The sequence below is a fragment of the Halomicronema sp. CCY15110 genome (assembly GCF_016888165.1).
In the GTDB taxonomy this organism is placed as follows: Bacteria; Cyanobacteriota; Cyanobacteriia; order Phormidesmidales; family Phormidesmidaceae; genus Halomicronema.
Map to the genome: position 1 here is coordinate 1 of NZ_JACSWC010000371.1, position 56,352 is coordinate 56,352.

Here is a 56,352-nt window from a genome sequence, read left to right on the forward strand (position 1 = left end):
ACCGTGGGTATACCAGGAAGTTACAAAAGTGGTACCGGTCAGCCAGCCCCCAATCGCCATGTAGGCGCAGGGGAACAACAACAGACCAGACCAGCCGACGAAGACGAATCGGTCGCGCTTTAGCCAGTCGTCGAGGACGTCGAACCATCCTCGCTGGGCTTGCGCTCGTCCCATTGCTATGGTCATTTCAAACCCTCTTATCTATAGCTAGAAATCCAGCATGTCTAGCATGCAAGACTTTGCAGGTTTATTGCAAAGCTGCGATCGCATTAACGGAAACCCTGTACTCTGTGAAACGAGTCTCAGCCCCGTCAATGCATCCTATTGAGAGCCACATAGAGCTCATAACTAGGAAATGCAGGTTTCTAATTATGATAGGGAGAGATCTAATTTTTTACAATCTGATACTTAAACTCTCAGAACATGACTGCATCAATTCAGACCAGTACCGATCGCGTTTTGAAATACTCCGTTCTGGGAGCCCGCCGCTTCAGCAACTATTGGTGGGCAACGATTGTGACCCTTGGAGCTACCGGTTTTTTCTTGGCTAGCTTGTCCAGTTACTTGCAAATTAATCTGTTGCCGTTTGCTGATCCCACTTCGCTGATTTTTATTCCTCAGGGCGTGGCCATGGGTTTCTACGGGATCGCTGGCATCACGCTCGCGAGCTATCTCTGGGTGATTATCGCCTTAGATGTCGGGGGCGGCTACAACGAGTTCAATAAAGAAACCAGTCAGGTGCGGATTTTTCGCGCAGGCTTTTTGGGAAAAAATCGGAAAATTGAAATTGAGTATCCTCTCGACAACGTGCAGGCGATTCGGGTGGATATTCGTGAAGGCTTGAATCCGAAGCGGGCGCTTTATCTGAGGGTAAAGGGTCGACCTGATATCCCCCTGACGCGGGTCGGTCAGCCTTTACCCTTGTCTGATTTAGAGAATCAGGGGGCAGAGCTCGCCCGGTTTTTGCAAGTGCCATTAGAAGGGCTATAGGCAAATGAGCCATTTAGTGCTGGGATAGCCAAGCGCATTGCTATCCCGGCTCGATGATAAGAAATTGGAAATTCGGCAATATGATGCAGCAACTGCGTAAATGGAGCTGGACGCTCTGCCTAGTCGTTATAGTCGTGGGCCTGACTGCCTGCACCAATACGGAAAATCCGAGTGCGACCGCCGAGTCGATGGACGAAGCCACGGCACTGGATGCCCCCGCAGAGGGGGCCACGGTGCCGACTGGGCTACCTGTTTTAACCGGTGTGGCGACCGTTGAAATGCAAATCAATGGCGGCACTGTCGTTATTGAGGTGGATGGTAACAGTGCACCGATCACGGCAGGTAATTTCGTTGATCTGGTGCAGCGCGGCGTTTACGACGGCGTATCTTTCCATCGGGTGGTCAAAACACCGGAACCCTTTGTTGTGCAGGGCGGCGATCCCCAGAGCAAAGATCCCTCGGTATCGCCTCAGATGTTGGGCACTGGCAGCTTTGTCGACCCTGACACCAATGAGCCCCGGTACATTCCGTTGGAAATTCAGCCCAGCGGTGCTGACACGCCTATCTACAGCCGGACCTTTGATGAGGCTCGGATCAGTGAGCCCCCAGCGTTGACTCATATGCGGGGAGCGGTGGCGATGGCGCGATCGCAACTGCCTGATTCAGCGTCGGCACAGTTTTACTTTGCGCTGGCTGATCTCCCCTTTTTGGATGGTAGCTACGCGGTGTTTGGTTACGTCACCGAAGGCATGGATGTCGTTGATAGCGTCGAACAGGGCGACATCGTCGACTCGGCAACGGTGGTGTCAGGAATTGAAAATCTCCAGCAGCCTGAATAGAAACTTTCAATGTCGGTGGTCGTGACGGGCATCGGTTTGGTGTCGGCGCTGGGGGCAAATGCCGGTCAAACTTGGCAACGTTTGCTCAGCGGCGAAAGTGCGATCGCTTTGCGGCAGCCGTTTTCTGACCTGGGGCCACGACCGCTCGCCATGCTCGGCAAGCAGTCCGCAGATTTAGACCCGCTGTTAATCACGGCGGCTCAAGCGGCAATTCAAGATGCGGGGTTGCCCGGTAAGTTGTCTGACTGTGGTGTCGTCATTGGCAGCAGTCGGGGCCACCAGGCGCAGTGGGAAAGGTTTCTGACCACTGGCATGATTGAGGGTTGGGAGTCCAGCTTGCCCCACATGGGGGCGATCGCGGTAGCGCGGCAACTGGGATCTCAAGGCCCGGTGCTGTCGCCCATGGCGGCCTGCGCCACGGGGGTGTGGGCGATCGCCCAGGGGGCGGACTTAATTCGCTCAGGACAATGCGATCGCGTCCTCGTCGGGGCCGGAGAAGCCGCCATTACGCCGTTAACGTTGGCCGGATTTGCACAAATGCGGGCCATGGCCACGACGGGTTGCTACCCCTTTGACCAGCGGCGCGAGGGCTTAGTGCTGGGGGAGGGGGCGGCGGTGCTGCTGCTGGAATCAGCCGCCGCTGCCCGCGATCGCTCAGCTCATATCTATGCCCGCCTGTTAGGGGCCGGTCTCACCGCTGACGCCAATCATGTCAGTGCGCCGGATGTGGCCAGTCACCAAGGTGGATTGGCCGCGATCCGGGTTTGCCTAGAACGCAGTCAGCTAACGCCGGATGCGGTGGATCTCATCCACGCCCACGGCACCAGCACGCGGTTGAATGATGCCTATGAGGGCGAGTTGATCCAGACCATTTTTCCGCCCTCGGTTTGGGTGACGGGGACCAAAGGCGCAACGGGGCATACCTTGGGCGCATCGGGCGCGATCGGCGCAGTGATGTGTGTACTGGCGCTACAGCAACAAACGGTGCCGCCTTGTGTGGGTCTGAGCAAACCCGCATTTGAGCTGCGGTTGCCTCAGACAGCGGTGCGAACGTCACTGACCACAGCCCTCTGCTTCAGTTTTGGCTTTGGCGGGCAAAATGCGGTGATCGCGCTGAGTACGCCTTAACGGTGGGATCAAAGCAGGCCCAGTGACCCGCGCTAATTTTGGGTGACGGCTTCTGGCGATCGCAGCCAAATCGGGGAGAGCTTTTCGCTATAGTGATGCTTGCGCTGATTTGCACGTTCTCAAAGGTATTGCCGTGGCTGTTGCCGTCGAATCGCTGCTCAACACTGGTATCAACAAACCCGCTCGCTATTTGGGTAACGAACTCGGAGCGGTTCACAAGCCCTGGCACGAGGTCGATGTCCGTTGGGTGCTCACCTACCCCGAAGTCTATGAAGTGGGGGCGTCGAACCTGGGGCACATCATTCTTTACAGCATTTTGAATGCTCAGCCCCGGCAGCTGTGCGATCGCGCCTACTTGCCCGCCGCCGATCTCACCACCAAGCTGGCCGAGGCCGACCTGCCCCTGTTTGCGGTGGAATCGCGGCGATCGCTGCCCGACTTCGACATTTTGGGCTTTAGCCTCGCCTATGAGCTGGGGGCGACCAACATTCTGGAAATGCTGACCCTGGCCCGCGTGCCCCTGACGGCCAAAGAACGGGAGGCGGACGGCCCTTGGAACGTGGAGACGGGCAGTTGGCCGCTCATTTTCGCCGGGGGACAGACCGCAACCTCTAATCCCGAGCCCTACGCGGAATTCCTGGATTTTGTGGCGATGGGCGATGGCGAGGAACTGCTGCCCGAAATCGGCCTCATTATCGAAGAGGGCAAGGCGGCTGGTCTTTCCCGCAAGGAATTGCTGCTGGATCTCGCCCAGGTGCCTGGGGTTTACGTGCCCCGGTTCTACGACATGGTGGCAGATGGCTCGGTGCATCCCAATCGGCCCGATGTGCCTGTCCGAGTGCTGCGACGGGTCGCCACGCCGATGCCTCATTACGCGATCGGGTTGGTGCCTTATGTGGAAACCGTGCACGATCGCCTGACGGTGGAAATTCGTCGCGGCTGTACGCGCGGCTGTCGCTTTTGCCAGCCGGGGATGCTCACTCGCCCGGCTCGTGATGTGGATACCACCGAAGTGGTGGACGCGATCGAAAAAGGGATGCGGGCGACCGGCTATAACGAGTTTTCGCTATTGTCCTTGAGCTGCTCCGACTATCTGGCACTCCCTGCTGTTGGGCTGGAAGTCAAAAATCGTCTGAAGGACGACAATATTTCCCTCTCATTGCCGAGCCAGCGGGTCGATCGCTTTGACGAAAATATCGCCAACATCCTCGGCGGGACGCGCCAAACCGGCCTGACCTTTGCCCCCGAAGCGGGCACCCAGCGCATGCGCGACATCATTAACAAAGGCTTGACCAACGAAGAACTGCTGCGCGGCGTAAAAACGGCCTATGAACAGGGGTGGGATCGGGTCAAGCTGTATTTCATGATTGGCCTACCAGGGGAAACCGATGCCGACGTGCTGGGCATTGCCGAAACGGTGCGCTGGCTGCAACAGGAATGCCGCCAACAAGGCCGTAAACCCCTGAAGGTGAATCTCACCATTTCCAATTTCACGCCCAAGCCGCATACGCCCTTCCAGTGGCACAGCGTTTCAACGAGCGAATTTTTGCGCAAGCAGAGACTGCTGGGGGATGAATTTCACCAGATGCGGGGCATTAAGTCTAATTTCACCGACGTGCGCATTTCCGCCATGGAAGATTTCGTCGGGCGGGGCGATCGCCGTCTCTCCGCCGTTGTTCGCCGCGCTTGGGAGCTAGGCGCGGGCATGGATTCTTGGTGGGAGAGTCTGAGTCGGGCCTTTGGGGCCTGGACGCAAGCGATCGACGAAGCGGGCCTGTCGTGGAAATATCGTCAGGTAGAGACGGGGGAATGGAACCTGATGGACACCCACGCGGCGGATCAGGCTAGCAATCTCGACAGTCCCCTCCCGTGGGATCACCTCGATACGGGCATTGACAAGCAGTGGCTCAAAGATGACCTCCAACGCGCTTTAGAAGCGGCTACGGTGCCGGACTGTTCCTTTGAAGGGTGCTCTCACTGCGGTATTTGTGGGCCAGACTTCGGCCATAACGTGGTCGTGCCGCCCCCCCCAATTCCTGAGTTCACTGGACATTTTCAGCCCAACAAAGACCGGGCGCAGCGGCTGCGCGTGTGGCTGGGTAAGCTGGGGGAATTATCCTTGCTCGGTCATCTCGATCTGGTACGACTGCTCGATCGCGCTGTGCGACGGGCGGCATTACCCGTGTCTTTTACCGGGGGCTACCATCCCGGACCGCGCATCTCTCCCGCCAATGCGTTGCCGTTAGGCGCGACCAGCACCGGTGAGATCATTGACTTTGAACTGACGCAACCCCTGGATTTAGAAGAGTTTCGGGCACGGTTGGCGGCGCAGTTGCCAGCCGATATGCCAATCTATGAGGTCGCCGACGTTGCGCTCAAGGATCCCTCAGCGACTAAATCGTTGGATCAAGCGGAATATGTCTTGGCCGTTGCCCTCGAAACAGAGGTGGATTCCCTGAATGCCCCCGACTGGCAGAGCTGGCTGGAGGACATTCTGCGCCACGAGGCGATCGCCTGGGAACACACCACCAAATCGGGCAAAAAGAAGCAAGTCAATTTGCGCGATCGCCTCTTTGAGTTGACGCTAGCTACCGCCGCCGAAGTAGCCCTCATGCCCGCCCGCATCCAAGGGAACAAAACGACGGCTCAAGCTATCATTCGATATAGAGGTAGCTGCCGTAATGACGGTACCCTGCTGCGTCCTGAGCATGTGGCTTACATGCTAGAACAGGCGGCAGGAGCGCCCATTCAGCTACTCCATGCCCATCGTTTGCGGCTCATTTTGCAGGCGGTCTCCATCGCTGCCTAAGGCCAATGAGAGGCGGTTTCCAGGTCAAGGAGTCACCGGAGACGGGCATTATTAACGTCATGCCGCGATCGCGGCGGTTTCGCCCATGCCATCTTTTGTCCAACTTTTTCTCACAGCGTGTTTACCACGGCTTGCTTGGGGGGGACTCCTGAGTGGCACTGTTCTGATTAGCAGCGGCCTCGGCAGTCGTGCGGTGGCCCAATCGCCAGCCCCGCCCCCGACTTCTGCAGCATTACCGGCTGAAGAGACGATGCTGCAACTCTTGATCGATATTCCGTCTAACTACGGCACTGATTTGGGCTTCTTGGATGAAGCTGCGGAAAGCTGGCCCATTGTATCCCAGGATTCGGTGTCGCTCTACCGGCCCACTTTGCCCAGCTTTTGGTGGAGTCGCGATCAATTACCGACCCTCTGGCGCGTCTCTAACGATACGACCGTGCGAGTGGAAGGGTATCGTTTGATCCGAGGATGGACGGCATTTTTCAGTCAAACTGCCGCCGCCCCTGTCATCGACGTGCAGGTGGATCCGCAATATTGGAACCGATTTAACGACTTTCAGCAATTTGCGGTATTGCGGCAACTTGGCACCGCTGGCATGAACTACGGGCACCACGTCAGAATCTATAACTCGATTGACTTGGCGGGAATCTATGCCTGTGACTTTAGCGATATTCCGGGCATTGGTGACACACCGACCCTGGAAGTGCCGCCATCTCAACTCCGGGATGTGAATTGTTCAGCCGAAGTCGGGGCGTTGGTAAACTATGCAATTCCTAATTTTGGCGACGACCTATTCGCGCCCCCGTAATTGCTGCCATAGCTGGTTGTAGTTAGCGATCGCGGCCTCCTCTAGCGGCTCCACAAATTCACTGTTTTGTAGTTGTTGGGGGGTGGGCATCACCGTGTTCGCCGCTAACTCAAAGTCGAAATCCACAGGTTGATCGGCTAATAATAGGGGCGACAGTCCCTGGGCTAATAAACTTAAAGACGTCACCACTTCGGGTTGCCACCAATAGCTGAGCCACGCTTGATCAACGTCAGAAAGCGGGGTGACATCCGGCGTTGTCGCCTGCAAATTGGGTTTAGTCCAAACATCTGCCGATAGCAGCGTGCCTGGTTCGGGGGCAACGGCTTGTAAATAGCGATAGCGCGACAGCAACAGCTGAATATCGCCCGACCACCCCACGGCTAAAGGCACGTCACCGATCACGAGCGACTGCAAATAGGTCGTAGTGTCATAGGCTTTGACCTGGGTGCGTAAGGTCTCCAGGGCCGACACCACATCGGCATGGCTGGCGGGGGCAGGATCATTCACGGAATGGTTGAACGCCTTGAGCATAAGCCCCAGCACCAGGCGCGGATGATCAGGCAAAATGATGCGCTCTTGGAGCTCTGGCCGCAAGAGATCAGCCCACGTCGCGGGCTCCCAGCCCAACGGCTGAAAAAAGCGACGGTCATACACCACCATGAGGTGGTTCCAACGGTAGGGCGTGCCCCACGTCGAGCCAGTCTCTGACAACAATCCTTGTGGATTACGCTGGAGTAAACGCGGCCAAATATCCGGCAGCGACTCCCATCCCGTCAAGGCGTCAGCATTGTCCAGCGGCCTAATGACCCCCTGTTGAATGGCCGGCCAGAGCCAATAATCACTGAGCAGTGCCCAGTCGACCCCCCGAGGCTGATTCCCCATCGTGGCTGACTGGGTGGTCTCTTGCCAAACCTGCAACTGCTGAAATAACGCCACCCCACTCTCTTGGGTTTTGAGACGGAGAGCGATCGCCTCCGATAGGCGGTTCTGCTGTATGTCTCGGAGCATTTGAGGCGACAACACCCCGGCAATGGCCGCTAATAACAACGTATTGTCTGAGCTACCTTGGCAAGCGGTCATAGGGGTCGCCAGAATGGCCATGAGCCCAATCAGCAAACTTCGTCGATCCATACAGTCCTAACCGTCATTCCAGAGAACGCAAAATCATGGCCAGTAGCTCTAGGCCAAAGTTCTACAAGCCTATCAAACCGATCGCCCTCACAGTTAATGGGGGAGGGTTGATCGGCTGCAGGCATGGGGGCCTGAAACGCTGTTGAGATCGGGCCGGATCAGGCGCACTCGCGCTGGACTGAGCTGAACGCCGCCGATTCAATCTCTGCTCTGGCTGCTGCTGCCGTGCCGCGATCGCCGATCAAGTCACCCCGAACTGTCTTACCGCGTACAATGACCGCCGTCAGTGCTAACCCCAATGCCTCACTCTGTGCTTCCCGTTCACTCATCAAAAGGGCTCAACCGCCCTAAAGACGGTAAAAACAACCTAAGGAAAAAAATGATATTTCCGCTCTGACAATTATCGCAGAATAACGCTATTTACTAACCGAAAAGCACTGAAAAACAGCGTCAAAATATCAAAATATCTGAATGCTAGAGGGCGATCGCCAGAGGCCATATTTTCCTGCATCATGCCCCATGCCGTAACCGCCTAATCACTTCAGGGTGGACACGATGACTATCGCCGATTTCACAGCGTTTTTGACTCAGTATCCTCAGTAGCATCTGACAGAGAATACCTTTAAGTCAGCCCCGAAATCCTTGAATCTAATAGAGTTTCAGTCAATACCAGCCAAGTCATCGCATTCACAGACCGACAATCCTGATCCATCAACGTCTTGAGCCTGACCGTTCGTGGATAATCAGCATGTCAATGGCCTGTGTCTTTATCTTTAAAAAGCAAGGAATCAGTCTCAAATTTGTGACCACTCAATTCATGCGATGTGCATTTTCCCAAAAAAGAGTTTACAAAAGAACACAGAACATCGATCGGTCCTGAGAGAGACCACTGTGCCTATTGCTAAAACCTGAAATTGACATGGAATATCTACAAACTTTAAATCCCTCTATAAAAATAGGGAATTGAAAAATACTGGCTATACGATGTGGATAATTCTATTCAGAGCTTTAGCGTCATATGCAACCAATCGAGTCACAGGTCACTTTGCTGACCCAGAAAGTTGACGCACTTCATCAGCTAATTGATCAAATCAATTATCGAGTCACAGAGATTTTGTCCTCTTCTCAGTCTCGCTCAGAAGCAGGTGTACTGCTCGATGATCGTTCTGCCACCTCAATGCCGCCAGTGGGTCACATCCACCGAGGCGAAGCCTTGCTCATGCATAAAGACATCCTGATGGATTCGGTCTATTTAGAATCTGATCGCACCAGCGAAGAAAGTACCGTATCACCGGAAATTCAAATTCAGCGGTTGACGGCTCAGCTCACCGCTGCCTATAACCGCATCGCCACTCTCGAAGAGCAGTTGTTGGCCAGCCGGGTGCATCACTAAACGGCGCAAACGCCTATGCAAATCAAGCCCCATAGCTAAAGCCCCGCCCAGCAGCAAGCTGCCGCTGAGCAAGTAGTATTCCTGACGGTTGAGCAATTCGGATCCGGCGTCGCAGTCCTCGCGATCGCATACAAGATTATCCTTGAGATGCCCCGCAAGCAGCCGGGCACCTGCTGGCAATCGCTCCACTTCGTTTCTCGCTTGGCGATCAAGCGCTAGGCTTTCGTGCAATCCAATATTTGCTAAAAAAGTGAATCTCCGTGTCAATCTCCGTGAAGCCCGATTGAGTCAGGCGATCGCTCAAATTGTCATGGGTGTAATCCCGATAAAACGGTTCGTGGAATAGCTCTGGAAAGTTGATCATCATCGGTTCTAGCTCCGGCGTATCAACCATCTGGATGGAATCGCAAATGATGAACGTGCCCCCTGGCTGAGTCACGCGATAAGCCTCATCAATCACCTGTTGCCGCACAGGTCCCGGTAACTCATGGAACAAGAAAACACACACCAGCGCATCAAAAAAGTCGTCACGGTAAGGCATATCTTCCGCCTGTCCCTGGACGAGTTGCGGCAGCGTACCGGGGGCTTCCGACAACAGCTGGTTGGCTTTGCGCAAATAGGCTGGCGATAGGTCAATCCCAAAGAGAGACACATCAGGGCAGACCGCGCGCACCATATTGAGCGTGCGAGCTGTCCCACAGGCCACATCTAGCACCTTGGGAAGCCGCCGATTAGCCGACGACTTATCGGCGACCTGAGTAGAGGTCACATCACCCGATAAGGCGGCTTTAAGCGGTTTCAAAATTCGTCGTCGCATGGGGTCTGCCGTGCCACCAAACAGCAGCTCAACCTGAGTGTCGTATAGATTGGCTGAGAGGTCGCTCAAATAGCCATTGGTTTGGTTATGAAAATTACGGCGGTAATAGCTGGGATAAAGAGTTGGGTCAATGTCTGAGTCAAACGCCGCAGTATCTGAAGATTCCATGCGATCCCAAAGGCCAGGGAGATCGAACCAGATCGCCGGATAATACTCGAAAAAATCCTGCCATGGATTATCGAACAACAAAGACTTGTCATAGAGGCCCGCTTCGGCATCTTGCCAATCAGTGTCGAGCAAGACTTGGCGGCGACGAGACACTTCGTCTAAAAATTCGGGCGTGATTGATTTCAATTCAAACTTGATACTGGGGCGCAGCCATGTCCGCAACTGAGTTGCGATCGCTTTATGACCCAGGCCAAAGTAGTTTTTACCATCTTGGAAGGCTTGATAAGCCAGCTTCGTTAAAGTGTCAGGCATTGCAAGTAACGCAGGAGTGGAATTCGAAAAATTGACAATTATTATGAATTGTAACGAATACCTCTTGCCGCTACCGAGATAGAAAGTATTTTTGCCCAAAAAAGAAAAAGCCGCCCGAAGGCGGCTTTTTAACCACAGATTCACAGAGGGAGTTGAACGCGCTGCTCAGGTCTAGCTGGCGACCTTAGCAATCGTAGTAGAGAGCCAACTCGTAAGGGTGAGGCCGTAACCGCATAGGGTTAACTTCGTTATCGAGCTTGTACTCAATCCAGTTTTGGATGAAATCTTCAGTAAAGACACCGCCTGAAATCAAAAACTCGTGATCTTCTTCCAGCGCCTTCAGCGCATCCAACAAAGACCCCGGCGTCGAAGGAATCTTCGCTAACTCTTCCGGGCTCAGGTCGTAGATGTCCACATCCAACGGATCACCGGGATCAATCTGATTCTTGATCCCATCAATGCCCGCACAGAGCATGGCAGCGAAGGCCAAGTAGGGGTTAGAGGTTGCATCTGGGCAGCGGAATTCTAGACGCTTCGCCTTCGGATTGTCACCCGACAGCGGAATCCGCACCGACGCGGAGCGGTTGCCCTGGGAGTACGCCAGGTTCACCGGTGCCTCAAAACCAGGCACCAAGCGCTTGTAAGAGTTGGTCGTCGGGTTGGTAAGGGCCAACAGTGCCGGAGCGTGCTTCAGAATGCCGCCGATGTACCACAGGGCCGTCTGACTCAGGCCCGCATACTTGTCGCCTGCCATCATGGGCTGTCCATCTTTCCAGATGGACTGGTGGGTGTGCATACCAGAGCCGTTGTCGTTAAACAAAGGCTTGGGCATAAAGGTGACGGTTTTACCGTACTTCTTAGCCACGTTCTTGATGCAGTACTTGTAAATCATTAACCAGTCAGCGGCCTGAATCAGCTCACCAAACTTGATCCCGAGTTCGCACTGACCACCGGTAGCAACCTCGTGGTGATGCTTCTCAATCGGCACGCCTAGGCTGGCCATCGTCAAAAGCATTTCGCTACGCATGTCTTGCGAAGTATCGGTCGGCGCAACGGGAAAGTAACCTTCTTTGTAGCGAGGTTTGTAAGCCAGGTTGCCGCCTTCTTCTTCGCGACCAGTGTTCCAGCGACCTTCCACGCTATCCACGTAGTAATAAGCAGAGTGCTCGTTTTGATCAAAACGAACGTCATCAAAAATGAAGAACTCAGCTTCTGGGCCAAAAAATGCAGTATCACCAATGCCACTCGACTTCAAATAGTCAAGGGCTTTCGTTGCCACCGCTCGAGGACACCGCTCGTACAACGCCCCAGTTCGCGGCTCCTTAATGGTGCAAATCATGCTCAAGGTTGGTTCCGCGTAGAAGGGATCGATCCAAGCCGTGTCTGGATCGGGCACCATCATCATGTCGGATTCGTTAATGGCCTTCCAACCCCGAATACTGGAACCATCGAAAGCAACACCATCAGTAAAACTGTCAGCATCAATCTGGCTGACGTGTAGGGTCAAGTGCTGCCAAATGCCCGGCAAATCGATGAATTTCAGATCGACTAATTGGATATTTTCATCCTGAATCTTTTTCAAGATGTCTTCAGCGGTCGCCATGTATTACTCCTTATTCTGTCCAAGTCCGCAAGGCAACTCGTATTTATTGGCTAGTACAGTAGACACCACGTTCAAGAAGTGACAAGGACTGCTGATCTCAAGAATGCAGTCGCTGTTGATCCTCTCAATGGTCAATGCACTTAAATTTTCAAGATGTCCGCGAACCGATTCTTAAAGTTATCTGATTCATCCTATGGATAGGGATTCGCGTCTTTTGTATCAGTTTTTACGAAAGCTCAAACCCGTTGTGCAGCCGACCATCCAATTCAGGACTCAGCCTGTCATCGGCTAGCAAATGGCGCACATTGGAGCAGCAAGATCGCTAGGACAAGCCTTGACAGCAATATTTTTGGATAAAACTCCCCTGGCTAGTGCGCGGCAACATGTTGCGAAACGTATCCGAATGTAACAATCAATGGGAGGTTTCTTTGTCTTTCTCATTGCAGTCACCTGTGCTCTCAGGTCGCGTGATAGACTGGCTTCTGGATTGCTCAAAAGTCGATGAGCCAAGCTTTTCGGTGATTTTTAGCTGAGTAGTTCAAGGGAAGTGATTCCCTGAAAATGCTGGTTTGAATTTGGCATTTTTTCTCATACGCGCGATCGCAATTCCGGTGCGACTGGGCTGGAATTTTTAAGACTGATTGGGAGAGGAACGTACATGCGGGATGCCGTAACGACATTAATCCGAAACTACGATTCGAGAGGCCGCTACTTGGATCAGCTGGCCCTCGATTCTCTGAAAGGCTATTTTGATACGGGCTTGGCGCGGGTGCAGGTGGCGACGATGATCAGCGGCAACGCGGCTGAAATTGTGAAGTCGGCCGCGAGTCAACTATTTGAGACGGTGCCGGAACTGATTCGTCCCGGTGGCAATGCCTATACCACCCGTCGCTATGCCGCCTGTCTGCGCGACATGGATTACTATCTGCGCTACAGCAGCTATGCCCTGGTGGCTGGCAACGACAACGTGCTGGATGAGCGGGTACTGCAAGGGCTGCGAGAAACTTACAATTCTCTAGGTGTGCCCATTGCCCCGACGGTGGTCGGCATTCAAATTATGAAGGATATGGTGAAAGCGAAGGCGGCAGCAGCGGGCATGGAAGACACTCGCTTTGTGGATCAGCCGTTTGACCACATTCTGCGCGAACTGAGTGAAGTGAGCGTTTGATCGGTAATTTTTTCTATTCCACTTGAGAAACTGGAATGTGGGGTGCCTAACGGTGCCCCTTTTTTTGTGCTGCTGATGGGAGTTGGACATGGTTTACGTTGCGGGGCTGGATTTTGGCACCTCTGGCGCGCGTCTAGTGGTCATGGATCAGGCTCAGCAGATTCTTGCCGAGGCGCGGGTCGGGTTTACTTCGACGGAGCGGTCGGGGGCTGACGTGTGGATACAAGCATTAGAGGCGTTGTTGAAGCAGGTGGAGCCGGGGGTGCGATCGCAGCTCTCGGCGATCGCGATCAACGGCACCTCGGCGACGGTCTTGCTCTGTGATGACCGGGGGCAGTCGGTAACCGAGCCCTTGCTATACAACGACGATCGCGGCCAAGCTTATTGCCCTCCGATAGCAGAAATCGCGCCTCCCGGCAGTCCCGCCCGCAGTGCCACCTCTAGCCTGGTGAAGCTGTTGTGGTGGCACGCGCATTTGTCGCCAGAGACGCGGCCACAAGCTCGATATTTTCTGCATCAGGCGGATTGGTTGGCAGCTCAACTACATGGCGATTTTGGGCGCAGCGACTATCACAATGCGTTGAAGCTGGGGTACGACGTGGGCACGTTGACTTACCCTGATTGGCTGTGGCAATTATTAGAAGCCGCCGGTGCAGAGCGCTGGCTGCCTCAGGTGCAGGCTCCGGGTACGTCGTTTGGACGGGTTACCGCAGCGGCCAGCGATCGCTACGGCCTCTCCCGCGACTGCATTGTGGTAGCGGGCACCACGGACAGTATTGCCGCCTTTTTGGCGAGCGGGGCGCAGGCTCCAGGCGATGCCGTCACGTCCCTCGGTTCGACCCTGGTGATCAAGCTCTTGAGCCACCAGCGGGTCGAAGACAGTCGCTATGGCATTTACAGTCACCGCTTAGGCGATTTGTGGCTGGTGGGAGGCGCGTCGAATACGGGGGGGGCGGTGTTGCGGCAGTACTTTACCGATGACGAATTGCAGATCTTAAGCCAGCAAATTGACGGCGATCGCCCTTCTAAACTGGACTACTATCCGCTGCCCCGTCCGGGAGAGCGTTTTCCCATCAATGACCCAAAACTGCCGCCGCGCTTGGCCCCGCGCCCCAGCGACCCAGCCGACTTTTTGCAGGGGCTGTTGGAAGGCATGGCCCGCATTGAAGCGCTGGGATACGAGCGACTCATCGCGTTAGGAGCCACGCCACCAACTCGCATTTTTACTGCGGGGGGCGGGGCGCAAAATTCCACCTGGGCCAAGATTCGTCAACGGTGGCTACCCGCCCCGGTCGTGACAGCAGGCTCCACAGAAGCCGCGATCGGGACGGCAAAATTAGCCCTGCAAGGCTTTGCCCACTCCCAAACAACGTCAGCGGAGAGTCAACTCAAACTGAGGTTGGGGCCAAAGTAAAGATCGACGCTGCGCAACCCCACCAACGATGGGTGGCCGCAATTTTCAGCAACGCGTTAGTAGGACAAGCACCCCCATACAAAAAGCCCCTCTGTTGACCTTGGAGCCAATAGAGGGGCGATCGCTCACAAGGAGCGAAAGGAAAAGTTGTCGGGCCACCCGCAGTGGCAGCCCCAAATGCGGGCCAGCTTAATCTAAGTCAAGCTGGTTGCCACGGCGATATTGCAGGTAAGCAGCCACAAACAAGCCACCCAACGTGACTGGGATGAGGCCTAACACAATTCCACTCAATAGAGGTTCAACCACGCCAAACGGCTCCTTACTAATGACAAGCAATCAGATTTTGGTGAGATTTTATTATCCCATCCCTGCCGAAAAGTACCCAGACCACAGCCCGAATCCCAGTCCACAGCTTAATTTTTCGCAACACAGAAACCTTAAAGGAAGCTGATTGTGCCTGCTTTCTGAGATATCTTTAAGCTATGTTAATAACGAAACGTAATTCTTCAGACGCTTTGGCTGATAACGCAATTAACCAGGATTTCTCTAAGTCACCGGCAGATGCTCAGCGCTGGCTGCTGTGGGCGGGCGTAGCGATCGCGTTCATATTGGCCGTGTTCTTCGTGGTGCGCCACGTCCAAGCTGCTGATCCTTACGTTCAAGAAGTTTTGGCGTTACAAGGCGATCGCGATCGCGGTCAAGAAATTTTTCAGATGAATTGCGCAGTTTGCCACGGGATGGAAGCCCACGGCGAAGTTGGCCCCAGTCTTTTGAGCGTTTCGGCCCGTAAATCGAAATCCAAATTGATTCAACAAGTAGTCAGCGGTAACACTCCGCCGATGCCTCAGTTTCAGCCCGAAGCCAAGGACATGGCAGACCTGTTGAAATATTTAGAACAGCTTTGATGTAGCCTCAACGGCTGCGCTGTCGGCAATTCATGAGTACGCTAAAAGGCCCGCGCAAAAATCAGGTGACTGTAGATTGAGTCTCGACTCCGCTCACCCTTCGAGCATTGAGCAAAATCGAGCCCCGATTAATCAAGTCCATTCTTTAGTATTTGTTTAACGTCAGCTCGGGTTAAGCCAAAACCGGTTACGTTCGCCTCTTGGTAGGGGCTAATGGGGTGGGTAAACCGCTGACCGACCCACCCCGTCCTGCGGACACCCCTCCATTGGAGGGGATTGAGGCTGCGGATAACTCTGAAAGTTCCTCTGCATCCTTTTTTATCCCGAACTCAGGTTATTTAACGTGCTTGGAAGATCCCCCGCCTTCATAGCTCTCAGGCCGGCGGATGAGGACGACGCTAGTTATATTCGCTGCCGAGCACATCGGATTGGGTATTCTCCGGCACAGGCCAGTCTTCGTTTTCGCCGCCGACAATGACCTGTTCAATCGCCACATAGTCATTACTGAACTGCTTCAGCGCATTGAGCAGCACATCCAGGGCCAATGCGTCCGAGGTGCCGAGGTCAAACCAGCAACGTGCCCAGAGCCCCTCATATTCCACGGCGCTCATGTTGTGCATCAGCGACACCAACGTGTCATCCGCTGGGGCATCGTCATAATGCATGTAGCTGATTTCGAGCCCGGTATCTTGCACTTGCAAGTTTTCGGCATTGAAGCCGCCGAGCTTGCCCAAGAAGAACCAGGAATTCAAAATCTCATCAATATATTGCTGCTCCATCGTGGAGGGCACAGTCCCAAACTGAATCCAAATCCAAAGATTGAAAAAGTCACACTCGCGAAATTGGATTTGCATACTAAGCTCTCACTTTTTCATCAACAGTAGGGGAGTGGTGCGCGGGAGGCACCCGTTTAAGGTTCGATCAACTGCAAGCTGCTGGGCAGTAAGGGGGCCACCCAGAGCCCTAACTCAGATTCTGAGTAGCGCGATCGCATCTGCTGCACGATCCCTGCCGCGGCGGCCTGGCTCGCGGTTAGGGTAAATAGGGTGGGGCCAGACCCCGACATCAAGGTGCCCAGCCCCCCGCAACTGGCTAGCGCCGCTTTCACCGCTTTGACCTCGGGGTGGGCAGGCAGCACGACTTTTTCCAGATCGTTATAGAGATGTTGGCCAATGGCGGGGCCATCTTGTTGGCCGATCGCCGCCATCATGGGGCTGGCATGGAGCTGATCTTGGCGTGTTGGGCCGACGGTGGCGACATCTAAATAGGTGTCGGCAAAGGCTTGGCGATAACTTTTATAGGCCCAGGGAGTGGAAACTGACAGCGCGGGCGCTTTGGCTAAGACCACATACAGCCCGTCCAAACCGTGCAGAGTATCGATTTGCTCACCCCGTCCGGTGGCGATCGCCGTGCCCCCGGCAATGCAAAAAGGAATGTCAGATCCGAGCTCGGCGGCCAGGGTTTGCAGTTCAATTTGGGTAAGGCCCAGTTGCCACAGCAGGTCTAGCCCCACGAGGACGGCGGCAGCATTGGTGGATCCCCCGGCGAGGCCAGCCCCGACCGGGATATTTTTCTCAATCGTAATTTCGACCCCACCCTGCTGCCCCATGATTTTTGGGAACCGCTGCTGGAGTAGCGCTGCCGCCTGATAAGCCAGGTTGGTGGCATCACTGGGCACCGCAGGATGATCGCACCGGAGGCGGATTTCATGGGGGAGAATGCGGCGCACGGTGACCCGGTCGGCCAACCCCACGCTTTGCATGACCATGACGAGTTCGTGGTAGCCGTCGGGGCGATCGCCCACCACCTCTAAATACAAGTTAATCTTGGCCGCGGCTGATAGGGAATAAGAATCCATAGCTCCTTCCGTAAACCAGGCCGCGCGTTCTGGCAGTTTCTCAATGCCAGAGCGGTGACCCTTAGGATGAATATCCTTCCTCAAGCATCTTATTACTCAACGCCACCCAATCGGTCACACTCAGGTCTTCGGCCCGCACATTCTCCGCAATCTCTAAGGTCGCTAGCAACGCCAAGAGCGGCGATCGCTCAATCAACGCCGATAAATTATTGCGCAACATTTTGCGCTTGCTGCCAAAGCCCAACTTCAGCAAACGTTCTAACAAATCGGGATCGGTCGCCACTTGGGGAAAGGGACGTGGCCGCAGACGAATCACTGCCGACATCACTTTGGGCGGCGGCTGAAAGGCCTTGGGCGGCACGGGACAAATAATTTCGCAGTCCGCCAGGTATTGCACTTTGACGGTCAAACTGCCGGTGGCTCTGGATCCCGGCGCGGCGCAGAGGCGATCGGCAATTTCTTGCTGCACCAGCAGCACAATTGAGTCAAACGGCTGCGGATTGGGGGCCGCGATCGTGCCCAGCAGTTTTTCCAGAATGGGGCCGGTAATGTAATACGGGATATTTGCGACGACTTTGTTAGGGAAATCCCCAGACATGGCAGCGGCAACTTGCGGCCAACCGAGTTGCAAAATATCCCCCTCAATCAATTGGAAGTTGGCGGCATCAGCAAATTGGGGGCGTAACCGGCGAGACAAATCGCGGTCAATCTCGATCGCTAGCAGCTCGGCGACCTGGGGCAACATCCGCTGGGTCAAAATCCCGGTGCCAGGGCCAATTTCGAGGATGCGATCGCTGGCTTGCAGTTCTGCCGCCGCAATGATGTTGGCCAGCACCGATTCGCTCTTCAACCAGTGCTGACCAAAACGTTTTCGGGTTTTTGCAGAAAAGGTCATGCTGCCGCTCAGATCCAGAATTAGTAGGGCTTTATCCTACCTTATGCCTGAAAGACAGCCCCCTGATGTGCCAGGCCGACGGCGGCGCTGCCTCCCTCACCCTCCTATACTGTGGAAGCACTACGAACGTCAGCTGAACAGGCTATCGATAAACTGCTCTGACCGAGCCAGCAGGTTCTCCAAGGAGTCCGCGTTTTCGCAAAGAAATGTCTCACAGACGACAAGTGTGGTGTAGTAAACAACATTTTCTGGGGCTGCTTGTTACAGTAAATACCCATCTTTAGGAACTGATCGCTTCTCGCCGTGTGTATCCGCTATGCAACAGAGCCATTCTCTTGATTTCAAGCTCGTTCAGCGGGTGTGTCTACTTCAGCAAGCCCTCGACCAAGCCTTAGAGTCCTTAGACGAACTGACCGCACAAGTCCAGGATAAGTACTGGATTGAGACTCAGCTCGCCAGCACTGAGAAGTACGCCAACGTTCAGCAGCAAGCGATTAATCATCTCAAGCAGCAGTTGACACAATTCACCGATATTCAGGATCACCTGTTAGGGGTGATGGGGTTTCGGTTGAATGAATTGATCGACCAGCAGCAGCAGGGATTTGACCAGCTCAATCTGCAATTTCAACAAAGCCACACAGAGTTGCAAACCTATCTGCAATACCTCACCCAGCAACAGCAAACCGGCTCACTGGCGGCTCAGGATACGAGCGCTCATTATCGGGCGCTGGCAGAAGAGGTGATGGTGGCGAGATCGATGGCGGTGCATTTGAGCCAGTATTTGGGACTGGCGAAGCAGCATCTGGGCCAGCTTAATGCCGAGTTGGCCAATCACCACCTCAATCTGAGCCAGATCATCCAGACCATTCAAGCGATGATTGCGGAACTGGGGAAGTTTGATCAACATGCGACTACTCGGGCGGCTCCGTCGTCCCCCTCACCCCCCGCCGTGGTGCCGGTAACAGAGGCGCGATCGCCGGTTGCCCTCCACACCCCGGAAACCCCGGATGTTGAGACGCTGCAAGGGACAGTGCGGCGACAAGAAGCGCGGATTCAAGAGCTACAAAGTGCTTTGGCCCAGCACGTCGCTCAGGAAACTCGACTACGCCAACGGTGCCAACAAGTTGCCGCCGAGCGCGATTATTACCGCCGACAGCTACAGCAACAACCTTTCTCCCTGACCGAACTCAGGCGTGAACAACCATCATCGGTTCCGGCCTCGCCATCATCTCAACCTTCGGCCAACAGCCCACTGCCAGTGCCTCCGCCTTTGCTCAAGCGATCGCAGCCGATTCAGCCCTTGCGATTGCCCGAAGAGTCGTGAGCCGAGCCCAGAACAAGCCGTCTTGATCGTGGCTCAAAAACCACTTTCAGCTCTGACCAACGGCTGGAGTTTTCGCGATCGTGGATCGGGATAATTTCGCTATCAACAACATGGGCACCGTTGCATTGACACCCGCAGCAGTCGCGTTCGGGGATATCCCGAGCCTGAATAATTGTCCTTAAAGTTGGCCCGTCCGCTCAGAGAGCGATCGCTGACCCTCACTCAACTGCCCTGAGCACCTTGGCGGGGCCACCCTTTACCGAAACCCCACGGTTCTCTCGTATCTGAGCGACCCAGATACCAGGACACTGGCAGGTTAGGATCACTCCAGTGACGGCTGTTGTTAATTCTGTGTGACCCATCATGAAACGACTCCATATCGCGATCGCCACCCACGATATTGCCGCCACCGTTCGAGACTACACCCAGCGCTTGAGGGCAGAACCAGTCGTCGTAGTGCCGGGAGAATATGCCCTGTGGCGCACCGAGACCCTGAATGTTTCCGTTCGCCAGGACTCCACTTGCGAACCGGGAGTGCTGCGACATCTCGGTTGGGAAGACGATGAAGCCCCTACATTGACCACCGACACCGACTGCAATGGCCTGCTGTGGGAGCACTTTGCCGCCCACCACCAAGCGGCAGAAATCCACGAAATTTGGCCTAATACCCACTATGTCGCCGAGTCTGCACTCTGATGTACTGCCTACCCCTCCGGCGCGGCAAACTGCTGGACAACATAGAGGAGAGAGGCGCTTTGGCCCTGGGGGGTGGGTAAACTAAGTCTGAATTTTTGCAAACTGGGACGAGGATACTTGCATGGCTTACGAAAACGAGTTGGCGATCGCGCAAAAAGCCGTCATAGCCGCCGCGCAACTTTGCGAAACGGTGCGTCGCGACATGGTGCCCGAAGCGATGGAAAAACAGGACAAAAGCCCCGTCACTGTCGCCGACTACGGCTCTCAAGCCATTATTTGTAAGGCGCTGAGCGAGGCGTTTCCCAATGATCCAGTCGTGGGTGAAGAAGACGCTGCTGAGTTGAAGCAGCCAGAGATGCGCGATCGCCTTCAGCAAGTCACCCAGTTCGTCGAGGGCGTGATTGGCACCGTCATGCCTGAGGACGTGACCCGGTGGATTGACCACGGCAACGGGGCGGCTGCCAAACGCTTTTGGACGCTTGACCCGATCGACGGCACCAAAGGATTTTTGCGCGGCGACCAGTATGCGATCGCCCTGGCGCTGATCGAAGACGGCGACCTGAAAGTCGGCATCCTGGGCTGTCCGGCGCTGGATCTGGGCCAGGGCACCACTGGCTTGCTCTTTACGGCTGTGCGCGGCGAGGGTACCTATATGCAACCCATCGCAGGCGGCGAAGCCCAGCAAGTCAAAGTCGTGCAACCCGGTGACAGCGCGCGGCTACGCTTTGTCGAGAGTGTGGAAGCCAGCCACGGCAACCAGTCCGAGCAAGAAGCGGTAGCCAAAGCCGTCGGCATCACCCAAGCCTCTGTGCGCATGGATAGCCAAGCCAAGTATGGGGCCGTCGCTGCCGGAGAAGCCGCCTTATACCTGCGCCTGCCATCGCCCAAATATCCCGACTATCGCGAAAAGATTTGGGATCATGCGGCGGGGGCGATCGTGGTGGAAGAAGCGGGGGGCAAGGTGACGGACATGTACGGTAAGCCGCTTGATTTTTACTCGGCGGCCAAGATGAACGATAACCGAGGGGTGGTTGTGAGCAACGGCATCATTCACACCGATGTGATGTCGGCTTTACAGACCGGCTAGGGATGGGCAAACAAATGACACCCCAGTTGAGGCGGGTGGATGAGTAAAGGAGGGGACGGTTCCCTATCGGAGTCACCAATATTTTAGGGAGCAGGTGAGGGAACCGTCCCCTGAATGCAGCATCATGGTCGAGGGCACTTACTGGGCCACAATGTCGGCTCGCGATCGCGGCATCACCTCATCATTCTTATCAAACTGGCTGCTAAACCCCGTCACCTCGATCCGTTGGCCCACGGTTAAATACTCCAATTCCTCAGGGGCAATGCCCGTCGTCTTGGCGATGTAAATTTGAATTTCACCCGTCTCATCCCGAATCCACAGGCGATCGCCATAGGGCGCGTCGGCCTTGAGCGGTTGGCTAATCTGCCCCCGCACCGTCACCATCTGACCATCCAACACTTGGCCCGCCTGCGCCGTTGAAGTCACCCGTGGCGAAATCGGTAACAGTGGTCGCCGACTGCGAACCCAATCCGTTAAGCGCAACATTTGCTGACCGTGACCATCATTGATCAGTTCACCCGTCACCTGGATTATGTCGCCTACCCGTAGCGATAAAGGCTCCTGCGTGGTTACGTAAATACCGCCTGTCACATCTTGCAGGGCAAAGCCCGCGTCCAGATTGGCGGACTCAAATGCGCCGCTGGGCACTGTGACCCGGCCCGTCACCGTCACCGCTGCCCCCTCGGGCAGATGACGGGCCGAATGAATAAAACAGGTTTGCGGAAAGGCGATCGCGCCATCGGGCATCGTCAGCCATACCGCTACGACTAGCAGCCCAGCCACCATCAGACGTTGTCCTGCTGTTGCCATCTCAACCAGTTGCTGTGCTGCCATGACTCACTCATGAGTAAACTCTGTGATCAGAATCACTGTATACCGAGGAGGCAGATCAGCCTGGCAGCGTTGAGAAAGTCCTTAACAATAAAACTGGCTGCGATGGAGCACGATTTCACCATGGCTGGGGAGGCTCGCGATCCAAGTCGTGGCCGATTCGGACAACAGCAGCTGGGCTTTGCGCAGTTGGGGACCGACAGGCGATTGGATTAACGTGACCCAATCGCCTCGGTGCGGGGCCAGTAAACAGTGAGGGGGTCGGTGTGGGCGATCGCTCTCTAGCTGCGGTTGCAGCACACAACCCGGAAATTTAGTCAGAGGAGACATGGCAGTCACCATCGAGTGGGGCGGGGCAGTCGTTGAGCGTTCCTGAAACGTGTCGAAGGATACAAAACGCTTGCTTGTATGCAACTTTACATCACAATGTCCCCCTCCACTGACGCCGGCCAACATTTGCTCACCAATCCTTATGGCAACATGCCTGCGGCCCTGTCCCACATCGCCGCCATTACTATCGTCATCCCCACCCCAGCCAGACCATTAATCGTGATAATGGAGGCGCTACTCATCCCGGATGCCATGTCTTCTACACCTACGCCCCGTCAAATTTTGGCCACGCTGCTGCCGCCCTTGCGCTTGGCGGCAGGCTATGCGAATCATATTCAAACCAAAATCGCCGCTCAGCCCGCCAAAGCTGGGCCGAATCAATTTTCCATGGCCCTCACCGATGCCGACCTGTCGGTGCAAACGTTTGTGGAAGTGGCGCTGCTCGGCACTTTTCCCGATATCCGCTTTTATGGCGAAGAGTTTGAACAGTCTTACAACACCAAATACTTTCGGGCGATTGACTTGGGGCCAGCGGGCGACTATCTGGTGACGCTGGATCCCATCGACGGCACGCTGTTCTATATGGATGGGTTCACCAACTACCAGATTATTTTGACCGTGCTCAATGCCGATGGATTTGAGGCGGTGCTGGCGGTGAGTCCGGCGGAAGATCAATATTTCTATGCCCTGCGCGGCCAAGGTACGCGAGTGGGTCACCTGGCCCAAGCTTTGGAAGACTGCGAACCGCTGAGCCTGCCGTCGAGTCAAACGGTGTTTTTGGGCACCCGTATGGCCCCGCTCAAGGCCCAACTGAGCGATCTCTACCCCGTCATCAATGTTTCTGAAGACTATTCTGCCGAACAGCAAATCCCCAATGTGAATGGCGTGCTCAAGGGGCAGCTTGGGGGCGTGATTTTGGCCGCCGGTAAATTTATTGACGGTGCGGCACTGGCATTTCTGGCGCAGGAAGCGGGCTGCATTGTGACCGACCACCAGGTCCAACCGCTGCCCCGCCTCGATGAATGTGAAAATTATGCGTGGCCGGGGGTGGCGATCGCCACCTCTCCCACCATGCACCATGACCTACTCCAAGCTCTCGAAGGCTTTCAAATTGCCCCGGTCTAGTTCATCCCGATCAGACTTAGCGATAAGCTAGAAAATGCATTGTTAAGGTTGCCCCATTGCCATGATTCATCTGAGTCAAAGTGCCATTCGTGAACTCAAACGCCTGGAGGCCAGGGATCCCTACGGCAGTGGTGTGGTGCGGTTAGCTGTGCTGCCAGGGGGCTGTTCGGGACTGGTGTATGACCTCCAGTTTCGCCAAGCGACCAAAGCTACCGATCAAGTGCTGAAAATTGAGTCGCTCAAATTTGTCATCGCCGCCGAGCATTTAGCCAGTTGTGACGGGCTCGCGATCGACTACTCCGAAGACTTGATGGGCGGCAACTTTCGCTTCACCAATCCCCTCGCACAGCAGATTTGTGGCTGTGGGGTGTCCTTTAGCTTAGACGCCGCCACGCCTGGAGATGCGATCGCTGATTGCACCCACGCCGAGGTTTCGCCATTTCCCACTGGCTCCCTGTAGCGCAACAAAAACCAGATGTCTAGTCCTGTGCGCCAGCCGTTCTCCAATTTTTTCCGACTGGGGACAAGGACGCAAGGGGGCGAACGGCATCCTTCACCCGATTAGGCAAGGGGTACAAGGGGATGATTGATTGATGCCGACCAGTATGAGTTGGGGGGAATCAACTGTGCTCAGTGAGTATCCGTATAGTGGCCGTAGCGTCTAGCGTGATGCAAGCCCGCAATTGTCGTGATGGGCAGGCTTATGAGTCTGTGGTAGCTTGACGCTTAAACCCGCTTACGCGATCGCTGAAATTCCCGTCTCCATGTCGTTTCTTCAAGGCTTTGTCATGTTTCTACCAAAGAGCCAATCGTCAATCGTGCTGAGCCTCACCTTGGGGCTATTAACCACTGCCGGGCTCTCCGCTGAAGCGCAGGTGCGCTCCGTCGATGACGTGGCCCCAGAGCCAGAAAGGTCAACTGAAGCGGCCGCTTTGACGACGGTCACCGAATCGTCCACCACAGTCCCCAGCAACGTCATAGAAGCCGCCAATCTTGTTGCCACTACAGATGTCGCACCAGCTGAAGCCAGTGACGCCGACGATGCGCTGGTAGCCCAGCAAACCGACGATGACACTACCGAGCGAATTAATTACGCATTTGGCCCTGGTGGCGCTATTGGCCTCACTGATGATGGCGAGACCGCGTTGGGAGAAGGGGGATTTGCGCTCGTGGGTCGCTTTTCGCTCACCGACAATCTTTCAGTGCATACAGCATCCGTCATTGGGAACAACTCATTGTTCACCGCAGCGCTGACTGGGGGCGCACCCATTCGCAATGCCGACGACGATCGCACGCTGGTCTTCCCATTTGCTGGGGCCGGAGTCTCGGTCGAAACAAATGAATTTGACGTCAATCCTTTTATCTCCGCCGGGGTCGATGTACCGATTATCGACAGGCTCACCGGCACCGCCCGCATCAACGCGAGCTTTGATCAAAATGGCACCGATGTCGGTGTGGTCTTGGGCGTCGGCTATGACATCTTTTCGCTGTTTTAGGCTCGCGAGGGGGCCATGGGCGATCGCTGCAGTCAACCAATCAACCAATACGGTTATGCGAGGCGATCGCCCCACAGGAGCGGTCCTACCCAAGCACTCCAAGACTCAACAAATTTGAGGGCGCGTGATGCAGCGGTCAGGAATTGGGAGGGCAACGCCCTATGGTTGATCAGGCAGTAGCGGAGCCATCATGGCCATCAACTCTGGAATGTCTTGATGAATCACCTTCCAGACTTTATCTGGATCGACATCGTCATATTGATGCGCCAGAATATTGCGCATTCCAATAATGTTCTTCCAGGGAATGGTGAAGTGCCGCTCACGAAAAGCAGCTGACAGTCGATTGGCAGCTTCGCCAATCACAATGATGTCATAGAGGACTGCGGCCTGAGTCCGCCGATCGGCGGCAAAGCTAGCTTGATCCATCCCCAAGGTGAAGCTCAATTTTTCCTGAGCCGCCTGTTGTATATCTTGGATAGATTGTTGATCACGCAACATAAATCGTTTTTGCCGAACCTAAAATCTCTTGACGCCGCAACCGATTATGGCTTTGCTCAATGGCTTTCTTTGTAATTACGTCAACGTCTCTACCACAGAGCGCTTCCAGCTCATGTTTGATTTGCACACGGTCCAATAAACTCTTAGTTTTACCCGGAAAATATGAAATCAAAATATCAATGTCGCTGCTAGCCGAGAAATCATCGCGCAGAACCGAGCCAAACAGCAACAGTTCAGCGATATCCCACCGCTGACAAAAAGCCTCTAACTCAGCGGGGGTGATGCTTAAGCGCTGATAAATGTTGACTGGAGACGTCGAAGGATGCATCTTGCCATGGAAGGATTTGCCCCCTAATTGTATCGCTGTAGTCAGAAGGGGCGATCGCCCCACAGGAGCAGCTCCGCCAGCGCAGTGACATGCTTCAGCAATCTGAGCTATGCAGCTTGGGGCAGAGCGATTTTAGAGCGGCTCAGATACAACTAAAGGTTCAATGTCAGTCAACAACTGCGGCAGGTCTCTCTGAATGACTCCCCAAACGTCATCGAGATCAACCTCATCGTAGTCGTGAGTGATCACATCCCGCATTCCAGCCATTTTCTTCCAGGGAATTTCAGGATGTTGTAAACGAAACCCGTTGGAAAGCCGTTTCGTGGCCTCACCGATAATCATAATCCGGCGCAAAATGGCATCTTGCTTTTCAACATTGGCAGTCAGCGCATCAAAATCTTGACCTGCCGCATATTGCAAGATGAGCTTAATGGCCTCAAGGATATCCACCAAAGCTTCCTGGTCACGCGACATAGACAACCTGTGCGGCATCCAAAATATGGCGGCGGCGGAGCCAGTTGCGGCTTTGAGCGATCGCTTTTTTACTCACCAGATCCACCTGACGATGCAGCAACGTCTCTAACTCCTCCTTCATCTGGATTTTTTCAAATAACCCTCGTTGAGCTGTGGGTAGATACGTCACCAGCACATCAACGTCGCTATTTTCCGAAAAGTCGTCCCGCAAAACCGAGCCAAACAGCGATAGCTCTGCCACTTGCCACCGCTGACAAAAGGCTGATAAATCAGCGGGGGTGATCCCTAAGCGCTGATAAATGCTGGCTGATTGAGATGTGGAAGGATGCATTTAGCCATAGAACAACCCGTCTTCTAATTGTATCGCTGTAGTCAGGAGGGACGATCGCCCGACAGAAGCAGCTCCGCCAGCGCAGCGCCATACTTCAAGCCATGTTGAAAGCGTGATGATAATGAGCCCTGCAAACGTGGCCCTCCCAAGGTTTGAGGTGACGGCCCCCTCAGCCTTTTAAGCGATCGCACAAATGGTCGCCCACCCGCAAGGCATTCGCCATGATGGTTAGCGCTGGCCCAACGGCGGGACAAGAGGGGAAAAAGCTGCCATCGACGACGTACAGATTGTCAATATCGTGGGTGCGGCAGTGAGTATCGAGCACCGAAGTCGCCGGATCGGTGCCCATGCGGCAGGTGCCGAGCTGATAGCCCACCACGCTAATCGGCGCTTCGCCTCGGGGAAAGATGGAGTTACTTTTGACGGTATCGGTCGTCAGTTCAACTCGCTTCAGCACCTCAATCCACTGATACACGAGGCGATCGTGGGCCTCAAAGTTATTCGGTTCAAACTCAAACCGGAGTTTGCCCTTTTGCCGCTGCACCCGATTGTTGGGGTCCGGCAACATGCCCGTTTGCGCCCACCAGCCAATGGAGTTGATCGCCAAGCCCTTGAGGCGGGCTCCCGGTAAGATTTGGGCCAATACCGATAGCAATGGCGGTGATTCAGCAAAGATGACGTCCTGCAGCAGGCCGCCACTGTTTTCAATATGGCCCATCGGGTATTCGTAGTCACGGTTGCCCCAATAAAAGTCGTTCACGCTGACAGTCCGAGGAAATTCTCCCGAGTTTGTGACGGCGGCTTTTTCGACGATGACGGTGAGCTTTTGCTTCATCAGGTGGCGGCCCACCAAGTCAGAGCTGTTGGCCAGTCCTTGGGGATGGCGATCGTTGGCCGAATCGAGCAGCAGGATGGCCGAGTTCACCGCCCCGCAGGCCAGCACAACAATATCGGCGCTGAAAATAATGGTCTGGCTGCCCACCTCGGCTTGCACGCCTTTGATCGCCTTACCCGACGGATCGGTATGCAGGGCGACGACTTGGGCTGATGTTTTGAGGGTGACGTTGTCATGCTTTAGCGCCAACTCAATGCCAAACACTTCAGAGTCACCAGTCGGATCATCGTCCTGACGGGTGAGGCTGAGGGGCAATGGGGTCGGATTCAACCCCTGATGGCTCAGCCCTTTGATAATGGGCTGCATCAGCAGCTCGTGCTCGATCGCGGGAAACGGATACCCATCACTGTGCTCCGGTTCTGTAGGATCTCCTTGGGTGTCGCCATGTACCTGATAAAGCTGCTCGGCGGCAGTGTAATACGGCTCCAAGTCAGCGTACTGAAAGGGCCACTCCGGGGCGATGCCCTCTTGGTGGGGCACGGCGGTAAAGTCGCGATCGCGCATTCGCATCAGGGTCGCCGAGTAGACCTTGGTATTGCCCCCCACCGCGTAGTTGGTCTGCGGCGAAAACGGCTCGCCCTCCTGGTCGTACCACTGCTCTGGCGCGTGATATCGCTCCTTTTTGAACACGTCCACATCAGCGCGATTTTGCTCTGACAGGGCCATGCGATCGCCCCGCTCCAAAATCAAAATCCGCTTGCCCGTCGGGGCTAGCTTTTGCGCCAGCGTACCGCCCCCGGCCCCCGTGCCCACAATGATGATGTCGTAATGCTGGTCATCAATAATCATAGATATCGTCTCGATACGTTGCCGATGCAATGCCAGAAACCGTAGGGTGCGTTAAAGCGTCAGCACAACGCACCGTCCCCAATCATCGCCAGACATAAATCAAAATGAACAGAATAATCCAGATGACATCAACGAAGTGCCAGAAAATGGACGTGGCATTGACGCCATATTCCCCCCCCGCGTAATTATTGGGGATGAACGATCGCCCCAGCATGACGCCCTGCAACAACACCCCCGTCAGCACGTGCAGCCCGTGGAAGCCCGTCAACAGATAAAACGTGCCGCCAAACAATCCATCCTTAAAGCCAAACGGCAGGTGCAGCCATTCCACCGCCTGCCCAAACAGAAAGAAACTGCCCATGGCCATGGTCAGCAACCAGAAAATGCGGAAGCCCCACAGATTTTCTTTGTGCAAAAAGCGCTCGGCAAAGTAAATCACAAAACTGCTGGACACCAACACAATCGTATTGATGAGTGGCTCCCGCACTTCCAGCCCCTCAAAGCCCGCCGGATACCACTCTGCTGACGACAGTTTGTAGACGATGTAGCCGACAAAAAAGCTCAGAAAAATCACGCTCTCCGACAGCAAGAAGACAATAAAGCCAAACATGCGATTGTCTTCTTCTTCATGCTCGCCCGCGTGAACGGTGGCCACTTCCAGTGATTGATCAACGTTAGTTGTGCTCACGGGGTCACTCCTTCTCAGATGCGTTTGCAACCAGCGGTTCGTCGCTGCCATAGCCATAGGGCCGCGACACCACCACAGGAATTTCGTCAAAGTTTTCATGGGGCGGCGGCGAAGACACCATCCACTCCAGCCCGATCGCCCGCCAGGGATTGTCCCCCGCTTCTGGCCCCCGCGCCCAAGAGCTCAGCATATTGAGCAAAAAGGGCAGCGTCGAGACTCCGAGCAAAAATCCCCCCAGACTCGCCAGCACATTCCAAAAGGCAAACTCCGGGTCATAGGAAGCCACCCGTCGGGGCATCCCCATCAAACCCGCCGGGTGCATGGGGAAAAAGTTCAGATTCGCACCGATAAAAGTCAGGACAAAGTGCAACTTGCCCAACCCTTCGTAATACATGCGCCCCGTCATCTTGGGGAACCAGTGGTAAATGGCGGCGTAAAAGCCCATCACCACCGCTCCGTAAATCACGTAATGAAAATGGCCCACCACAAAGTAGGTGTTGTTCACGTGAATATCAAACGGGGCCGACGCCAGCATGATGCCGGTAATGCCCGCAAACACCCACATAATCAAGCCGCCCAGGGCAAAGAGCATCGGCGTATTCAGGCGAATCTTACCGCCCCACACCGTCGCCACCCAGGCAAACACTTTGATCCCCGTCGGCACGGAAATGGTCATCGTGGAGAACATGAACAGCATCCGCATCCAGCCGGGGGTACCGCTGGCAAACATATGGTGTACCCAGACAATGCCGCTGAGCCCCGTAATCACCAACGACGACACCGCGACCACCGGGTAGCCGAATAGCGGCTTCCGCGAGTAGACGGGAAAGATTTCCGAGAACACCCCAAAAATTGGCAGGATAATCACATACACCGCTGGGTGCGAATAGAACCAGAAAAAGTGCTGATACAGCACCGGGTCGCCGCCCAGTTCTGGGTTGAAAAAGCTGGTGCCCACCGTCAGGTCAAACAGCAGCATCACCGCCCCCGCCGTCAACGCCGGAAGCCCAAACAGCTGAATCAACTGCGCCGCTAACACCGTCCAGCAAAAGACGGGCATTTTGAACCAGCCCATGCCCGGTGCCCGCATCCGAAAAATGGTGGTGACGATATTGACCGCCCCCATGATGGAGGAAATGCCCGACAGGGCTACCGCCAAAATCCACATAGACTGACCGTTGATCAGGTTACCCGTGGGGTTTTGCAGGCTCACCGGCGGATAGGCCCACCAGCCAGACTGCGACGGGCCACCGGGGATGAAGAAGCTCGCGGTGAGAATGACGCCAAAGACTGGCACCAGCCAAAACGCCGCCGCATTCAACCGGGGAAAGGCCATGTCGCGGGCACCAATCATCAGCGGCACCAGATAATTCGCCAGCCCGTTCAGCATAGGAAACGTCCACATGAACAGCATCAACGTGCCGTGCATAGTGAACAGGCCGTTGTAGACGGTGCGATCGACCAAATCCGCTTCGGGGGTCAGCAACTCGCCCCGCATCACCATCGCCAGTAAGCCCGCAAATAGGAAGAAAACGAACGCGGTGACGATGTATTGGATGCCAATCACTTTGTGATCGGTGCTGAAGGTGAAAAAGCGCTTCCAGTTATCTGGCGCACCGGGTTGAGGCTGCAGACTTGGCTGTAGCGCCTCTAAAGATGCGTTACTCATAAGATTCCTCGTCTGAACTGGCGTAATTTACGACGGGCGGAGCCGCTGGCTCAACCGTGGCCCAACCCTGGCTGTTGGGGTTTTCGCGCGATCGCTGAAATTCGCGATAGGCCCGATTTTGCGCCGGGGTGGGGGACTGGGCCGCCGCCATGGCTAGCCAATCTTGGTACGCGGCTGCAGATTCCACCACGACCGTCGACTGGTTCGCCGCGAAATAAGTGCCGCTGTAATCGGAGTCGCGCACCCGATAGCGCCCCTCACGAATGGGGGTAAATTCAAAATCGATCTCGCGCCCCGGAATGATGTCCTGCTTGATGCGAAAGGCCGGGACAAAAAAGCCGTGCAGCACATCTTCCGACGTCAGCTTGAGGTTAGCGCGCTGGTTGACCGGCAAATGGAGTTCGGTGCTGCTGACCGCTTGCTCAGGGTAGTAAAATTCCCAGGCCCACTGCCGCGCCCGCACTTCAATCGGGTCGGTTTTAACCACCTCAGCGGTCATGGGAGCCGCATTGGCCGTCGCCATGCCTAGCGATTTGGGGCCAATGTCGCCCAAAATTTCCATGCGGTCATAGGTCTGATAGCTCGCAAAGGCAATGCCGACAATCACGATGGAGGGGATAACCGTCCAGATGACTTCCAGCTTCAAATTCCCTTCGATGGGGGGGCCATCGCTGGTGTCGTATTTGGGTGACCGCTGAAAAATCATGGAGTAAACCAGGGTGCCCACCACGCCAAAAAAGATCAGGCTGCCGACGGTGGTCATGAGACAAAACAGATCGTCCACCAATATGGACTCGGCGGAGGCTTGGGGCGGCACCCACCGATAAGACTGCTGACCAATCCAAATACTGAGCACGGTATCAGCGATCGCTAACCCAATGACGACCAGAATCCAACGTTGCTTAAACCAGCGTTGATAAAACATGGTTTCCTAAAAATCAAACTTGATCAGAACATTCAGCAGTTGGGTATTCGGGTTGAGACCCTCATACAGTAAGCGATCGGCCGTGACATGAACGCCAAAGTCGCCGCCCAAATGAGCGCCCAAAGTGCCTTGCAAAAACATCAGCACAAAAATCCCCAGACCGGCGAGCAGATAGCTCCATTGCACCTGCCGAGCCCGATCAACTCGCCACACATAGCGCTGAAACCCCCGCCAGATGGTCATACCAACAATCAGGCCGAGCAGCAACACCCCACCCAAACCGTGCCAGATCATGGTGTCCATCGCGCCCAACCCCCAGGGACTCACCGCATCTAGCGGCGGTGCGGCCAGAATGATTTCATAAAATCCAGCGGCGACGGTAAAAAACGTGATGACCGCAGCAGCCACCATGTTGAACCAGCCCACGTCATAGAGGTTGGCACTTTGGACAGGAATCGCCAGGAACTTAAAGATCGGTTTTTCCAGCGGGTACAGGGCAGCGACGATGTCGAAGGCGATCGCGAGAATGAACAACCCCAGCGTTAAATGCACCAAATTCGGATGAATCGGAATGCTATAGGGCAGGCCGTTGGCGGCAGCGACCATGGTTGGTGCGGAGAAGAACAACAATGTCATTACAACACTCCTCCCCGCGTCGCTTCAACTACCGCTTCGGTGTGCAGTCCGTAAACCCAGACCAACTTGTCGCCTAGATAAACCTGGAACAGGACCAGGGCCAACAAAACGCCGTTGAAGCCGACGTAGGCCACCGGGAGCGAATCCTTGCTGCGGAGCCGAATAATATAGCGCCAGCCGGTGATGACCGACAAAATGCCAGACAGCGACCAGCCAATCAGCGTATGTAGATTCAAATCGCTGACCGCCGCTGAATAGGGTAACGCGAGCCCCGCCTCGATCTGACCAAAGATGACGGCCACAAAAATCCAGGTGGTGGCGGCAAAGATGTTCCACCAGCCGACTTCTAGCAGGCGCGGATTCTTCGTAAAAAAGCCGATCGCGTCACACACTATCGCAAACAGCACCATCGCAATCACAAAATGCACCACGATGGGGTGAATGGTGTCGGGATAGGGCAGGTTGTGGCTGTTGAGTGATGGGAGTAAATTGTCGAGCACAAACTTCTCCTAAGAGCGCGCATCTGAAGGGAATGACCTGGCTATGTAATTAAGGTCATCACAACTGCCAGCCTTCACAAGAGATCTAACCGTGACAATTTAGCGAGCCCTGGCATTCCTCAGCAAAAATTAAGGTTCCACCGTAAAAAAATGGCGGATGGGCGGAGTTAGGGGGATGGGGAGCCGGGGAGCAACGGTACAAGAGAGCAGTGGGGGGTAGACTTAGGCACTCAGTAGCGAGAGTTTGTTTCATGCCAACCGGCATTGGCGGCTTATGCCGGCTCAAAAATTTGCGGTTGGTCGAGAGCAACTTTGGCGGCGACGGTTGCGCCGACTTCTAGGCGATCGCGGGTGGCGGTGCGGGCATACAAAACATCGTCGGTGGCGGTGGTGAGGGTGTAGCGATATTCGCGACCGAGAAATTGGCGATCGCGCACCACCAGATTCCCAGCGGGGTCGGGCTGCAGATGCAGGTCTTCTTGGCGCACCATTATTTCCGCGATCTCCGCGTCAGGGGCCGCACCGTCAGCGGCAAACGTGCCCAACACCGTTTTCCAGACATCGCCGTGGCGCTCGGCTCGCAAAAAGTTCGCCTGGGTCACAAATCCCGCAACGAAACGAGAACTGGGCTGGCGATAAATCTCCTCTGGCGGGCCGAACTGCTCCACCCGACCCGACCGCATCACCGCCAAACTATCGGAAATGGAAAGCGCTTCTTCTTGATCGTGGGTGACAAAAATGCCCGATGCCCCCACCCCTTTAAGAATGTCACGCACTTCTTGCCGCAGATATAACCGCACCTGCACATCCAGATTGCTAAAGGGTTCGTCGAGCAAAATCAGCGACGGGCGAGGGGCGATCGCTCGGGCTAACGCGACTCGCTGCTGCTGGCCGCCGGACAGTTCATGGGGAAAGCGCTTTTCAAACCCTTGCAGACCCACGAGGGCGATCGCCCGTTCCGCTTCTTCGCGGATTTGCCCCGCCGCCAACTTGCCCCGTCGCGCCTGCGTCTTGAGCCCAAAGGCCACATTGTCGAGCACACACAGGTGAGGAAACAGGGCATAGTCCTGAAAAACGACTCCCACGTCCCGTCGCTCGGGGGGCAGCCACACCCGCCCGCCACAAATCGGTTGCCCTGCCAGCTCTACCGTGCCGCCCTGAGGCCGCTCAAATCCGGCAATCAGGCGCAGCAGCGTCGTTTTGCCACAGCCCGACGGCCCCAGCAGTCCCAGCAGATCTCCCTGATGCAGCGCGAGACTGACTTGATTCACCGCCGGAGCGGCCTGCCCAGCGAATTGTTTAGTCAGGGCATCCAGCTTCAAAATGACAGGTAAATCCATGAGGTTGAGACAGCCCTAGTAGCCACTTTATTGCGAATAATATTCAATAAACCACAGGATGTGGTACTGAAGAAACCGATCCCCAAAATTCCTGCCGTCAGTCTCTGGGTAAGACTCGTCAAGGACCCACCGATCGCCAGTGAATTGATTAGACTAAGTGCAAAGTTTCTCTCAGCGGATGAGTTGCCATGCCCACCTATCCCGGAATTAGCCGCGACGCCTTTCGTCATCCCCTCGACCAACAAGCGGAAGCCGCCCTCCGCGCTTTCCCCGGATTCGACCTCGTGGCCCGCAAATTTGTGGAATTTATGTACGAGCGACCGCAGTATGTGTCGCTGATGGGCAATAACGTGCAGGTGGGGCCGCAGCAATATTCCACGCTGTACCAAATGTTTCGCGAGTGTGTGCAGGCGCTTGATGTGCAGCCCGAACCGACCCTATTTGTGGCGCAAAATCCCCAGGTGAATGCTCATTCTATTGGTGAGGATAACCCTTGCGTGGTGGTCAACACCGGGCTACTGGACTTGCTGAGCGACGACGAAATTCGCACCGTTATGGCGCACGAACTCGGCCATGTGAAATGCGGCCACACCACCCTGACGCAGATGGCGATTTGGGCGATGAATACGGCGACCATCGTCGGCGAACTCACCTTTGGCATTGGCAATATGGTCGGCACGGGACTGATCTATGCCTTTTACGAGTGGCGGCGCATGGCTGAGCTGTCGTGCGATCGCGCGGCCCTCCTCGCCACCGACGACTGGCAGCTGGTGGGCAACACCATGATGAACATCGCTGGGGGCAGCAACCGCTTTGCCCATGAGCTAAATTTCGCCGCGTTCGAAAAACAGGCCAGCGACTACCAACATCTGGACGAAGATGGGCTCAGCCAGGTCTATAAGTTTTTGCTCTACAACGGCGGCGGTGCGGGGCCAATGCTCAGTCATCCCTTCCCGGTGGACCGTCTCACTTACCTCAAGTCCTGGGCGCATTCGGAAGACTATGCCCGCATCAAAGCGGGGAATTATCAGCGATCGCCCAATCAAGGCACCGTCGATGTGGAGCCCAGTCCCGTCGCTAGCGAAATCGATCGCCTGCGCCAAGAACTCGCCAACCTCCAAAGCGAGCTCGACCACTTGCGTCGCGCCTAAGAGGGAGCAAGCGGTCAAGCACAGTGCGACTGCCCGAAACGGCTATTCTGGTGAGTTGATCAGGCCGGGGTGGTCGTCGGGGCGCGGCGCAGAAGTATCCCAGAAAAAGCGCCGATCGCGCTCCTCAATCGGGCGATCGTTAATGCTGGCTTCGCGGCGACGCATCAGCCCCGCCTCGTCAAATTCCCAGTTTTCGTTGCCGTAGGCGCGATACCACTGCCCTGCGTCGTCGTGCCATTCGTATTGAAAGCGGACGGCAATGCGGTTGTCGCCAAAGGCCCACATTTCTTTGACCAGGCGATAGTCCAATTCTTTATCCCACTTGCGCTGCAAAAACGCTCGAATGGCTGCCCGTCCTTGAAAGATCTCGGCCCGGTTACGCCAAAAACTGTCTTCGGTGTAAGCCATCGATACGCGATCGGGGTCGCGGCTATTCCAGGCATTTTCCGCCATGCGCACTTTCGCGATCGCAATCTCCCGCGTGAACGGTGGCACTAATTTCGGAGCCGGGGTCGTCATCTTAAATCCTCCAAACACAACTCACAAAAAAGGCTGCCAGCGCCTTGCCGACAGCCTATGGTTTAGGAAAAATCTCAACACTCAACACAATGTGGCCGCAGAAAACTTAGCCCAGCACTACGCCAGAGAGGAAAGCAGCACCGACACCGGCCAGCGCAAAACCCGCAAACCGCAGCGTCAACGTGCTGCCTTCGGCTTTGCCAGTCAACTGCTTAGCCATGCCATAAGCACCCACGGCGATCGCCAGTTGAATCACGGCAAATCCAGCTAGATAAGCCAAGATGGTGTCCATCCCCGCGCCTACCACCGCTTCACCATAGGCATAGCCATGAAACAAGCCAGCCAGGGCGGCCAAACCGATGACAATGGGCGTTTTGGGCTGTTGCTTCATGGCCAGCAGCACACCAAACAGCAGCACCGAGGCGGAAATGATGAACTCAGGTGCGGGTAAATCAATGGCCATCAGATGCAGTCCAGTGCCCGCCATGGACGCCACCACAAAGCCCACGGGAATCAGTAAACCACCCCCCATGGCGGCCGCCAGCAAACCAGCCGCAATCACAAACGCCAGGTGATCCAGCCCAATGACCGGGTGCCCCATGCCGGACAAGAATCCCTGGATGGCATTGGTTGGAGTATCGCCACCAAAAGGATGGTGAGCTAGCGCTGGGGCCGCCGCCAACATGAGTCCAGTCGTTACTACCAGACCTAAAGCCCCCACTCGTGCCATGACCGCTGGCGGTGCCGCCTTAATAGACCAAAACTGTCGCATCTGTTTCCTCTCAGCAAAGTAATGAATAGCAAAAACCGACAAAAATCCAGCGTTTTACCACTTCTTATAGGGCAAGAATTTACCACACATGATGATTTTCACGCGATCGCCCTTGGGGTCTTCCTCACGTTCCACATCAATGGAAAAATCGATCGCGCTCATGATCCCGTCGCCAAAGTGTTCATGCACCACTTGCTTCACGGGCACACCGTAAACTTGCATAATTTCGTAAAAGCGATAGATGAAGGGATCAGTCGGAATGACTGGATCGAGGGAGCCCTTGGTGGGACATTCCGTTAGCAGCTCGATGAAAGCAGCATCAGCCCCGATGGCTTCAACAATGATTTTGGCCTCTTCCTCAGACGCACTGGCCTGGCGGTAAATGACCGAAGCAATCCACACTTCATCGCGACCGACCTTGGCTTCTAAATCCGCAAAGGTCAAGCCAGACTTTTTCTTAGCAGCTAACAACTTTTCCGTAATTTCAGGAATTGCCACGTCTAAATCCTCTTAATACGTCAGTCAAAAATTCAACAGTCAAATGGGTTAAGGCAGAGCCATCGGAGCAAATGAGACCACCCTACAGGCCAGGCTGCCTCAGCTCGCTTTTGGTGTTAACTAGCCGCTGATGCGCGCTTCTTCCACCGCCCGCGTTTCGCGGAACAAGTGGCTTTCCATCTCCGCCTTTAGGTCGTGATAGGCCGGATGCTGGTCAATGATTTCGCGATTGCGCGGCCGCGGAAAGGGCACATCAAGCACTTCGTCAACGCGGGCGGCAGGGCCACGGGTCATCATGACGATGCGATCGCTCAGCAGCAGCGCCTCTTCAATACTGTGGGTAATCATGATGACCGTCTTACGCTGCTGTTCCCAGATGCGCTCGATTTCGTCTTGCAAAAAGCCCCGCGTCAGCGCATCCAAAGCCCCAAAAGGCTCATCCATCAGCAAAATTTGGGGACTAAAGGCCAGAGCCCGAGCAATCCCGACCCGCTGGCGCATGCCGCCGGACAACTCATGGGGATGCTTTTTCTCAGCGCCCGTCAAGCCCACCAGCTGAATATGCTCAGTAATGGTCCGATTCACCTGCTTGGCCGACCACTTGGGATATACCGTTTCCACCGCAAAGCGGATGTTATCCTCCACCGTCATCCAAGGCATGAGGGCATAGTTTTGAAAGACCATGCCGCGATCGGGGCCAGGGCCACTGATCGGGTGATTGTTAAACAGGATCTCGCCAGCCGTAATGTCCGACAGTCCCGCAATCATGTTCAACAGAGTCGACTTACCACAGCCCGAGGGGCCAATGATGGTCACAAAAGTATTGGGTTCAATGTCCAGACTAATATTCTCAATGGCGACGAAGTCCTTGGACTTTTTGCCAGAAAGCTTGCTGAACAAATCCTTTTTGCCCCAAAAAACCTTGGCGACATTGCGAATCGACAGTTGGGCGGTCGGTGAATAAGTATCCACCGGAGTTGCTGAATTCACAGGTGCTACACTCACGAATTTCGACCAAATACGACAAATCTTTCGACCGCAGCAAAGATGCTGTCTAAAATTAGGCCGACCAGGCCAATGATGAAGATGGCAACCAAAATATTCGGAATATAAAGGTTGTTCCACTCATTCCAGATGAAATAGCCCAGCCCCGTCCCCAAGAGCATTTCCGCCGCCACAATCACCAGCCAGGCAATGCCCATGCTGATACGCAGCCCCGACACAATGTTCGGGAGCGCCGCAGGAATGATCACCTTAAAGATGGTCCGCAAGCGAGAAGCGCCCAGGGTTTGGGCCACATCCAAATACTCTTGATCAACATTGGCCACTCCAAATGCCGTATTAATCAGCGTGGGCCAAATGCTGGAGATAAAGATGATGAACACCCCAGTGACCTCCGAGTCCCGAAAGACATAGAGGCCCAAGGGCAACCAAGCGAGGGGCGAAATGGGCTTCAAAAGCTGGACATAGGGATTGAAGCCTTTGCGGGCGACAGAAGAAATGCCCATCAAGATGCCCAACGGCACCGCGACGATCGACGCGAGAAAATAGCCGATCGCCACTCGCCGCAAACTAATCAACAAGTTCCACCCGATCCCCAGATCGTTAGGCCCATTGTTAAAAAAGGGATTGGTCACCCACCACCACAGCTCCTTCAGCGTTTCAGAAGCAGTCGGCATGCCCGAGGCAAACCACTCAGCTCGGGCACCAATTTCCCAAAACAGCAGAAAGGCAATCAGTGAACCGACAAAGAGCAAAAAGGCTCGCACCCCCTCTGTAAAAAAGAGTGATTCTTTTTCGCCCCCGTAGTAGGGGATGCTTGTATTCGTGTCGCTAACTGTCATACTCGATACCTCCTAACTCGTACGACTAGACGCCGTATTCGTCAATTTGCTGCTGCACGTAGCTGGCGGGATCCGCCGGGTCGAACGTGTCAAACGCCAACTCTTCGGTGCGGTAGATCTCCGCTGGCGGTGCTTGCCCTAATTCTTCGGCCAGCTCGCGAGCTAAGTCAGTCAAGAAAATTTCTTGCCCAACGGTGTCATAGCCTTGTTCTGGGATGACTTGGCCCGCCACGCCATCACCCTGTAAATCCCAGCGGACGAGCTGTGAAGAAATCCAGTTGGCAAAACTTTGCCAAGGATACGGATCAAAGTCGATGCGATCGGGCACGCTCATGGTGTTGCCGTTGCCATCGTCATAGTTACCCGTCAACACGGCCTCGACCACCTCGGTGGGTTGGTTAAGGAAGGCCCGCTCAGAAATTGCTGCCGCAATCTCGACCCGGTTCGCCGGATCACTTGCATAACCAGTCGCTTCCACGATCGCTTTGTTCAAGGCTCGGAACGTATTGGGGTTGGCATCAATCCATTCATCGCTGGCGGCAAAGGCACAGCAAGGATGCCCCGGCCACAGATCCTTCGTGATCATGTGGATGAAGCCGACTTCCTCGTACACGGCCCGCTGGTTAAACGGATCGGGCATGAGATAAGCGTCAATGTCACCCGCGACCATCTGCGCGATGCTATCTGGCGGTGGCACGGGGCGAATCTGCACATCCACGTCAGGATCAATGCCGCCCGTCGCTAAGTAATAGCGCAGTAGCAAGTTGTGCATGGAATAGGGGAACGGTACCCCGAAGGTGAAGCCCCGGAAATCAGCGGGGCCATTGATGTTGCCCCTATGACGGTTCGCGACCGTAATCGCCTGACCGTTGATGTTCTCAATGCTGGCCAGCTTGACGCCAAAAGAAGCGGAGCCCAAGCCCAGCGTCATCGCGATCGGCATAGGCGCCAGCATGTGATAAGCGTCGAGTTCACCCGCGATCGCAGAGTCACGCACCGCCCCCCAGCTCGGCATCTTCACCACGGTGGCGTTCAAGCCATGCTTTTCATAGAAACCCAGGGGCTCCGACATGATGATGGGCGACGCGCAGGTAATCGGAATAAAGCCAATTTGCAGATCGGTCTTTTCCAAACCGGATGTATCAACGGGCTCGGCATCGTCTTCAGCAGCGGGGTCGGTGCCACCGCCGCCACCACAACCAGCCAAGGTCACCAGGGCAGCCCCCACGGCCATGTTGCGCATAAACTCGCGGCGAGTAGCGCCACTGTTGCGAATGGAGTCGTTGAAAAACAACTCGGCTTGGGGGCCAAAAGCGGCCGCCAAGGCGTTGTCCAGGCCACCCGCCTGCTCACACAAGCCTAAGATCAGTCGCTCACGGCGCGGATCACCCCGACCCACCCGCTTCAGAAATAAAGCCTTACGCAACTCATGGGCATTAACGCCTTCTGCGGCCCGGATCTGATTCTGCTTGTAAAGGCCCATTTTGACCAGATCATCTACCATATCCAACGGATCTTTGGGCATGGTCTGCATGAATTCCCAGTGATCCATGGTGGAGTGCGTGCCGCCGCAAATGATGCACGCCAGTTCTAAATCGGAGAGCTCACCGCGATCGCAGTTGAGATTGTTCCATCGTCGTGCGGTCTGTGTTGCTGAACCAAAAACCATATTTGCTGCCTACCTATACCTAATGATCAACTCATCCAAACGTCGAAAACGCGGGAGCTGGCATGCATATTAACTATGAACATTACCAGCTCAATCCCAATCACACACTGGATCTTTTTTGGAACCTGATGGGATTTTCTTTGGGAATTTATGAAACACAGAAAAAAGCCTAAAAATAGTCATCATCGATACAGAAGCTGTTAGTTGCATCCTTTATCCGAAAGCTTGAATATCTCATTCTGTCACCGATGCTTGTCGCCAAACTTGGGGAGAGACGCCGTGAAACTGACGAAATTGCCGGGTGAAATAACTGGAGTCGTTATAGCCAACTTGGGCGGCAATTTGCCTCACGGGTTGATCCGAAGTCTTGAGATAGAGGCGGGCTTGGTTCATGCGACGTTCGATAATCCACCGTTTAATGGTCAAGCCAGTTTCTTCCTGTACGAGATTAGTTAAGTAGGCGGGAGAATAGCCCACTTCCTTAGCGACGTCGCTCAGATTGATCGAGTCACAATAGTGATTTTCAATAAATTGAAAAACCCGCGCCAACTTCGGACAGTCGGGAAAAATGGTGTTGTTTTCGACGGAGTCGAGCGATCGCGGCACGGTCGCCTCGCCATCAGGATGAGAGAGTGGCGGCGACTGGATGGCGGTGGCAATCTCGGCGTGACGCTTGAGTCGGGAAGTAATCGCCGACAAAAACTGTTCTATCGTGCAGGGTTTCGTAAGATAGTCATCGGCCCCTAATTCCATGCCGCTTCGCAGGTCAGCCATCGTCACTTTGGCGGTCAAGAAAATCAAGGGAATCGCTGCTGTCAGGGGCGATCGCCGCAGCGTCGAGAGCACCGAATAGCCATCCATATCAGGCATCATGATGTCGCAAACGACTAAGTCAGGATGATATTTTTGGGCGAGTTGAATCCCTTCTGAGCCATTGCCTGCACCGTAAGCTCTAAAGCCTTCGAAGGTTAAGCATTTCACAAATACGTTGCGAGTTTGCTGCTCATCTTCGATCACGAGTACGGTTTTCATCGCACTTCCATTCGCTTGAACTGCCAACCAATTACTAATAGCCTAAAACCCTTTAAAAAATAGACGGTATTCACTTTCCCGGCATCACAGTACAAACATCGCAACGACTACGATGGTTCCAGGTCAGAAACTATTTATAAAGGAGCAATATTTTCTTTGCTCATAAGAAAACAAAATTTTCGCGGTGGTATTTATATATCTCTTTGGTAATCTTTAAGTAGACTGGCCGTAGTAGCCTAAGTTACATTTCGAATAGAGGGGCGGGATCTAGGGTGATTGACGATTGGCTGGGGTGACGTCGCCCTGAGTCATGCTTGCAGTGGGTTGGCCCATGATGAATTATGACCACAGTCCGGTATCTGGCGCGGCGCGATCGCCCGCCAATCCGCTGGTGTTGCAGGAATTGGAGCTGTTGCGTCGCCAGCATCAGTTGATTCTAAATGCAGTGGGTGAAGGGGTGTATGGCCTTGACCTAGACGGCAATGTAACCTTTGTGAACCCCGCGGCGGCGGCCATGATTGATTGGCCCGTTGAGGAACTGATTGGCAAATCCATGCACGCGGTACTGCACCATTCCCATGCCGACGGCAACCATTACCAACGAGAAGATTGCCCGATTTACCAAGCCTTTCAAGACGGCAGCACGCGCCGGGTGGCGAATGAAGTGTTTTGGCGCAAAGACGGCACCAGTTTCCCGGTGGAATATATCAGCACCCCCATGCACGACGAAGATGGGCAGTTGGTCGGGGCGGTGGTCACCTTTCGCGACATCACACAACGCCGCTGGGCCGAAGCGATTTTGCAGCGCACGAATGAAGAACTGGAACACAAGGTGCAGCAACGGACGGCCAAGCTGCGGCAGGCCAATCAGCAATTGCGGGAATTGAGTGAAATGCGATCGCGCTTTGTGGCGATGGTGTGTCATGAATTTCGCAACCCGCTGAATAACATTGCCCTGTCGGTGTCGTCCCTCAATCGCTATGAGACGCAACTCAGCGAGGCCGAAAAGGCCGATTATCTGCTGGCGATCAACGACAACGTCGAGCGCATGACCCAAATGATTGATGACATTTTGGTGATCGGCAAGATTGAGGCCAAAGTCTTAGAAGTATCGCCGCAACCGCTAGAGTTGGTGACCTTTTGTCGGGGGTTATTGGCGGAGCGCGAGTACCAGCGATCGGCCACTCCGATTGAGTTTAATTGTCGGAGCCGTCAGCTCAGGGCGCATCTCGACGAGCGGCTGCTGCGGTCAATTCTCAGTAATTTGCTCTCGAACGCGATGCGCTACACGCCGAACGAAAACCGGATCCGTCTGAAACTGGCGAAGCGCCAAGACACGCTCATTTTGCAGGTCGAGGACGAGGGGATGGGCATTCCTCAGGCAGACAAGCGGCAATTGTTTGAGCCGTTCCATCGCGGGCGTAATGTGAGCAATATTCCGGGGACTGGGCTCGGACTCAGCATCGTCAAGCAGTTTGTCGATTTGCAGCAGGGAACTTTGAAAGTTGTCAGTAAGGTCGGGCAAGGCAGCACCTTTACCGTGCGGTTGCCGCTCAATTGACCGACGCCGTCAGCATCCTAGCGAGAGGAACTATTCCAACTCGCCGTAGCGATCGCGGTATTGAGCCAACAACGCTTCTGCGACGCGTGCCCGTTCAGTCGCTGCGATCGCCCGCTGTTCTGCTTCTCTGGCCTGTTGTTCCGCTTCCCTGGCCTGTTGTTCTAGTTCCCCCATGGTGAGAAACTGGCGGCCATCGGGGCGGTAAATTTCCAGTTCCGTTACACCCAAGACAAATCGGATCTGTAACAGCGGACTCACCCAGCCATCCATGTCATCCACCGAAATGAGCTTGTGGTCGCGCTGCTGCCAGCCCATGAGTTCAATATCATCAGGATTGTAAAGGTAATATTCCTGCACGCCGTAGCGTTCGTAAAATTTGAACTTGCGCAGCATGCCGGCGGGTCGATTACCGGGGGACAAAATCTCGAACACGACTTGGGGGGATGTCGGCTTCTTTCCACTGTTGATAAGAACCGCGATCGCCCTTGGGCCGACCCAACACCACCAGCGCATCGGGGGCTTGGCGTAGGGTGTTGTCTCCCTCCACGGGGTACCACAGCAAATCGCCCGCCACAAAAACATCGGGGCGATCGCGAAATAGCAGCTCCAGATTTTCTTTGATCGTGACAATCCAGCGAAACTGCTTGGTGTTGTCGGCCCTCGGCTGTCCGTCGCTGTCGGGGTAGATGACTGTAGATTGTTCAGGCTTCGTCGAGGTCATGGGTAAGGGACGTGCTTGCAATAAAAGTACCGGCTCCTCACTTGAATCTGTCCCACCTACCCACCACCTCATCCACTCACCTACCCTCACCACCGGGATCTTATTTTCCCGCTAACCCCTTAGCTGAACTCAGGGCGTTCTCTCTAGTGTAATGGGCCAGCCATGACTCGTTGACGCGCAGAGATGGGCGGCCCAGCGGCGGCCTCAGACCGTGGCGGCTCATTCCCGAAACGCGGTGTTATGCTTTGGGTGCCAGTTGAGCTTGCCGCCCCGCCTCGTATGAAACGCCCCTGGACTGTTCAAATTTTGTTGCCGCTGGTGATGCTGATTTTGTTGGCGGTGAGTTGCGATCGCATCTTGAGAAATCTGCGCAGCAATCCCGACGACGGGGCGGTGCCAACGGCCACCGATAATTCGCCGCCAGCAGGCGAAACGACGACTGACAATAATCCCAGCCCTGACTCGCCCAGCCCTGACTCATCCGGCACTGACTTAGTGAACAGTGACGCAGGCATTCAAATCACGTTGCCCGCCAGTTGGGCCGAAGATAACCGCCTCCATGACTCGGCTGAGCTGCAAGCAGCAGACGCCACCAACGAACTCTTTATGATAGTGGTCGCCGAAGATTCCCCCGCCCTGATGCGATTTGGCCTGCCCGAAAATGCCGAACGCTACCGCGCTTTGCTGAAAGACCAACTGGCCAGCTATGAAGGGGAAAACCCCACCGAGGTGGCGTTTATCAACGATCACTTTGCCTCCCAATACGAAATTCGTGGCAGTTTAGCCGACGGTGTTGGGGTGGTGTACTTACACACCACGGTGGTGACCCAGCAGCGCTACTACCAAATCGTCGTCTGGGCCAGCCCCGAACAATACGAGGCATATCGCTCGGAGCTACAAACGATTACCGAAACTTTTCAAGAAATTGGCTCTTAGCCGCGCCGCGCCGCCCTAAATGTGGCCTAATAGAAAAGGCGAAAATTAACGGTTGAAGACTGACGCATGATGGTACGGCAACTTTTTCAATGGCGGCGATGGGTAATGCTGGGGGCAGCGATCGCCTGTTGCTGGTTGCTCAGTACAGCCAATGCTTGGGCGGGCTTAGAAGACGATAAATACGACGGCAACATCTTCGCCCTCTATGCGGGCAACGGTTCGCTGGTGCCGCCGAAGGTTTCGCTAGCGCAATCCATGCAATACGAAAAGCCCGCGTTGCTGGTGTTTTACGTTGATGACAGCACCGACTGCAAGCGTTACACGTCAGTGGTGTCGCAGCTACAAGCCCCCTACGGACGAGCCGCCAATTTTATTCCCGTGGCGGCGGATTCCATTTCGCCTCAGACCGATTATGACGAAACGGAACCCGGCTATTACTTCGCCGGGGCCGTACCGCAGACCTTGGTATTTGATGCCGAAGGCAACGTGCGCCTCAATGAAACGGGGATCATTAGCTACGAGCAGGTGGATGATGTGATGCGTGAAGTCTTTGATCTGCTACCGCGCACGGAGTCTGAAGAACTCCGCCGCCGCCCTATCAACGAAGTGAATAGCGAACTGGTGGAAGAGTCATAAAGCCCCGGCCCTATTGGCAAGCGTTGGATATCAGCCGGAAGCTGTGCTGAGGCTTCCTACAATAGAAGCATGCCATTTGAGTTATGGCCCATGCCCTCGCCTTTCCCTGGGATGGATCCCGATTTGAAACATCCCTGATCATGGCCGAATTTTCATCATCGGCTGATTACCGCGATCGCCATTTACCTTAGCCCCCAATATCGCATGGTGTTAGAAGAGGCCATGTACCAAACGGCAACGCTAGATTCAGGGCTGGTGAGCATTCTTGATGTCGCACTCAAATCTGTAGAACGAGATCGGATAAGGGGGCTAGGCACGCAGCGGTTTACCTGATTTTCGGGAATCCTAGAATCAATCCTGTATTGATCAAAAGGTCTGAAAATCCTTTGATGACTCCATGAGTCCCTTGTTGGATAAATTACTTCACTTTGCCGTTGGTCTTGCTGTCGGTATGGCCTTTTGGGGGCTGCTCGAACGCTACACCCGCTCGGCTGCCCGCACCCTCAACCCGATCGCTTTCCTAATCATGGTGGTCTGGGGAGCCAGTGGCCTGTTCTTTTTCCGCAAACTAGGGGTTCCCATCTTGAGCCATACCTATTTTTATATGGCCTTTCCCGATTGGGATATTCCCCTTTACCAAGCGACGCGGCTGCCTTTTCTGGTCCATCGCAGCTGGCTCTTTCATTCTGTGCTCATTCCCATGGGGTTGCTAGGTATCTGGCTCTGGTTGAGCCAACAGTCCCCCACTACAAACTTCCAGAGGGGCATGGTCAACCTATTACGTGACAGTGCGATCGGCCTTTCTGTCGGTATTAGTGCTCATTTGCTTTGGGATGCCCTGCTTTCTTCAACCCGTCGTGGCTTTTACATCGCCGGTTTTGGTAGTTCGCTCTCGTTGCTGTGGCTGCTGGCAAACCTAGTGATCGGCATCGGGATTCCGTTGCTGATTGCGAAGCAATTTCGCAGCTTCGAACCGTCTTCTCAGCCTTAAATGCGTTGCGCACTTCTTGGATTACGTTACCGTTATCGAGATTTATTTACCATGCGATTATTGGTTCAATTAATTGGCCTAGCACTGATGCTCTTAGGCATCTATTTTCTAGGCAAAAATATCCTTTTCACCACCAATGTGAATCCCTATTGGTGGCGCGGGGTCGCTGCTGATGCCTCGATCTTTTTATTGTGTGGGGGTATCTGTCTATTGGTGTTCATGCCGTTAGGCTTCATGAAGCAACTGGGCTGGGTATTCGTCGCTGGCGGCATTGTCTGCATCTTTATCAGCAGTCGCGCTATTCTCAACCCCACCAGCTTGTGGCAGTTTTTTGTATCGATGATTTCAATTACATTTGGCTATCGTCTTTTGGCGACGGGGCGGTTTCAGATCTGAATCGGGCGATCGCTAACTGCTCACGCACCTGACTAATCGGGGCTGGGGGGTTGACAGAGGCCGAATACTTGGCCCAAAACGGCCCAGCGCGAGCAGTGCCAGTAGTCAAGGTGAGAGACAATTTGGCCGGCATCATTGAGGCGATATTCCGTCCAGCCCGGAATCGCGATTTGGGGTCGCCAGGGTAGGGGCGTCGTCCAGCTCAAAGTCCAGTGGGTTTCAAAGGTTTGCGGCCCCGTCTGGTCGAGGCGATGCAGCACCAATTGGGGCGCTTGAAACCAGCGGGCGATGAAGCCAATCATCTCGCGATATTGCTCAACTCCCGTAAACTCATTCATCGGATCGCGAAAATACACGTCCTCAGCGTACAGGTCGTAGCTTTGGTCAGCCGGAAAGGTGGCATAGTCCTGACGAATGCGATCGCACACCGCGTCAATGTTCATCACGCTTCCTCCCACAGCCGTTCGAGCTGTCGCTGCCACGATGTCAGCACCTGGGCTTTGTCGGCGCTGCTATCGTCCAAATTGCCCATGAGTCCCTCGCTGTAGAGGCGATCGAGGGTTTGCAGGGTGGCGGTCAACGACTGCCCTTGCTGCTTGGCGGCCACGATAATCTGCCGAATTTGTTGCTCGACTAGAGCATTGAAAAACGGATCGATGCCCTCCTGTTTCATCCCTAACAGCCGACTAATCGCTGCCTCAAACCGGACTGCGGTCAGGCTGGCGAGTTCGTACTGAAAAACGCCCCACAGCACATTTTGATGCAGCGCATAGCGCACTTCCTGCGTCAAATCGAAATTGGCTGCTAAAATTTGACCCAAATAAGGCTGGGCCACCTCTCCAGGGACAATCGGCAGCAGCAGCCGTAGCCAACTCTGGTCAGCGGATAGCAGCACGAGCAACCGATAGTCAGCCGTTTCGACTTGCCAGGCATCCGGCGGTGTCTGTTGCACCGCTCCAGCAAACCGCTGCTGTAAATGGTTGGTGATGTCTTGATGGTTCATAGTTTCACCATAACAGGGCCATTCGACCATAAAAAAGAGCGCTGCAGGGCAACGCTCTCGGGGAGTTAACTAACTTATTAGGTCAGCGATCGCTAAGCAACTGGCTAGCTCATCCATTCCTGTACCGCGTCTTCCTTGGTATTGGTGCGGCGGTAAGGCGTTTCCCGGTTGAACTTCATGTGAATCGCCCGGTTCTGCTCACCATCAGCGGCGACGGCAAAGATGGGATAGTCGATCAGGCCATCCTGGAAAGACATCTGGAACCGGAAGGTGCCGTCGGGGTTGAGCTTAATCGGCTTGCCGCCAATGGTCACCGTGGCATCGGGCTCGGTGGCACCGTACACAATCAGCTCAGCATCCGCCACCAGCCAGAACTGACGGGGACGAATCGGCGGAGCCGAAGCCGAGAAGCCGACTCCTGACATATTGAGGCCCGACATATTGAGGCCCGACATATTGAGACCGATGCCCGAAGTGGTGGGTAAGGCAGTGGTCGGCACTTCGCCGCCCCACATGCCCATGCCAGACGCCAACACGTAGGAGCTGGTCGGCAGGGCAAACGAGCTAATCATTGAACCGGGCACATGCTGCATGGAGCCAAAGAGAGAACCGGCGACGCGCTGGGCCTCTGCCGACTCGGCCATGCCAAAAATCTCGTCGTAGATCTGGTTGCCCGCGCCGGTTTCGACCCGACGACTGGGATGGGTCAGGGTAGCAATCTGCTCCCCGCGCAGATCTTGATCCCAACCGACGGTGGCGAAGTGGTCTTCGATCCAGTCAGAGGGGTAAACCGGGGGAATGTGGACCGGGGCCGAACGCGCTAAGAGCAACCAGCGGCCATCATTGCAAAGATAGCCAATCTCGATCGCGTAGTCGCGATCGCTCACGGGAATCGGTAGGTACCACTCCCGCGCCATTTCGTCGCATTCATACTGCTGCAGACTATGGGGGGCTTGGTAGCCCACATCAATATCAGTGACGTCATAGAAGCGCAACGCTAAACGAGCACCTCCCTGGCGGCGGAGATCTTCTTTATGACTGCTGGGAATGTCCCAATACGCATAGGCCCACTGCGGGTCACGGGGCATCAACACAATCCGACTCTCGCCATAGCCACTGGGCAAGTCAGGCAACCCTTCATCCACTGACGCCAAAGCCTCAGCCGGAATCGGCTCCGTCGAGGGCACAAACTTGGAAGCTTCTACCTCAGTCTGGCCTTCTACCGCTGCCGCCGGGGCCGGCATCGAGGTCGTGCGGCGGGTCTGAGCGGCCATGATCGCTTCGATCAACTCGGACTTACGCATGCGGCTGTAGCGAGATACTTCGTAGTCGCTGGCCACTTTGCGGAGCTGTCGAAGGGTCATTTCCTCAAGCGTTGGAATCGACTCGGACATGAGATTCACTCCTCCTAAATTTGCAGGACTGCCGCCTAGATATTGCTGCCAACATTCAGCGGGACTCAAATTCACGATTTGGGGATCGGAATTTGGTGACACTATGACAGATCCATCGGAATCGGATCAACCCCTGAAAACCTTGATAAACAGGCTTTCCATGGAAACAAGGTAGTTTCGGGGATCGCAATGTCATCAAGTCCTGATAATACAGGATCGAGAGAGTAGAAATGTCTGGGTTCTATGACATATTGATCTCGCAGGCCGAGGCGATCGCCTCGGCTGGACTGTCGCAGCCACCCCAACAACATGCTTGAATGGCGAAAGACCTAGCGTAATAGTGAGGCATCGTAGCGGTGGCACCAGCGTCTTCGCCCCAACCCCGAGGCAGCCGAATAATTAGCCGACTGCTGCCCCCGGCCATTCGATTCTGGCTGTCAACGCAGCTCGACCATGTGGAAAATCTGCAATTTGAAATTCAGGGGCGCGATCGCGAAATTCTCTCCGGCCACATTCCCGAAATCGCCCTCTCAGCGCAAAAGGCGATTTATCAAGGCATTCACCTCAGCCAAGCGGCCGTGACCGCTTCGGCAATTCGCGTCAATTTAGGTCAAGTGGTGCGCCGTCAGCCCTTGCGCTTGTTGGCTCCCTTCCCGATTCAGGGCGCGATCGAGTTGACGGAAGCTGATTTCAACAACTCGCTCCAGTCGCCGCTGCTGGGCGAAGGGCTCTACGACTTTTTGCAGCTATTGGCTCGTTCCCAGCCCGAGGCCGCCTCGCTGCAAGACCTGCTCGACGCGCTGCCCGATCGCACGGTGCATAGCCACTACCAAGCCCAGGCCGCCATCCAGACCGATTACGTCATCTTGCGGTTACGGCCTAAAGTACCGGCGGTACCGGCGATCGCCATTCGCACGCAACTATCCATTCGCGACGGTCATCGGCTTTGTTTGGATAATCCCCACTGGCTCAAGGACGATACCCTCACCGCCCCAACCAGCATTCCCCTATCTGATCTACACGGTTTTGCGATCGACCTGGGGAAGGAAGTGATGCTGACCGATTGCCGAGTGGCGGATCAAAAGCTCAGGTTGTCGGGCACTGTCCGAGTCTTACCGACGGCACCAGAAACGACTGGTGAATAATGCCACCCAGAAATTTTGCTAGGCCATAAATGTGAGCCTGTGGAGACGCCTCTTCAGCGACTTGGCTCTCCAGGTTGCCCCCCTCGGCCCAGTGCCCTTGACCAGGGAGTGATTCCTGTCGGCCTAAACAAAACGGGCGGTGAGCTATGCCCATCGCCCGTTTCTAGTGTGTTGATGGGCGCGATCGCCCCAATGCCGAACTTAACCGACCGCTTGGGGGGTTTTCGCCACGATCTTCTCGTAGCTTTCGCGCATCTTCAGACCCACCAAAACTTGGAATAAACCACTGCCATTGTTGGAGCCAGGGTACTCGCGGTGCTTAAGCAGCAGTTCAGTCATCTCACCGTAATACTTAGTAGACGTATTGCTGAGATGGCTTTCGACATAAATCAGTTCTTCTAAGCGCTCAAACTGACCGTCAATCTCTAGCACCGACACTTCATTGCCGTAATAGCTGTCGGGGCCATAGTGCATCCGAATGCCGGGATAGGAACAGGTAAGTTTGCGACCGCAAGGAATCCAGTCGATGGTCGAACCCTCGTCGAAGAGGTAAACCGGATCAAACCGGGCAACGCCCTCTTTCTGCAAGAGACGGACCCGCAAGATCTTCTTCTCTTCGTCGTTGGGAATCAGTTGCGTCGGCAGAATCTGAATTACCACATCGGCATACTGCTTTTGGATGTCGATGTAAGCTTCGAAATCGGGGCGACGGGCATTGATCGAAGCCAAAACATCTTCGTAAGTGTGGCCGCGCTCAGCCATGTCACGCTTGATCTTCCAAGCGATTTTGACATCATCGTGAATGTCGAGATAGACGCTGAAGTCTAGAAGTCCGCGCACCCGCTCGTCATACATGGGGTGCAAACCTTCGACGACCACGATGTGATTCGGATCGACCCGCTCGGGGGGATCAAGTTCACCCGTCTCATGGTTATAAATCGGCTTATCAATGGAGCTGCCAGCCTTCAACGATTTGATCTGTTCATACATCAAATCAAAATTGTTAGCTTTCGGATTCAAAGCTGTAACACCAGCCGCTTTGCGCTGCTTTCGATCAAGGCTGTGGTAGTCATCCAAACAGATGACGGTAATAAATTCTTCACCAAACAGGTCGGCAAGTCGTCTCAAAAACGTGGACTTACCACATCCAGAGTCGCCAGCAACCCCAATCAAAACCACGCGATCCGGCTTAATTGTCATAGCTTTCCTCGAGCAACACAGAAAACAACTAAAATTGATAATTTAGATTTGATTTAGCACTAAGTGAAACAAAGCAACAGCTGCTGCCTGTCAGTGCTCCGATCCCTTAGCGTTACGGACACCTGAGATGAAGTGTAATCATAGCTGCTAACACTTAACCCATCCCTGCCAAGTCCGAAACATCTAATTATGTCAATAACCTGCGCTGAACCCACAACCCAAAGGCCATGAATGCAGAACAGCTCAGGGGCAGAGACAACGCGATGGAAGCGATCCCATTCAGAACCCAAACTCAAAGAGCCTCTAGATTTGCATAAACAAAAATAGGTTCCATCATCAATATCTACACTAAGAGGCAATGGTATCAAACTGGTATCACTGCTCACAAGTCTATAATTGCTTAATTAAAGTAATCCGCAAGCTTGGAAAGATTGTCGTGGCCCCAGAAAGATGGCTCCAGACCTTGATGCTGGGGCAGTCTGGGCAGAAACGATAGCGGCGGAACTCAGTTTGGGCGGCAGTCACAAAATGGGCGCTTCCGGCAATGGGTGCTCCCTCGGTGGGTGACATTGTGAGAGGAGACCCCAAGCACAGATGCAAACGGTGCTAGCGCGATCGCCTCAAATACTCTGGAGAGCGAAAAACTGGACAATGAAGCTGCAAAAGTTCGGGATCGATCGCCAAAATGCGATGAATAACACAATGCTTGAAGAAAAAACCTTTTACCTTAATAACTGGCAGGCAGTGCGCGATCGCCGTTAGTAACGTCTTCCTTACCTGGGCATAGCGGTGTTCCGTGAGCTCAAATTGGGAGAGCCTTCCGGTACAGTGATACGCTAGGGAAAATGATGCTTGGCAAGCCTTGTCTACAATTTGTGCTTACTTTTGTCATGGGTAGAGCAGCAGAGCGAGCTTGCCAATGTAGACCGATTCTCGGAGTCATAACAGTCAGCAAATGTATAATCCAAGCGTGAGTGGCGGTAGCGCCACATCTGTATCAGGAAGTCGCTTATATCGGTACGAAGTCAAGGGGCTACGGCAGAACGCTGAAACCGACAAGATGGATAATCCCATTCGTAAGAGCGGCAGCGTCTTCATTACCGTACCCTACAACCGGATGAATCAAGAGATGCAGCGCATTACCCGTATGGGTGGTGAGATTGTGAGCATCACACCGGTGAATGAGGCCGATACAAATGGTCAGAGCGCGCCTGCCGCCGCACAGCAAGACAATGGTAAGTCTATGACTCAAGCGACGCCCAAAGCCAAAAAGAAAGATATTCCCGTCAACCTCTATAAGCCGAAGAATCCGCTCACCGCTAAGGTGATCTCGAATGAGCCTTTGGTGGATGAAGGCGGCTCGGGGATTGTACAGCACATCAAAATTGACCTGTCAGGTAGTGACTATCATTACGTCGAAGGTCAGAGTGCGGGCATCATCCCCGATGGCACGGATGAGAAAGGCAAGCCTCATAAGCTGCGGCTCTATTCCATTGCTTCGACGCAGCACGGTGATGACCTGGATGACAAGACGGTTTCCCTTTGTGTCCGCCAGCTCGAATACCAAGACCCCGAGAGTGGCGAGACCGTTTACGGTACCTGCTCTTCCTTCCTCTGCAACATTGAGCCGGGGGCCGAGGTGAAGGTGACTGGCCCAGTGGGTAAGGAAATGCTGCTGCCCGATGATGAAGATGCCAAAGTCATCATGTTGGCAACCGGGACTGGCATTGCGCCGTTCCGCGCCTATCTATGGCGGATGTTTAAGGATGCCGAGCGGGAAGCCAACCCGGAATACCAGTTCCACGGTAAGGCGTGGCTGATCTTTGGTGTCCCCTACACCGCCAACATTCTCTACAAAGAGGAGTTGGAAGAGCTACAGGCGAAGTATCCGGAAAACTTCGAGCTGACCTATGCCATCAGCCGCGAGCAACAAAATGCTGAAGGCGGCAAAATGTACATCCAAAATCGGGTGGCGGAAAATGCGGCTCGCATTTGGGAAATGATCCAAGATCCGAAGACGCACACTTACATGTGTGGTCTGAAGGGCATGGAAGACGGTATTGATGCCGCAATGGCAGCGGAAGCTGAGAAGAACGGTATCGATTGGAATGAGTTCCGTAAGCAGATGAAGAAAGAGCACCGCTGGCATGTTGAGACCTACTAAGTGCTTAGGTTCGACGGTTTCCTTTGAACAAAGGGGCTGCTAGTCGTTTGACTCTTTTGCTTTGACCGGAGAGGTTTTTGCACCTCTCCGGTTTTTGTTCGTAACGGCATCCCCTACCATTGGTAAAGGCTTTCAAAAAGGACTCAGCAAACGGTGACGGTAAAAGTAGGTCTATTGGGATTGGGGACGGTCGGTATCGGCACAGCAAAGATTTTGCTGGATCCGGCAGAACGGCACCCGCTGGTGAAAGCCGTGGAAATTTATCGCGTGGGGGTGCGATCGCTGGACAAGCCCCGCGATATTGAGTTTCCCAAAGACCGGCTGACCACTGATTTAGACGCGATCGTCACGGATCCCCAGGTGGATGTGGTGGTGGAATTGATCGGCGGTTTAGAGCCGGCGCGATCGCTGATTTTGAAGGCCATCCAGCAGGGCAAGCACGTGGTGACGGCGAACAAGGCCGTGATTGCCCGCTACGGCAACGAAATTTTTACAGCGGCGAACGAAGCGGGCGTGTATGTGTTGCTCGAAGCGGCAGTGGGCGGCGGCATTCCCGTCATTCAGCCGTTGAAACAAGCCCTGGGGGTGAACCGCATCCAGGCCGTCACCGGCATTGTCAATGGCACCACAAACTACATTTTGACCCGGATGCAGGAAGAAGGCGGGGACTTTGAGGCGATTCTGGCCGATGCCCAAAAGTTGGGCTACGCCGAGGCTGATCCTACGGCGGATGTGGATGGTTTAGACGCCGCCGACAAAATCGCCATCTTGGCGTCATTAGCCTTTGGCGGGCGGATTAAGCTGGAGGATGTGTTTTGTGAGGGCATTCGACATGTCAGTGCCGCCGATATTGCCTATGCCGATCGCTTAGGATTTGTGATTAAGCTGCTGGCGATCGCCCGCCGAGATATTTGTCCAGATTCGAACGAAGCGCTGGAGCAGTTGCAGCTCCGAGTGCATCCTACCCTGGTCCCCAAGCACCATCCCCTCGCTAGTGTCAACGATGTATATAACGCCATCTTGATCGAAGGCGATCCCATCGGACAGGTCATGTTTTATGGCCCTGGTGCGGGCGAAGGCCCCACTGCCAGCGCTGTCGTGTCAGACATTTTAAACATTGTGGGGACGCTGCAGTCCCAAAGTGTAGCGGCCCAATCAGAGCCCCAGAATCCCCTCTTGGCCTGTACTCACCAGCATTACTGTCAAGTCAGCCCGATGGCGGATATTGTGAGTCGCTTTTATGTGCGGCTCTTGGCCCAAGATCAAGCGGGGGTCATTGGTCGCATCGGCACCTGCTTTGGGAATCACGATGTCAGCATTGAGTCGGTCGTGCAAATTGATGTCCATGGCGAAACCGCTGAAGTTGTCGTAGTGACCCATGAAGTTAAGGAAAGCAATTTTCAGGCGGCGTTGGCCGAACTGCGAGAGTTTGCCAATATTCAAAATGTGCCGAGTGTGCTGCGGGTGCTGTGAGGGTGGCAGGGTGTGAGGGTGGCCGAGTTTTCCCATCAGTTGAGCGGTCGGGATTTGTGGGCCTGGCGATCGCAGGCCCGGGCTCAAGCTCAAGCACACCAAATTGACTTGGCCGAGGTGGATTGGTTGCTGCGAGGCTTGTGTCAGGTGGAGCCGTTATCGCTGCGGTTAGGGACGCTGGCCCAAGCCGTGGCCGTACCGGCACAAGTGACCGTGGCGGAACTTGCGGCTCGGTGGCAAGCCCGCGTGAGCGATCGCGTCCCCATTCAGCATTTAGTGGGAACGGTTGCCTGGCGTGATTTCACCTTACAGGTATCGCCTGCGGTCTTGATTCCCCGGCCCGAAACGGAGCTGGTGATTGACCTGGTGATGGCCTGGGTGGCGCAACGTGCCCAGGCAACGCCGCTCCGACAAGGCACGTGGGTGGATCTGGGGACTGGGAGCGGGGCGATCGCCCTCGGCTTAGCCCAGGCTCTGCCCCAAGCCAAGATTGTCGCGGTGGATGTGAGTGCGGCGGCGTTAGCGATCGCCCAACAGAATGCGCTGAACAATAGCCTGAGCGATCGCATTCAGTTTCTCCAAGGCTCATGGTTTGAGCCCTTAACAGTCTGGCGCGGCCAACTGGCCGGGATCGTCTCAAATCCGCCCTACATTCCCACCGCAGTCGTCTCGACGCTGGAGCCCGAAGTCGCCCAACATGAACCGCCCTTGGCTTTAGATGGTGGCGACGATGGCTTAGCTGACATTCGACACCTGGTGGCGACCGCCCCGGACTATTTGGTCTCTGGTGGCCTGTGGCTGGTGGAGCATATGCAAGGGCAAGCCGTCGACATTGAGGAACTGCTGACAGCCACCGACCAGTTTCGCGCTATCCAGTCTGTGCCAGATTTGGCAGGTTGCGATCGCTTCGTCCAGGCCGTGCGACGTTAACCGCAGGCGGCGATCCCCGACTGCCGAGTCGCAGTCACGATCAGTCCGCCGCTAAAAACCGCTGTAGCATCTCTTGATGGATGAGGGCGCGATCAACCCGTGACTGAATCTGATCGG

At 54.8% G+C, this 56,352-nt stretch carries 59 protein-coding genes and 3 pseudogenes (1 of these 62 only partly in view); 27 read left to right on the forward strand and 35 right to left on the reverse strand.

Features of this window, described 5'->3' with window-relative positions; all coding sequences use genetic code 11:
* Positions 1-186 (reverse strand): annotated as a pseudogene (locus JUK32_RS17995) (photosystem II D2 protein (photosystem q(a) protein)); the annotation flags it as partial.
* A 237-nt stretch (positions 187-423) separates the two neighbouring features.
* On the opposite strand from JUK32_RS17995, the gene JUK32_RS18000 reads away from it, so the two are divergent.
* From JUK32_RS18000 to JUK32_RS18020, 5 genes are all read left to right on the forward strand, one after another.
* Positions 424-990 (forward strand): photosystem I assembly protein Ycf4, encoded by a 567-nt coding sequence (locus JUK32_RS18000; RefSeq protein ID WP_204140251.1) that lies wholly within the window; start codon positions 424-426, stop codon positions 988-990.
* An 80-nt stretch (positions 991-1,070) separates the two neighbouring features.
* Positions 1,071-1,829, forward strand: a complete 759-nt coding sequence (locus JUK32_RS18005; protein WP_204140252.1) for a peptidylprolyl isomerase — start codon at positions 1,071-1,073, stop codon at positions 1,827-1,829.
* A 9-nt stretch (positions 1,830-1,838) separates the two neighbouring features.
* The gene (locus JUK32_RS18010) at positions 1,839-2,957 is read left to right on the forward strand and encodes a beta-ketoacyl-ACP synthase (protein ID WP_204140253.1); all 1,119 of its coding nucleotides are present in this window, start codon (positions 1,839-1,841) and stop codon (positions 2,955-2,957) included.
* A 133-nt stretch (positions 2,958-3,090) separates the two neighbouring features.
* Entirely contained in the window at positions 3,091-5,766 is a 2,676-nt protein-coding gene (locus tag JUK32_RS18015) for a TIGR03960 family B12-binding radical SAM protein (protein WP_204140254.1), read from the forward strand.
* 85 nt (positions 5,767-5,851) lie between these two features.
* Positions 5,852-6,574, forward strand: a complete 723-nt coding sequence (locus JUK32_RS18020) for a hypothetical protein (protein WP_204140255.1) — start codon at positions 5,852-5,854, stop codon at positions 6,572-6,574.
* Here the strand turns inward: JUK32_RS18020 and JUK32_RS18025 are convergent.
* Both JUK32_RS18025 and JUK32_RS18030 read right to left on the reverse strand, forming a co-directional pair.
* Positions 6,557-7,705: an extracellular solute-binding protein gene (locus JUK32_RS18025; protein ID WP_204140256.1), complete on the reverse strand. Its 1,149-nt coding sequence runs from the start codon at positions 7,703-7,705 to the stop codon at positions 6,557-6,559. The genes JUK32_RS18020 and JUK32_RS18025 overlap by 18 nt on opposite strands.
* A gap of 158 nt (positions 7,706-7,863) precedes the next feature.
* Entirely contained in the window at positions 7,864-8,034 is a 171-nt protein-coding gene (locus tag JUK32_RS18030) for a hypothetical protein (RefSeq protein WP_204140257.1), read from the reverse strand.
* A 785-nt stretch (positions 8,035-8,819) separates the two neighbouring features.
* Between JUK32_RS18030 and JUK32_RS18035 the strand changes: the two genes are divergently transcribed.
* Positions 8,820-9,098 (forward strand): hypothetical protein, encoded by a 279-nt coding sequence (locus JUK32_RS18035; protein WP_239112806.1) that lies wholly within the window; start codon positions 8,820-8,822, stop codon positions 9,096-9,098.
* Positions 9,099-9,306: 208 nt separating this feature from the next.
* On the opposite strand, the gene JUK32_RS18040 is transcribed toward JUK32_RS18035, so the two are convergent.
* Together JUK32_RS18040 and glnA are read right to left on the reverse strand one after the other, a co-directional pair.
* On the reverse strand, positions 9,307-10,395 hold the full coding sequence (locus JUK32_RS18040; RefSeq protein ID WP_204140259.1) for a class I SAM-dependent methyltransferase: 1,089 nt from the start codon (positions 10,393-10,395) through the stop codon (positions 9,307-9,309).
* A gap of 184 nt (positions 10,396-10,579) precedes the next feature.
* The gene (glnA, locus tag JUK32_RS18045) at positions 10,580-11,998 is read right to left on the reverse strand and encodes a type I glutamate--ammonia ligase (protein ID WP_204140260.1); all 1,419 of its coding nucleotides are present in this window, start codon (positions 11,996-11,998) and stop codon (positions 10,580-10,582) included.
* 658 nt (positions 11,999-12,656) lie between these two features.
* On the opposite strand from glnA, the gene apcB reads away from it, so the two are divergent.
* Positions 12,657-13,166: an allophycocyanin subunit beta gene (apcB, locus tag JUK32_RS18050; protein ID WP_204140261.1), complete on the forward strand. Its 510-nt coding sequence runs from the start codon at positions 12,657-12,659 to the stop codon at positions 13,164-13,166.
* Between the two features lie 88 nt (positions 13,167-13,254).
* Positions 13,255-14,580: an FGGY-family carbohydrate kinase gene (locus JUK32_RS18055; protein ID WP_204140262.1), complete on the forward strand. Its 1,326-nt coding sequence runs from the start codon at positions 13,255-13,257 to the stop codon at positions 14,578-14,580.
* A 189-nt stretch (positions 14,581-14,769) separates the two neighbouring features.
* Here the strand turns inward: JUK32_RS18055 and petG are convergent, their stop codons facing one another.
* On the reverse strand, positions 14,770-14,886 hold the full coding sequence (gene petG / locus JUK32_RS18060) for a cytochrome b6-f complex subunit V (RefSeq protein ID WP_204140263.1): 117 nt from the start codon (positions 14,884-14,886) through the stop codon (positions 14,770-14,772).
* A 269-nt stretch (positions 14,887-15,155) separates the two neighbouring features.
* Between petG and JUK32_RS18065 the strand changes: the two genes are divergently transcribed.
* Positions 15,156-15,485 carry a c-type cytochrome gene (locus JUK32_RS18065; protein WP_375541583.1) on the forward strand — a complete coding sequence of 110 codons (330 nt, stop codon included), beginning with the start codon at positions 15,156-15,158 and terminating at the stop codon, positions 15,483-15,485.
* 398 nt (positions 15,486-15,883) lie between these two features.
* Here JUK32_RS18065 and JUK32_RS18070 read toward each other — a convergent pair whose 3' ends face one another.
* The 3 genes from JUK32_RS18070 to rsmA form a co-directional block, all read right to left on the reverse strand.
* Positions 15,884-16,339, reverse strand: coding sequence for a DUF3531 family protein (locus JUK32_RS18070; protein WP_204140265.1), 456 nt, complete (start codon positions 16,337-16,339; stop codon positions 15,884-15,886).
* A 56-nt stretch (positions 16,340-16,395) separates the two neighbouring features.
* Positions 16,396-17,343, reverse strand: coding sequence for a 4-(cytidine 5'-diphospho)-2-C-methyl-D-erythritol kinase (gene ispE, locus JUK32_RS18075; protein WP_204140266.1), 948 nt, complete (start codon positions 17,341-17,343; stop codon positions 16,396-16,398).
* A gap of 61 nt (positions 17,344-17,404) precedes the next feature.
* Complete coding sequence (gene rsmA / locus JUK32_RS18080; RefSeq protein WP_204140267.1) at positions 17,405-18,238, reverse strand: 16S rRNA (adenine(1518)-N(6)/adenine(1519)-N(6))-dimethyltransferase RsmA; 834 nt, start codon at positions 18,236-18,238, stop codon at positions 17,405-17,407.
* Between the two features lie 316 nt (positions 18,239-18,554).
* Between rsmA and JUK32_RS18085 the strand changes: the two genes are divergently transcribed.
* The 3 genes from JUK32_RS18085 to JUK32_RS18095 all read left to right on the forward strand — a co-directional run bounded on the left by JUK32_RS18085 (position 18,555) and on the right by JUK32_RS18095 (position 21,345).
* On the forward strand, positions 18,555-19,562 hold the full coding sequence (locus JUK32_RS18085) for a hypothetical protein (RefSeq protein WP_204140268.1): 1,008 nt from the start codon (positions 18,555-18,557) through the stop codon (positions 19,560-19,562).
* Positions 19,563-19,925: 363 nt separating this feature from the next.
* Complete coding sequence (locus JUK32_RS18090; RefSeq protein ID WP_204140269.1) at positions 19,926-20,258, forward strand: hypothetical protein; 333 nt, start codon at positions 19,926-19,928, stop codon at positions 20,256-20,258.
* A gap of 121 nt (positions 20,259-20,379) precedes the next feature.
* Positions 20,380-21,345: a 3'(2'),5'-bisphosphate nucleotidase gene (locus JUK32_RS18095; protein ID WP_204140270.1), complete on the forward strand. Its 966-nt coding sequence runs from the start codon at positions 20,380-20,382 to the stop codon at positions 21,343-21,345.
* Between the two features lie 138 nt (positions 21,346-21,483).
* Here JUK32_RS18095 and JUK32_RS18100 read toward each other — a convergent pair whose 3' ends face one another.
* Complete coding sequence (locus tag JUK32_RS18100; protein WP_204140271.1) at positions 21,484-22,179, reverse strand: hypothetical protein; 696 nt, start codon at positions 22,177-22,179, stop codon at positions 21,484-21,486.
* Positions 22,180-22,260: 81 nt separating this feature from the next.
* Positions 22,261-22,506, reverse strand: a complete 246-nt coding sequence (locus JUK32_RS18105; RefSeq protein WP_204140272.1) for a hypothetical protein — start codon at positions 22,504-22,506, stop codon at positions 22,261-22,263.
* Between the two features lie 96 nt (positions 22,507-22,602).
* Between JUK32_RS18105 and JUK32_RS18110 the strand changes: the two genes are divergently transcribed.
* The 3 genes from JUK32_RS18110 to JUK32_RS18120 all read left to right on the forward strand — a co-directional run bounded on the left by JUK32_RS18110 (position 22,603) and on the right by JUK32_RS18120 (position 25,127).
* Positions 22,603-23,631: an inositol monophosphatase family protein gene (locus tag JUK32_RS18110; RefSeq protein WP_239112807.1), complete on the forward strand. Its 1,029-nt coding sequence runs from the start codon at positions 22,603-22,605 to the stop codon at positions 23,629-23,631.
* Positions 23,632-23,692: 61 nt separating this feature from the next.
* Entirely contained in the window at positions 23,693-24,091 is a 399-nt protein-coding gene (locus tag JUK32_RS18115) for an iron-sulfur cluster assembly accessory protein (RefSeq protein ID WP_204140273.1), read from the forward strand.
* 259 nt (positions 24,092-24,350) lie between these two features.
* Positions 24,351-25,127 (forward strand): hypothetical protein, encoded by a 777-nt coding sequence (locus JUK32_RS18120; RefSeq protein WP_204140274.1) that lies wholly within the window; start codon positions 24,351-24,353, stop codon positions 25,125-25,127.
* A 159-nt stretch (positions 25,128-25,286) separates the two neighbouring features.
* On the opposite strand, the gene JUK32_RS18125 is transcribed toward JUK32_RS18120, so the two are convergent.
* The 11 genes from JUK32_RS18125 to JUK32_RS18175 form a co-directional block, all read right to left on the reverse strand.
* Entirely contained in the window at positions 25,287-25,625 is a 339-nt protein-coding gene (locus tag JUK32_RS18125; protein WP_204140275.1) for a DUF86 domain-containing protein, read from the reverse strand.
* A complete protein-coding gene (locus tag JUK32_RS18130; protein WP_309224573.1) occupies positions 25,615-26,016 on the reverse strand; it encodes a nucleotidyltransferase domain-containing protein in 402 nt (133 codons plus the stop codon). The genes JUK32_RS18125 and JUK32_RS18130 overlap by 11 nt, the downstream gene beginning before the upstream one ends.
* A 69-nt stretch (positions 26,017-26,085) precedes the next feature.
* Positions 26,086-26,427 (reverse strand): DUF86 domain-containing protein, encoded by a 342-nt coding sequence (locus JUK32_RS18135; RefSeq protein WP_204140276.1) that lies wholly within the window; start codon positions 26,425-26,427, stop codon positions 26,086-26,088.
* Entirely contained in the window at positions 26,417-26,758 is a 342-nt protein-coding gene (locus tag JUK32_RS18140) for a nucleotidyltransferase family protein (protein ID WP_204140277.1), read from the reverse strand. The genes JUK32_RS18135 and JUK32_RS18140 overlap by 11 nt, the downstream gene beginning before the upstream one ends.
* A gap of 169 nt (positions 26,759-26,927) precedes the next feature.
* A complete protein-coding gene (locus JUK32_RS18145) occupies positions 26,928-28,442 on the reverse strand; it encodes a GMC oxidoreductase (RefSeq protein ID WP_204140278.1) in 1,515 nt (504 codons plus the stop codon).
* Positions 28,443-28,524: 82 nt separating this feature from the next.
* Positions 28,525-29,052, reverse strand: a complete 528-nt coding sequence (locus JUK32_RS18150; protein WP_375541584.1) for a heme-copper oxidase subunit III — start codon at positions 29,050-29,052, stop codon at positions 28,525-28,527.
* Between the two features lie 82 nt (positions 29,053-29,134).
* Positions 29,135-30,799 carry a cytochrome c oxidase subunit I gene (gene ctaD / locus JUK32_RS18155; RefSeq protein ID WP_204140280.1) on the reverse strand — a complete coding sequence of 555 codons (1,665 nt, stop codon included), beginning with the start codon at positions 30,797-30,799 and terminating at the stop codon, positions 29,135-29,137.
* Positions 30,792-31,724: a cytochrome c oxidase subunit II gene (locus tag JUK32_RS18160; protein ID WP_204140281.1), complete on the reverse strand. Its 933-nt coding sequence runs from the start codon at positions 31,722-31,724 to the stop codon at positions 30,792-30,794. Before JUK32_RS18160 ends, ctaD begins: the two co-directional genes overlap by 8 nt.
* A gap of 6 nt (positions 31,725-31,730) precedes the next feature.
* Positions 31,731-32,360, reverse strand: a complete 630-nt coding sequence (locus tag JUK32_RS18165) for a DUF2231 domain-containing protein (protein WP_239112808.1) — start codon at positions 32,358-32,360, stop codon at positions 31,731-31,733.
* Positions 32,360-32,860, reverse strand: a complete 501-nt coding sequence (locus JUK32_RS18170; protein WP_309224575.1) for a DUF2231 domain-containing protein — start codon at positions 32,858-32,860, stop codon at positions 32,360-32,362. The genes JUK32_RS18165 and JUK32_RS18170 overlap by 1 nt, the downstream gene beginning before the upstream one ends.
* Before the next feature lie 272 nt (positions 32,861-33,132).
* Positions 33,133-34,200, reverse strand: a complete 1,068-nt coding sequence (locus JUK32_RS18175; RefSeq protein WP_204140282.1) for an ABC transporter ATP-binding protein — start codon at positions 34,198-34,200, stop codon at positions 33,133-33,135.
* 188 nt (positions 34,201-34,388) lie between these two features.
* Here JUK32_RS18175 and JUK32_RS18180 point away from each other — a divergent pair, with 188 nt between their 5' ends.
* Complete coding sequence (locus JUK32_RS18180; RefSeq protein WP_204140283.1) at positions 34,389-35,351, forward strand: M48 family metallopeptidase; 963 nt, start codon at positions 34,389-34,391, stop codon at positions 35,349-35,351.
* A gap of 42 nt (positions 35,352-35,393) precedes the next feature.
* Here JUK32_RS18180 and JUK32_RS18185 read toward each other — a convergent pair whose 3' ends face one another.
* From JUK32_RS18185 to JUK32_RS18215, 7 genes are all read right to left on the reverse strand, one after another.
* Positions 35,394-35,870 (reverse strand): nuclear transport factor 2 family protein, encoded by a 477-nt coding sequence (locus JUK32_RS18185; RefSeq protein WP_204140284.1) that lies wholly within the window; start codon positions 35,868-35,870, stop codon positions 35,394-35,396.
* Positions 35,871-35,976: 106 nt separating this feature from the next.
* On the reverse strand, positions 35,977-36,642 hold the full coding sequence (locus JUK32_RS18190; protein WP_239112809.1) for a HupE/UreJ family protein: 666 nt from the start codon (positions 36,640-36,642) through the stop codon (positions 35,977-35,979).
* Positions 36,643-36,696: 54 nt separating this feature from the next.
* On the reverse strand, positions 36,697-37,140 hold the full coding sequence (cynS, locus tag JUK32_RS18195; RefSeq protein ID WP_204140285.1) for a cyanase: 444 nt from the start codon (positions 37,138-37,140) through the stop codon (positions 36,697-36,699).
* A 120-nt stretch (positions 37,141-37,260) separates the two neighbouring features.
* Positions 37,261-38,145 carry an ABC transporter ATP-binding protein gene (locus tag JUK32_RS18200; protein WP_204140286.1) on the reverse strand — a complete coding sequence of 295 codons (885 nt, stop codon included), beginning with the start codon at positions 38,143-38,145 and terminating at the stop codon, positions 37,261-37,263.
* Positions 38,142-38,984, reverse strand: a complete 843-nt coding sequence (ntrB, locus tag JUK32_RS18205) for a nitrate ABC transporter permease (RefSeq protein WP_204140287.1) — start codon at positions 38,982-38,984, stop codon at positions 38,142-38,144. Before ntrB ends, JUK32_RS18200 begins: the two co-directional genes overlap by 4 nt.
* A 25-nt stretch (positions 38,985-39,009) precedes the next feature.
* Positions 39,010-40,653 carry an ABC transporter substrate-binding protein gene (locus tag JUK32_RS18210; protein WP_204140288.1) on the reverse strand — a complete coding sequence of 548 codons (1,644 nt, stop codon included), beginning with the start codon at positions 40,651-40,653 and terminating at the stop codon, positions 39,010-39,012.
* 234 nt (positions 40,654-40,887) lie between these two features.
* Positions 40,888-41,685 (reverse strand): response regulator, encoded by a 798-nt coding sequence (locus JUK32_RS18215; protein ID WP_204140289.1) that lies wholly within the window; start codon positions 41,683-41,685, stop codon positions 40,888-40,890.
* A gap of 334 nt (positions 41,686-42,019) precedes the next feature.
* Here JUK32_RS18215 and JUK32_RS18220 point away from each other — a divergent pair, with 334 nt between their 5' ends.
* A complete protein-coding gene (locus JUK32_RS18220; protein WP_204140326.1) occupies positions 42,020-43,246 on the forward strand; it encodes a PAS domain-containing sensor histidine kinase in 1,227 nt (408 codons plus the stop codon).
* A gap of 30 nt (positions 43,247-43,276) precedes the next feature.
* On the opposite strand, the pseudogene JUK32_RS28780 reads toward JUK32_RS18220, so the two are convergent.
* A pseudogene (locus tag JUK32_RS28780) lies at positions 43,277-43,967 on the reverse strand (Uma2 family endonuclease).
* Between the two features lie 279 nt (positions 43,968-44,246).
* On the opposite strand from JUK32_RS28780, the gene JUK32_RS18230 reads away from it, so the two are divergent.
* The 5 genes and pseudogenes from JUK32_RS18230 to JUK32_RS18250 all read left to right on the forward strand — a co-directional run bounded on the left by JUK32_RS18230 (position 44,247) and on the right by JUK32_RS18250 (position 46,926).
* Entirely contained in the window at positions 44,247-44,903 is a 657-nt protein-coding gene (locus JUK32_RS18230; RefSeq protein WP_204140290.1) for a hypothetical protein, read from the forward strand.
* A gap of 69 nt (positions 44,904-44,972) precedes the next feature.
* On the forward strand, positions 44,973-45,539 hold the full coding sequence (locus tag JUK32_RS18235; protein WP_204140291.1) for a thylakoid membrane photosystem I accumulation factor: 567 nt from the start codon (positions 44,973-44,975) through the stop codon (positions 45,537-45,539).
* 153 nt (positions 45,540-45,692) lie between these two features.
* Positions 45,693-45,872: pseudogene (locus JUK32_RS18240) on the forward strand (hypothetical protein); the annotation flags it as partial.
* A gap of 76 nt (positions 45,873-45,948) precedes the next feature.
* The gene (locus JUK32_RS18245) at positions 45,949-46,530 is read left to right on the forward strand and encodes a hypothetical protein (protein ID WP_239112811.1); all 582 of its coding nucleotides are present in this window, start codon (positions 45,949-45,951) and stop codon (positions 46,528-46,530) included.
* 51 nt (positions 46,531-46,581) lie between these two features.
* Positions 46,582-46,926: a hypothetical protein gene (locus JUK32_RS18250; RefSeq protein ID WP_204140293.1), complete on the forward strand. Its 345-nt coding sequence runs from the start codon at positions 46,582-46,584 to the stop codon at positions 46,924-46,926.
* Between the two features lie 32 nt (positions 46,927-46,958).
* Here JUK32_RS18250 and JUK32_RS18255 read toward each other — a convergent pair whose 3' ends face one another.
* The 3 genes from JUK32_RS18255 to JUK32_RS18265 form a co-directional block, all read right to left on the reverse strand.
* On the reverse strand, positions 46,959-47,369 hold the full coding sequence (locus JUK32_RS18255; protein ID WP_204140294.1) for a DUF2358 domain-containing protein: 411 nt from the start codon (positions 47,367-47,369) through the stop codon (positions 46,959-46,961).
* Positions 47,369-47,929 carry a hypothetical protein gene (locus JUK32_RS18260; protein WP_204140295.1) on the reverse strand — a complete coding sequence of 187 codons (561 nt, stop codon included), beginning with the start codon at positions 47,927-47,929 and terminating at the stop codon, positions 47,369-47,371. The genes JUK32_RS18255 and JUK32_RS18260 overlap by 1 nt, the downstream gene beginning before the upstream one ends.
* 104 nt (positions 47,930-48,033) lie before the next feature.
* Positions 48,034-49,323, reverse strand: coding sequence for a DUF4912 domain-containing protein (locus JUK32_RS18265; RefSeq protein ID WP_204140296.1), 1,290 nt, complete (start codon positions 49,321-49,323; stop codon positions 48,034-48,036).
* Positions 49,324-49,679: 356 nt separating this feature from the next.
* On the opposite strand from JUK32_RS18265, the gene JUK32_RS18270 reads away from it, so the two are divergent.
* Positions 49,680-50,468 (forward strand): DUF2993 domain-containing protein, encoded by a 789-nt coding sequence (locus tag JUK32_RS18270; RefSeq protein WP_204140297.1) that lies wholly within the window; start codon positions 49,680-49,682, stop codon positions 50,466-50,468.
* 201 nt (positions 50,469-50,669) lie between these two features.
* Here the strand turns inward: JUK32_RS18270 and JUK32_RS18275 are convergent, their stop codons facing one another.
* Positions 50,670-51,668, reverse strand: coding sequence for a phosphoribulokinase (locus tag JUK32_RS18275; RefSeq protein ID WP_204140298.1), 999 nt, complete (start codon positions 51,666-51,668; stop codon positions 50,670-50,672).
* Between the two features lie 594 nt (positions 51,669-52,262).
* Here JUK32_RS18275 and JUK32_RS18280 point away from each other — a divergent pair.
* The 4 genes from JUK32_RS18280 (at position 52,263) to prmC (ending at position 56,235) form a co-directional block, all read left to right on the forward strand.
* Positions 52,263-52,430 carry a hypothetical protein gene (locus JUK32_RS18280; protein ID WP_204140299.1) on the forward strand — a complete coding sequence of 56 codons (168 nt, stop codon included), beginning with the start codon at positions 52,263-52,265 and terminating at the stop codon, positions 52,428-52,430.
* Positions 52,431-52,623: 193 nt separating this feature from the next.
* A complete protein-coding gene (petH, locus tag JUK32_RS18285; protein WP_204140300.1) occupies positions 52,624-53,832 on the forward strand; it encodes a ferredoxin--NADP reductase in 1,209 nt (402 codons plus the stop codon).
* Between the two features lie 153 nt (positions 53,833-53,985).
* Positions 53,986-55,305, forward strand: coding sequence for a homoserine dehydrogenase (locus JUK32_RS18290; RefSeq protein WP_204140301.1), 1,320 nt, complete (start codon positions 53,986-53,988; stop codon positions 55,303-55,305).
* Between the two features lie 18 nt (positions 55,306-55,323).
* Complete coding sequence (gene prmC, locus JUK32_RS18295) at positions 55,324-56,235, forward strand: peptide chain release factor N(5)-glutamine methyltransferase (protein ID WP_309224577.1); 912 nt, start codon at positions 55,324-55,326, stop codon at positions 56,233-56,235.
* 40 nt (positions 56,236-56,275) lie between these two features.
* Here the strand turns inward: prmC and csaB are convergent, their stop codons facing one another.
* A protein-coding gene (csaB, locus tag JUK32_RS18300; RefSeq protein WP_204140302.1) for a polysaccharide pyruvyl transferase CsaB crosses the window boundary here: on the reverse strand, positions 56,276-56,352 show its 3' portion. Its footprint extends 1,009 nt past the window's final position; only the last 77 of its 1,086 coding nucleotides appear in the window; the start codon falls outside the window, past its right edge; the stop codon is at positions 56,276-56,278.

Excerpts from the sequence above, each read along its gene's own strand:
- JUK32_RS18000 (WP_204140251.1), top strand. The coding sequence starts at position 424 with ATGACTGCATCAATTCAGACCAGTACCGATCGCGTTTTGAAATACTCC.
- JUK32_RS18005 (WP_204140252.1), top strand. The coding sequence starts at position 1,071 with ATGATGCAGCAACTGCGTAAATGGAGCTGGACGCTCTGCCTAGTCGTT.
- JUK32_RS18010 (WP_204140253.1), top strand. The coding sequence starts at position 1,839 with ATGTCGGTGGTCGTGACGGGCATCGGTTTGGTGTCGGCGCTGGGGGCA.
- JUK32_RS18020 (WP_204140255.1), top strand. The coding sequence starts at position 5,852 with ATGCCATCTTTTGTCCAACTTTTTCTCACAGCGTGTTTACCACGGCTT.
- JUK32_RS18025 (WP_204140256.1), bottom strand. The coding sequence starts at position 7,705 with ATGGATCGACGAAGTTTGCTGATTGGGCTCATGGCCATTCTGGCGACC.
- JUK32_RS18030 (WP_204140257.1), bottom strand. The coding sequence starts at position 8,034 with ATGAGTGAACGGGAAGCACAGAGTGAGGCATTGGGGTTAGCACTGACG.
- JUK32_RS18040 (WP_204140259.1), bottom strand. The coding sequence starts at position 10,395 with ATGCCTGACACTTTAACGAAGCTGGCTTATCAAGCCTTCCAAGATGGT.
- glnA (WP_204140260.1), bottom strand. The coding sequence starts at position 11,998 with ATGGCGACCGCTGAAGACATCTTGAAAAAGATTCAGGATGAAAATATC.
- apcB (WP_204140261.1), top strand. The coding sequence starts at position 12,657 with ATGCGGGATGCCGTAACGACATTAATCCGAAACTACGATTCGAGAGGC.
- JUK32_RS18055 (WP_204140262.1), top strand. The coding sequence starts at position 13,255 with ATGGTTTACGTTGCGGGGCTGGATTTTGGCACCTCTGGCGCGCGTCTA.
- JUK32_RS18070 (WP_204140265.1), bottom strand. The coding sequence starts at position 16,339 with ATGCAAATCCAATTTCGCGAGTGTGACTTTTTCAATCTTTGGATTTGG.
- ispE (WP_204140266.1), bottom strand. The coding sequence starts at position 17,343 with ATGGATTCTTATTCCCTATCAGCCGCGGCCAAGATTAACTTGTATTTA.
- rsmA (WP_204140267.1), bottom strand. The coding sequence starts at position 18,238 with ATGACCTTTTCTGCAAAAACCCGAAAACGTTTTGGTCAGCACTGGTTG.
- JUK32_RS18085 (WP_204140268.1), top strand. The coding sequence starts at position 18,555 with ATGCAACAGAGCCATTCTCTTGATTTCAAGCTCGTTCAGCGGGTGTGT.
- JUK32_RS18090 (WP_204140269.1), top strand. The coding sequence starts at position 19,926 with ATGAAACGACTCCATATCGCGATCGCCACCCACGATATTGCCGCCACC.
- JUK32_RS18095 (WP_204140270.1), top strand. The coding sequence starts at position 20,380 with ATGGCTTACGAAAACGAGTTGGCGATCGCGCAAAAAGCCGTCATAGCC.
- JUK32_RS18100 (WP_204140271.1), bottom strand. The coding sequence starts at position 22,179 with ATGGCAGCACAGCAACTGGTTGAGATGGCAACAGCAGGACAACGTCTG.
- JUK32_RS18105 (WP_204140272.1), bottom strand. The coding sequence starts at position 22,506 with ATGTCTCCTCTGACTAAATTTCCGGGTTGTGTGCTGCAACCGCAGCTA.
- JUK32_RS18110 (WP_239112807.1), top strand. The coding sequence starts at position 22,603 with ATGTCCCCCTCCACTGACGCCGGCCAACATTTGCTCACCAATCCTTAT.
- JUK32_RS18115 (WP_204140273.1), top strand. The coding sequence starts at position 23,693 with ATGATTCATCTGAGTCAAAGTGCCATTCGTGAACTCAAACGCCTGGAG.
- JUK32_RS18125 (WP_204140275.1), bottom strand. The coding sequence starts at position 25,625 with ATGTTGCGTGATCAACAATCTATCCAAGATATACAACAGGCGGCTCAG.
- JUK32_RS18135 (WP_204140276.1), bottom strand. The coding sequence starts at position 26,427 with ATGTCGCGTGACCAGGAAGCTTTGGTGGATATCCTTGAGGCCATTAAG.
- JUK32_RS18140 (WP_204140277.1), bottom strand. The coding sequence starts at position 26,758 with ATGCATCCTTCCACATCTCAATCAGCCAGCATTTATCAGCGCTTAGGG.
- JUK32_RS18145 (WP_204140278.1), bottom strand. The coding sequence starts at position 28,442 with ATGATTATTGATGACCAGCATTACGACATCATCATTGTGGGCACGGGG.
- JUK32_RS18150 (WP_375541584.1), bottom strand. The coding sequence starts at position 29,052 with ATGTTTGGCTTTATTGTCTTCTTGCTGTCGGAGAGCGTGATTTTTCTG.
- ctaD (WP_204140280.1), bottom strand. The coding sequence starts at position 30,799 with ATGAGTAACGCATCTTTAGAGGCGCTACAGCCAAGTCTGCAGCCTCAA.
- JUK32_RS18160 (WP_204140281.1), bottom strand. The coding sequence starts at position 31,724 with ATGTTTTATCAACGCTGGTTTAAGCAACGTTGGATTCTGGTCGTCATT.
- JUK32_RS18165 (WP_239112808.1), bottom strand. The coding sequence starts at position 32,360 with ATGACATTGTTGTTCTTCTCCGCACCAACCATGGTCGCTGCCGCCAAC.
- JUK32_RS18175 (WP_204140282.1), bottom strand. The coding sequence starts at position 34,200 with ATGGATTTACCTGTCATTTTGAAGCTGGATGCCCTGACTAAACAATTC.
- JUK32_RS18180 (WP_204140283.1), top strand. The coding sequence starts at position 34,389 with ATGCCCACCTATCCCGGAATTAGCCGCGACGCCTTTCGTCATCCCCTC.
- JUK32_RS18185 (WP_204140284.1), bottom strand. The coding sequence starts at position 35,870 with ATGACGACCCCGGCTCCGAAATTAGTGCCACCGTTCACGCGGGAGATT.
- JUK32_RS18190 (WP_239112809.1), bottom strand. The coding sequence starts at position 36,642 with ATGCGACAGTTTTGGTCTATTAAGGCGGCACCGCCAGCGGTCATGGCA.
- ntrB (WP_204140287.1), bottom strand. The coding sequence starts at position 38,984 with ATGACAGTTAGCGACACGAATACAAGCATCCCCTACTACGGGGGCGAA.
- JUK32_RS18210 (WP_204140288.1), bottom strand. The coding sequence starts at position 40,653 with ATGGTTTTTGGTTCAGCAACACAGACCGCACGACGATGGAACAATCTC.
- JUK32_RS18215 (WP_204140289.1), bottom strand. The coding sequence starts at position 41,685 with ATGAAAACCGTACTCGTGATCGAAGATGAGCAGCAAACTCGCAACGTA.
- JUK32_RS18220 (WP_204140326.1), top strand. The coding sequence starts at position 42,020 with ATGAATTATGACCACAGTCCGGTATCTGGCGCGGCGCGATCGCCCGCC.
- JUK32_RS18230 (WP_204140290.1), top strand. The coding sequence starts at position 44,247 with ATGAAACGCCCCTGGACTGTTCAAATTTTGTTGCCGCTGGTGATGCTG.
- JUK32_RS18235 (WP_204140291.1), top strand. The coding sequence starts at position 44,973 with ATGGTACGGCAACTTTTTCAATGGCGGCGATGGGTAATGCTGGGGGCA.
- JUK32_RS18250 (WP_204140293.1), top strand. The coding sequence starts at position 46,582 with ATGCGATTATTGGTTCAATTAATTGGCCTAGCACTGATGCTCTTAGGC.
- JUK32_RS18255 (WP_204140294.1), bottom strand. The coding sequence starts at position 47,369 with ATGAACATTGACGCGGTGTGCGATCGCATTCGTCAGGACTATGCCACC.
- JUK32_RS18260 (WP_204140295.1), bottom strand. The coding sequence starts at position 47,929 with ATGAACCATCAAGACATCACCAACCATTTACAGCAGCGGTTTGCTGGA.
- JUK32_RS18265 (WP_204140296.1), bottom strand. The coding sequence starts at position 49,323 with ATGTCCGAGTCGATTCCAACGCTTGAGGAAATGACCCTTCGACAGCTC.
- JUK32_RS18275 (WP_204140298.1), bottom strand. The coding sequence starts at position 51,668 with ATGACAATTAAGCCGGATCGCGTGGTTTTGATTGGGGTTGCTGGCGAC.
- JUK32_RS18280 (WP_204140299.1), top strand. The coding sequence starts at position 52,263 with ATGCAAACGGTGCTAGCGCGATCGCCTCAAATACTCTGGAGAGCGAAA.
- petH (WP_204140300.1), top strand. The coding sequence starts at position 52,624 with ATGTATAATCCAAGCGTGAGTGGCGGTAGCGCCACATCTGTATCAGGA.